Source organism: Frankia sp. R82 (assembly GCF_023716925.1).
In the GTDB taxonomy this organism is placed as follows: Bacteria; Actinomycetota; Actinomycetes; order Frankiales; family Frankiaceae; genus Frankia.
Map to the genome: position 1 here is coordinate 1 of NZ_JAMQQG010000023.1, position 49,608 is coordinate 49,608.

Genomic DNA, 49,608 nt, shown 5'->3' on the forward strand with positions numbered 1-49,608 from the left:
CCGCCGGCCTGGCCGGCGCGGGCGTGCTCGCGCTGGGCTCCCGCGCCGCCGCGGCGACGAACGACGTGGCGATCCTGCAGACCGCCGCGTCGATCGAGAACCTCGCGGTCAGCACCTACAAGACCGCCCTGACGCTGCCGTTCGTCGGCGGCGCCGAGGCGAACGGTGTCCTCCGGGCCTTCTCGATGAAGACGATGACGCAGCACACCGAGCATGCCGCCGCGTTCAACGCCGCGGTGGTCCGCCTCGGCGGCAGGGCCCAGACCGCCCCGGACCCGAAGTACGCGAAGGTCGTCCAGGCGGCCGTGCCAACGATCAAGGGACCGGGCGACGTCGTGTCGCTCGCGATCACCCTGGAGGACGTCGCGGCGCAGACGTACACGAGGAACGTCAGCCAGGTTGCCAGCTCGATGCTGCGGCAGCTGTTCGGCAGCGTCGCCGCGGTGGAGGCGCAGCACCGGGCCATCCTGCTCGCTGTTTCCGCGCTGCTCAGTGGCGGCGCCGCCGACCTGATCGCGTTGCCGCCCGACGCGGCGAAGCTCCCGAGGGCCGCCGGCAGCGTCGGCTTCCCCGTCGCCTTCTACCCGACCTCGATGGCCTCCCCGGCCACTGAAGGAGCCCTGTGATGTCCAGACGTGACGAGGTTCGCCGGCGCGTCGTACGGCGCGCCGAGCCGGGCATCGGCGACGCGGAGCTGCGCCTGCTGACAGGTGACCTCGACGCGCTGCACCGGGACACGTTCCCGGCGGCGCTGGAGGAGCTCCGCGACACCACCGGCGGGAGGCGGGCCGACCAGGGGGCGGCCCGCCTCCCCACCAGCCGCCGTGGCGTTCTCCTCGGCGGCCTGGCGGCTGCCGGCGCGGGCCTGCTCGCGGCGTGTGGCAGCGGCTCGGACAGCAGCGGCAGCCAGCACGCCGCCGGCGCGACGCCGCCGGGCAAGGCCAGCCCGTACACCGGTGACCTGCGGGTCGTCGCGCTGGCCGTGGCGTTGGAGAACCTCGCCGTCGCCGCCTACACGACGGCGCTGGCGAAGGCCAGGGCCGGCGACTACGGCACTGTCCCCGCCGCCGTCGGCGAGTTCGCGACCGTCGCCCGCACCCAGCACTCCGACCATGCGAAGGCGTGGAACGGGGTGCTGTCCAGCGCGAACCTCCCGACGATCAGCGGCACGCCGCTGACGATCGCCGCGAGCGAGGTCGCGAAGCTGAAGGCGACGAAGTCCGTCCCCGAACTCGCCGCGTTCGCCCTGAACCTGGAGAACACCGCCGCCCACACCTATCTGTACGCCATGACCAACGTGACGGGCAGCGGCGGCATCACGACCGCGGCGACGATCGCCCCGGTCGAGGCGATGCACGCGGCCATCCTGAGCTTCATCGCCGGCGACTACCCGGTGCCCGACTCCTTCATCGACACCAGCTCCGCCGTCGGCCCAGCCGCCCTGACGGCCTGACCGGCGGGCCCCACCACCACAGCAGGGTGATGTCGCCGATGACCGGCCGGCCGCGGTCATCGGCGACGAGCGAGCGGAGAAGGAAGACGGACATGCGCCCGGCAGTGTTCGGCCGCTGGCCGCTGGCCGCTGGCCGCTGGCCGCCGGCCGGCGGTTGCGGCTGCTGTTCGCCGATGGCTCCTTCGCCGGCCAGTTCGTCCGGCGGGGCCGTCCGCATCCTGCGCCTTCCGGTCGGAGGTCGTGCACGGACCCACAGGCCAGAAGGGCTTTTCGGTGTCCCGGAATCACCTGACCCACGATCTCGAACACGTTCTGACAGGAGCTCTCCGCAGAGCGGGTGATCCCCAGGTGACTGATCGGATCGGGGTGGGAAAGCTGGCCGCCGTGGCGGAGAAGGCGGCAGTGGCGGGTGCCGGCGACGTGCCGGCGGACGCCGCCGGGGCAGGCAACCTGGACGGATGTGCGGACATGGGAGTGGTCGGCTTTTCCGGCTCGGTCGTACCTGGTGACCGGCAGCACGACGCCCCACCGGCGGGGTGCGGGTCGTGTCAGGACCCGCCGCGGCGGAGAAGAAGCAGTCACATGCCCAGCATCGCGGGCGTGTCATACTCCAGGTCTCAGCTTCTCTGAGAACCTGTGGGGTCTGATGGCGCTCGGCGCACTGCATCCGACGTCTCTGGTCGACCAGGCGATCCAGCGTCTGCGTGCGCAGATCACCGGCGGCGAGTGGCCGGTGGGTACTCGTCTGCCCGGGGAAACCTCGCTCGCCGCGACGCTCGGAGTGGGGCGTTCCACCGTGCGGGAGGCGTTGCGCGCGCTGGTCGGCGCGGGGCTGGTGCAGTCCAGGCAGGGCTCCGGCGTGTTTGTCATTGCCTTGGAACCGGCGCCGGACTGGCGGGAGGAGCTGCGCCGAGCCGCGGTCGTGGACGTCTACGAGGTGCGGATGCTGATGGAGGTGCAGGCGGTGCGGCTTGCCGCGCAGCGCCGCACCGATGTGGAGATGAGTGCGCTGCGGGCAGCCCTCGAACAGCGGCGGGAGGCGGCTGCCGGTGGCGATGACAAGGTGTTCGTCGACGCTGACATCCGTCTGCACGCCGCCGTGGTCGCGGCCGCGCGTAACCCCGTGCTCGACGCGCTGTTCACCGAGTTTCTGCCCACCCTGCGCCGCGGGCTCATCGAACTGGTCGAGCTGCTGGGTCTCCGCGCCGCCGACGTCAACCACGGCGACGCGGCGCATGCCGCCCTCGTCGACGCCGTGGCCGCCGGCGACGGCGAGCGAGCCAGCGAGATCCTGGGAGCCGAACTCGAGCAGACCCTGGCTCTGCTCCGGGCACCGAGGGCCTGAGCAGGGCCGGGTCACCGCGTGGTATCAGGATCCGTGGTGAACCATCCGCCGGCGATGGGCCTGGCGCGGCTCGCCGGAGACCGTTCACAGCGGGCCATGAGCGACTGCGGTAGCACTCCTCGGATTGATGGTGCAGTAGCCGGCAGGGCGGCAGGGGAGGTCGGCGGCACAGGTGCAGGGAGTCCCGCCAACGGACCAGGCGGCGCGGTTGCCGCTGAGACGCAGCTTCGTCGTTGCGGCGAGCGAGGCGGCAGCCCTACGGCGTACACCGGCCGAGCTACGCAGGTTACGCCGGGCGCTCGATTCTCGCGCGGGGCTGTACGGGGAGCGTCGAGGTGCATCTCGACGCGGACGTGGCCTTCCTGCGGCGGAGTGGTCGCCGCCGCACACAACCCGATCCTGGCCGAGGTAGGTGACAGCTTCGTTCCTCGAACGCGACGGACCCTGATTTACCTGCTGTGCCTGTGTCTCATACCCGACAGACAGGTCGATCGCGATCTGCATCGCGAGCTCGTCGAGGCGATCGCCGGCCACGCTCCCAACGCCGCGGCGCGGCGCGGCAGAACCCACCTGGAACTGTTGACGGAAGGCATGGCATGAGTGAGCCGGTTCTGGCCCTGCGGGCGGTGACCTTCCAGCGCGAGGGTGAACGAATCCTGCATGGCATCGACCTGACCGTCCGTGCGGGGGAGCACTGGGCGCTGTTGGGGCCCAACGGCGCGGGCAAGAGCACGATCCTGGGCTTCTGTGCCGCCCGGACGCACCCGACCTCGGGCGTTGTCGAGGTTCTGGGCCGACGCCTCGGCCGGGTCGACGTTCAGGAACTCCGCCGCGATATCGGGCACGTCAATCCGCGTCATCCGCTTCGCTCCCCGCTGACAGTCCTGGAGGTCGTACTGACCGGTGTCACCGGCACCATCGAGACGCCCATGCAGTGGCAACCGACCGCGCTGCAGCGTCGTCACGCGGCCGAGCTCGTCGAGGCGGTCGGACTCGGCGGAAAGGAACAGGGGCGATGGCCGACGCTCTCGCAAGGTGAACGCGGACGCGCCCTGATCGCCCGGGCACTGATCGCAGCCCCACGGCTTCTCCTGCTGGACGAGCCGACCAGCGGCCTCGACGTGGCCGCCCGTGAACAGCTGCTCGAGACGCTCGACGCGCTCGCCCGCGACGAGCCGAGCCTGGCCTCGGTGCTGGTGACGCATCACCTCGAGGAACTGCCGGAGTCGACCACGCACGCCCTGCTGATCGCGCATGGTCGCCCTGTCGCCGCGGGTCCCGTCGCCACGACGGTTACGACACAGACCGTCACCGAGGCGTTCGAGCATCCGATCCAGGTTGAATGGGCGGCCGGACGCTGGAGCGCTCGCGCTGTGCGACCCTCTCCGGGAGTGGCCAGCCTGACCGCCGTCGATGACGAACACGCCGGATCCCTGTCTGGACTGCACCAGTCCCGCTCCGGAGAGTGCGCGCAGCGCCTCGCGTACGGCGGAGCGCCCCACGCCAAGAGTCGCCGCAAGGGCGGTCTCCCCGCGCAGTCGAGTACCGACGGGCCACTCGCCGCTGGTGATCTGCTCACGTAGGCGTCGCGCCACCTGGTCAACCAACGACGTTGGACGCAACGCGCCAAGAGCCATCGAACCCCACAGGTTGTCAGAGGAGCTGACATGTGGAGTACGCTACTACCGTGACGCTGGGCGTGTGGCTGCTTCTTCTCCGCCGCGGCGGGGCCTGACGCGACCGGCACCCCGCCGCGGCGGAGTGTCGTGCCGCCGGTCGACCACGTACGACCGAGCCCGAAAGGCCGACCACCCCATGTCCGACCACCCCAGGTCCGACCACCCCAGGTCCGATCACGCGACCACGGCGCATTCCGCGGCGGCACACGCCGACGCTTCACCGGCACCCGCCTCCCTCGCCACTGTGATCAGCTTTCCCACGCTGATCCACCCCCGGGGCGCGGTGCCGGCACACGCGCCGACGTGGAACCCGCAGCGCCCCAACTCCATGCCCAACCAGCGCTACAAGCCCATCCACGAACGAGTGGAGCTGCCAGGAATCGACCCATCCAGCCGGACCTGGCCGATGCGCCGTGTCGACACCGCACCGCTGTGGGTTCCGGTGGATCTGCGGGACGGTAACCAGGCCCTGCGCGAGCCGATGGACACACCACGCAAGCGGATGATGTTCGACCTGTTCGTCGCCATGGGCTTCAAGGAGATCGAGGTTGGCTATCCTTCGGCCAGCCAGACCGATTTCGACTTTGTCCGCCATCTGGTCGAGGACGGCGCCGTGCCACCGGATGTCACGGTGGTGGTGTTCACTCCGGCACGACGTGACCTCATCGAACGGACCTTCGAGTCGATCGGCGGGATACCGAAGGCCGGTGGGATGCCCCGTGTCGTGGTCCACCTCTACGTCGCGACGGCACCGGTATGGCGGCAGGTCGTCCTCGGCCGTGACCGTGCCGACCTGCTGGCGCTCGCACGTGACGCTGCGGGGCACATGGCCCGGCTCGCCGAGGTTCCAGGCTGCCCGGACGTCCGCTTCCAGTTCTCTCCCGAGGTCTTTAACGCGACCGAGCCCGACTTCGCACTGGAGATCTGCAACACTCTGACCGCGCTGTGGGATGCCTGTCCGCAACGACCGGTCATCCACAATCTGCCGGCGACGGTCGAGATCTCCACCCCGAACATCTACGCGGACCAGATCGAGTACATGCACCGCGGTCTGGACCGCCGGGAGTCGGTGATCCTGTCCGTCCACCCGCACAACGACCGCGGCACCGGTGTCGCGTGCGCGGAGCTGGCGCTGCTCGCCGGTGCGCAGCGGGTCGAAGGCTGCCTGTTCGGAAACGGCGAGCGCACCGGCAATGTCGACCTGGTCACCCTTGCCCTCAACCTGTACTCCCAGGGCATCAACCCGATGATCGACTTCTCGGACATCGATGTTGTCCGGGAGACCGTCGAGCATTGCAACCGGATGCCGGTCCACCCACGCCATCCCTACGGCGGCGAGCTGGCCTACACCGCTTTCTCCGGAACCCACCAGGACGCGATCAGCAAGGGGCTGGCACATCACGCGGCCCGCGCCGCAGAGCTCTCGGTGCCGACGGGCCGGGCGCCGTGGGCCGTTCCGTACCTGCCGATCGACCCGGCGGACGTCGGGCGTACCTACGAGGCACTGATCCGCGTGAACAGCCAGTCCGGCAAAGGTGGCATCGCCCACCTGCTGAACCTGCACTACGGCCTGGACCTTCCCAGGAGCCTGCAGGTCGACTTCGCCCAGGCCGCGCAGCAGACCGCCGATCGCGATGGCAGGGAGCTCGCGCCCAAGGAGTTGTGGGAGATGTTCCAGGCTCGCTACCTGGCTCCCGTATACGACGGGCCGGTCGTTCTGTCCGCCTGGCGGACCATCGAGGCGGCTGCGGGTGAACACGAGTTCGTTGCCGAGCTGTCAGTCTCCGGCAATGAGACGCAGGCCAGAGGGACCGGCAACGGTCCGCTTGCGGCGCTGACAGCGATGCTCGCCGGGATCGGTATCGAGGCGGAGATCGTCGCCTACAGCGAACATGCCATGGATCGCGGCGGGGCCAGTCTCGCGACGGCCTATGTCCAGATCGGCCAGGGCGGAACGGATCGCTGGGGCGTTGGGCAGGACACCTCCGTGCTCACCGCCTCGGTCCACGCCGTCATCGCTGCGGTCAACCGCCTGCCGCGATAGCCGGACCGCGATGGGCCGGCCCTGTCTGTGGGGGCCGGCCCATCGCCATGTGCAGGACCCGCTGACAGCCCGCGGAAGCCCTTCACGTCGAGGCTCGGGCGGAACTGGCTGGTCTCCAGGCCCTCGCGGAACAGTACGAGCGCGCGACGGACCACCCGTCGCTGTTCGGGCGTCAGTCGCGCGTACTCCACCACAAAGCGGGCCACCTGCTCGTACGTCGGTACGCCGTCACGATGACGGCTCAAGCATGCCGAGCTCGCGAGAGGTTCGCGGCCCGCGCTCAGCCATCCTTCGGATGCTCCTCGACGGCCGGTTGATCCAGATCGTCCAGGAGGGCTTCGACTACCCTGTCCGGATGCGGGAATCCCCGGCAAGTCCCGAACATCCGGCACACGGCTTCGAGCTGATCTGTGAGATCGAACCGCCGACCCGGCCGGACCTGACCCACGCCCGCCATCAGATCGGCGTCCTGACCCCCGTCACCGACGCGTTCCTGATCCCCGACAACCACCTCGGCCGCGCGACCGTGTCGAGCATCGCCGTCGCCCATGAGGTGCAGGCGATGGGGGGACGCAGCATCGCCTGCGTGAACTCCCGCGACCGTAACCTGCTGGGCTTCCGCCGCGACCTGCTCACCGCGGCGGCCTACGGCGTCGAGGAGTTCCTGTTCGTCCAGGGCGACAAACCCACCGTCGGGAACCGGACCAGCGACCTGACCGTGCGCACGATGATCGACGAGGTCCGCGCGGCCGGAGAGGATCCGGCCTTCTCGGACATGCCGGCGTTCCGGGTCGGAGCCGCGGCCGGCCTACGTCCACTGCCCGCCTGGAAACGAGCCGCCGACTTCCTGTTCGTGCAGGTCAGCTACTCGGTGGACGCTCTGCTGCGCTGGCGCGACGCCCATCCGGTCGACCTACCGGTCTACGCCGGCGTGATGGTCCTCGCGAGCGCCGGGATGGCCCGCCGCCTCGCCGCGACGATCCCCGACATCGACATCCCCGACGACCTCGTCCAAGCGGTCGAACGCGACCGGGCGGCCGGGGTCGACGCAGCCTGCGACCAGGTGCTCAAGCTCCGTGACAGCGGCGCCTTCGCCGGCGCGCACCTCGTCCCGGTCAGCCGCTACCGCCAGATCGCCACCCGACTCGAAAATCTTCTCTGACCCCCGGACCTAACGCCGCCGGCGACAGCGTCACCTTCATCCGCGGCTGGGAAGGATGGCCTGGGTCGCCCCGTCGCGGTCAGTCCTGGATGGACTGGAGGAACTCCAGCCGGTTTCCCAGGACGTCGAATGCGTAGAAGCGACGGTGCCCCGGGAAATTGTCGTCCCAGATGACCGTGATGCCCCTGTCGGTCAGCCGGTTCGCCAGCCCGTCCAGATCCTCGACAAGGATGCCGGGATGGGCCTTGCGCGCCGGCCGGAAGTCCTCCTCGACGCCGAGATGGATCTCCAGCCGGTCCGCGCGCAGCCACAGCCCGCCGCGCGTTGCCAGCACCGGCGGCCTGAGGACCAGGCTCCACTCGGGTCCCTCGGTCATCACGGTACGTGACGCTCCGTCGGTGTCAGTGTCGGCGTCGAGGGAGATACGGATCGGACGGGCACTCGACCGGTAGGGAGCGCCTCACCCGAGCGCCTTCGTATGATCGATCGGGCACCCTTTGCCACACGGAGACGGGGGACCTGTGGCCAGTCGTCAAGAGTTGGCCGAAGCAGCCACGTTCCGTAGGAGATTTGTCACTGCTTCTTTTCTGCAGGGCGCGAACGCGGATTTCACTCCGCTACCCCGCCGCACCGCCATGGCTGTGGTCACCGGCATCGTGGTCGGCCTGCTGGCGCTCGTCGGCGCGGCGGCGCACGGCACCTTCGTCGACCCGCACCCCTTGGACCAGCCCGCGAACGGCGCGGTGCTCGTTGACCGTGACCAGGGCGGGCGATACCTCGTCGAGAACGGGATTCTGCACGTCATACCGAACTACACGAGCCTGTTACTGATGGGAATGGGCGGGCACCCGACGGAACTTGTCTCGCACCACCAGATCGAGGCGGCTCGGCTGGGCGCGCCGATGGGAATCGTGGACGCGCCCGAGTCCCCGCCGCGCGTGGCGGCGGCAGCCGCGGAGCCGCTCGCCTGCGCCGGTCCCAGGCCGGCACCGACTGTGTTGATGGCGGCCCGTGGAGCTGGGCAGGCGGGTTCCGCCCAGGCAGGAATCCTGGTTCGCACTTCCACCGACGGCGGGACCTACCTCGTTACTGCCGGGAAGCGGTTTTCCATCACGGCACAGGCCATTCAGGCACTGAACTACGCTGATAAACCAGTACGGACCGTGTCGTCGGCCTGGCTCTCGCTGGCGGAGTCCGGGCCACCGATCAGGGCACTTCCCGTGCCCGGTCTGGTACCCGGAACGCTGGCCTACACGCTCTACGCGCGGCTGGTCATCGACCGGCAGGACTCGGTGGGCCAGCCGGACGACCGTTATTACGTGGTCGACGGGAACGTGTTGCGGCCAGTGCCGAACGCGACCGCACTGCGTCTGGTGACGGGGCTGTTGTACTCGGGCGGGGCGAAGGAAGTCGACCACGGCTGGGTGTCCCACCAGACGATCGGCAGCCCGTTCGGCGAGGTGCAGTGGCCCGCGGTACCGCCGACGCTGTCGTCCGCCGGCTCGGCCGGCTATGTCTGCCTGAGCGGCACCGGCGCTCTGACCGTCACCAAATCACTGCCGAGAACGCTCGGAGCGGGTCTGCTCGCGCCGGCGGGCGCGACCGGGATCGGTGATACCGGGCCCGTGTACCTGGTGGCCGGCGAGCGGACCTATCTGGTTACCTCGCTGGCGGCGTTGCGCCGGATGGGCTATGTCGACACGCAGGTCCGAACAGTTCCGGACGGGTGGTCGGAACTGCTCGCCGCTGGCAGTGGCGAGGCGCTACGCGAGCTGAGTGCGCCGGCCCGGTCGTAGCCCCCGGCGGCCGGTCACCAGAACACACCTATTTCTCCCGAATTGCGAGGCGTGCTGTTAGAGTGTCCATGCCGCCCGACTTTCATCGGAAAACGTGTGCGGTAGTGGTCGCGGTGCCTCGCGGCCGATAGTGGGGAGGTACGGAGTGCCGGACGCGGTTGGCGCAGACCTGCCGGTGATGCAGCAGGCGGCGCAGCATGTCTACGACGTCAACACGAACATCCAGGCCCAGCTGACCACGCTTATCACCCGCCTTGGTGCGCTGGAGGGCAGCTGGCGGGGCGATGCGGCGACCAGCTTCACCGTCCTGAAACTGCGGTGGGACGAGGACGCGCGCAAACTCAACGAGGCGCTTCGGACGATTGGTGACGCACTTCGACAAAGTCACATCAACTATTCCACAACGGAGACGACGTCCGCCACGGGCTTCACGCGGATCGCCGCCCGTCTCAACGGCTGACGCCAGCCACATCCGCACTCGCCCTCTGGAGGACCGCCATGGCCGACGGCGAAATTCTGGTTACTTTCTCGTCTCTTGCGCAGGCGCAGACGGACACCGGCTCGGCGTTCACCGCGATCCAGCAGGAACTCACCGACCTGCGCACCTACCTCAATCCGCTGGTATCCAGCTGGACCGGTCAGGCCGCGACGAACTACCAGGCCGCCCAGACGAAGTGGGACAACGCGGTCACCGACCTGAACCAGGTGCTGGGCATCATCTCCCAGGCGCTTGGTACGGCGCACTCAACCTACCGTGACACGGAGACCATCAACGCCGGTATGTGGGAGTAGTGCCGATGGCCGACTTCTCGGTCCGCCCCGCTGACATCAGGACGGCGGCGGGCACGTTCGATGCGGCCGGTGATGAGCTGAACAGGGCGCTGGGCGCATTGTTCAGCGCGCTCGCCGGTTCCGGCGGAATGGCTGGGGCAGACAAGCCGGGAGTCCAGTTCTCGACGTCCTATGACGCTGTGGTGCCGCAGGTCGAGCATCTGATCAGGACCTGCGTGACCGGGCTCGGCTCGATCGGCGACGGTCTGCGGGCGATGGCCGACAACTACGGTGGCTCGGACACCGCGTCCACGCTCCGACCGGGCGACTCGCGATGAGCCAGGCGCCCGGGGCCACCCCGGCGGCGCCCGGGGCCCCGGCGGTGGGTGAACCGACGACACCGGAGTCGTCCGCGGCGGTTTATCACAAGCACGGGCACTGCTGGTGGCCGCAGGGCGACGTCGGCAAGCTACGCGCGGTCGCGACGGCATGGTCGACGCTGGCGACGGCCATCGACCGCGTGGCCACCGACGGCGACGGCGCCATTGTGACGCTGCGGTCCTCCTCGGGCCCGGCGATCGAAAAGGTCGCGACGTACTGGTCTAGCACCTACAGCAACGGAACCTGTGCGACGGAGGCCGTCGAGGGCGGCCCGGCGTTGACCAATCTTGCCGCGACCTGCCGGAGCCTGTCCGAGTCCTGCGACACCTATGCCAATGCGATCGAGCGGGCCCGCAAGGAGGTCATCGCGCTCACTGCCGCCGCGACCGGAGCACTGGTGATCGGTGCGGCGCTGACGTTCGTCACGTTCGGCGCCTCCGATGCGGCTGCCGCCGGGGCCGAAGCGGCGATCGTGGCGGAGGCCGCCGCCGCCGAGACGACCCTGGCTTCCACCCTCGCCGGCGCGCTGACCCGGATCGGGATCACCGCGGCGAAGGCCGCCCTGGCCGGAGCCGCCTACGACGCCCTCATCGTGCAGCCGATCCAGATGCACTTCGAGCCGGGCCGCGAGTTCTCCTGGCGTGACGTCGCCGGGGCGGCCGAGTTCGGCGCGATCGCCGGGGGTGCGCTGGGCGGCTTCGGGGAGGCCGGTGGGCCGCTCGCGGGCCGGATCGCGCAGGGGCTCGGCGCGGGCAGCGGCCGGATCGGCCCCGCACTCGGCCAGACGATCAGGCAGTCCGCCGCCGCACTCGACACGCCGATCGGCCGGGCGCTGTCCGGCGGGGCTGTCGCGGCGGGCATGGACAAGGCGACCACGGGTGAGGTCAACCCCATCGACGTGGCTCTTGGCCTCGTCGGCGGCCTGGCCACCAGTCGCGGTACCTCGTCGGTCGGTGGCGGGCGCGGGCACGCTCCGGTCGAGACGGAGATGCCGGGAACGCTGCGGGAACCGGCGGCCGACGGGAGCACGGCTCCGGCCGTCGCGGGCGGGCGCCCCACGCTCGGGGAGATCCCTGAGGACCGTGCCCCTGCGGCAGGTTCCACACCGGCGGAAAACTCCACCGAGCATTCCTCCGAAGTGGATCCCACCGCGGAGCGCGGAGACGAGACTCCCGGTGCCACGGCCGCGGAACAACAGGCGGATGCCGGCACCCAGAATTCCGCGCAGCCCCTTGAGTCGGAATATGCCACCTATGAAAAGCTTGGCGATGTTCCCTGGAAGGTCGACTTCGATCAAAACGACCAGCTGTATGGCACCGGCGGCGCGCACACCCTCGAGCGTCACGGATCCGATGTTCCTCTCTATCAGCACGAAAATCCAGGCGGCCGGACGCTTGAAGGCCGTATCTACGGTGACCCGCCGTGGCAGCAGTCGGCGAACTTCTCCTACCGGTGGGTCAGTAATCGAACAATGCGGGACACGGTCAACCAGTACGTGCAGGCGAACTGGGAGAAGATCCGTTCGGACCTGGCACTCGACGGCTACCACGCGCACGCCTTCGATGCCGGGCATCTGACCGGCGAGGGTTTCTTCAACAGGACCTACGGAGCTCCCGGGGCTCCGGACGCCGCCTACGGGCAGACCAGCTATGTGGAAATACGCATCAAGCTGGTGCCCGGTGCCGACCCGCCGCAGCCCTATATTGTGACCGCCTACCCGCGCGCTCTGCCCCCTGGCTTTCGGCTACAGTGAGAGCATGAGTATTCCGGACCATTTCAGAGCGCGGGCCAGTGAGTCCCGTCCGCCGTTGGAGGAGGCCCGCTCGTTTCTGGTCGCGGTGACGGAAGACGCTGTCGGGCCGGATGAGATCCGGGCCCAGGTGCGTGCGCTGGTCGCCTCCCATCCGGCGTCCGTGCGCCGCAAACTGATGGCGATCGAGACGGTGCTCGGGCAGGAGCATCCAGAGGGCGAGCTCACGAGGTTCGTCGGTTGGGATCTCAACCGGGCGCTGGACGACCCCACGGACGCCGCCTCGGCACAGTGGATCGCCGACGTGGCCGATATCGTCCGCGAGGAACTCGAGTCTGCCGACTGACGGCCCGTCCGTCAGCGGCCGGTGTCGGGTGGGTCCCACGCGGTCTGGACCAGGACGGGGCGGGTCCCGCGGCGGACCATCAGGCCGCGGCCCGGTGGCTGGTGTGTGGCCCGCACCGGGCCCAGCACGGGGCCTTCGCCCGGGTCTCCGGACAGGATCAGCCCGGGGGTCGCCAGATCCCGCAGCATCGCGATCACCGGCTCGAAGCCGGTTCGGGCCATGCCACCCACCCGGCGGGAGAGCACCATATGCAGGCCCACATCCGACGCCAGCGGTAGATACGGCAGCAGCGGCGCCAACGGGCTGCCCGCGCTGGATGCCACCACGTCGTAGTCGTCGACCACGACATAGACGTCGGATCCCGTCCACCAGCTGCGGTCGGCCATCTGCTCGGGCGTGACATCCGGGCCGGGTATCCGACTCTCCAGCACCGCCGCGACCTGCCCGACGTACTCGACCGTGGCCGGCGCGGACCCGGCGTACTCCAGCAGGTGCTCGCCGTGGACGGCGCCGAGCAGACTCCGCCGGTAGTCCACCACCAGGATCTTGGCGCTCGTTGCCGGGCAGGTCTGCTGGAATCCGGTCAGCCAGCTGCGCAGGAAGGTCGTCTTCCCGGACCCGCCGTCCCCGAGGATGAGGAAGTGCGGGTCTCGGCCGGTCAGGTCGAGTCGGACCGTGCCGAGATCCGTCTCGGCGACGGCGATTGGTACCCCGCCAGCGCCGGACGTGGCGTCAGCGCCCTCGGGGGTGCGTGGGACGGGCAGGTCCGAGCGGCGCAGGCTGGTCGGCAGCACCCGGACCGGGCGAGCTCCGCCAACCGGCCAGCGGACCCGCTCCGCCTTGACCAGGGCATCCAGAGCCTCGGCGAGACCATCGGTGGTGGGCCGCCCGTCCACCCGCGGCAATGCCACCTGGAAGTGGTACTTGTCCGTGGTCAGCCCGCGACCGGGAACGTCGGTGGGAATCCGGGCCGCCTGCCGCCGGTCGATCTCGCTGTCGCTCGGCGTACCGAGGCGCAGTTCGAACCGAGTGCCCATGGCGTCCCGCAGTGACGGGCGCATGTCGAGCCATCGGTTCGCGGAGATCACCAGATGGACGCCGACGTTGAGGCCGCCTGTCGCGATGCGCTGGACGGATGGCACGAGATCTTCGTGGTCGAGGGCGAAGGCCGCCCAGTTGTCGATGACGAGGAACGCATCGCCGAACTCGTCATCGGGGTGCTCGGCCGGGGCCTTGGCGCGGCGGCGGGCACGGAAGACCGCGATCGAATCGACGCCGGTGGCGGGAAACGACTCCTGTCGGAAGGCCATCAACGCGTGCATCTCGGCGACGACCCGGCGGACCCGTTCCGGGTCGCCGCGGCCCGCAACCGTGCCCACCTGCGGCAATCCGGCAAGCGGAGCGAGTAGACCGCCTCCGGAGTCCACACAGTAGAACTGGACGTCGCGGGGCCCGTAGGCCCGGGCCAGCGCGCACACCAGGGTGCGCAGCAGAGTGCTCTTGCCGCTCTGCGGGCCGCCGACGACGGCGACGTTGCCGGCGCCCCCCGCCAGGTCCACGACGAGTGGCTCCTGATGCTGCTCGGCGGGCCGGTCGACCAGGCCGATCGCGGTGGCGAGTCCGACCGGCTGCCGGCCGGCAGCGTCGAGTGGAACAACGGTGCTGGGTGGAACAATGGTGCTGGGTGGAACAACGGTGCTGAGCGGGACGGCCGTGCCGAGCGGCGGCAGCCAGACCTGACGCACCGGTGGCGCGGCGGCGCGCAGGCGATCGACGACGACGTCCGCGACGGACTGACGGGACGGGTCGTCGTCGAAACCGAAGGATCCCATCACCGTGACCGCTTCGCGGCCCAGCTGGCCGTCCTGACCGCTCGGGTGGGCCCGGTCGGCGTCGCCTGATGTGGCTGCCGCGCCCGGGTCGGTTGCCGGGCCCGCCGCGATGGCGACGAACCGGGTCACGACCGGGTGCGGCGTGGCGGCCACCGGTTCGGGCCCACGGTAGGTCGACGAGACCCGAGCCGTCCGGAACGGCTCGGACAGGACCGGGCCGACCTTCAGGTACGCCGATCCGGGAAGGGTGCCGGGCAGCCGGTAGGCGTCGGGCACACCGATCGCGGAACGGCTGTCCTGCTCACTGAACGTGCGAAGCGCGATGCGGTAGTTGAGATGGTTCTCCAGGCCCCGCAGCCGCCCCTCCTCCAACCGCTGGGAGGCGAGCAGCAGATGCACGCCCAGGCTGCGGCCGAGCCGACCGATGCGCCCGAACAGGTCGACGAACTCGGGTTTCGCGACGAGGAGCTCACCGAACTCGTCGACGACGACGAACAGTGACGGCAGGGGTTCCCCGTCGTTTCTGGTGGCACGTAGTCGGCGGTACTCGTCGGCCGAGTCGAGCTCCCCGGCCGCCTTCAGCACCCGCTGTCGACGGTCCAGCTCGCCGTCCAGGGCGGTGAGCATGCGGTCGGCCAGCGTGGGATCCTGCTCGAGGTTGGTGATCGCTCCGGCGACGTGCGGAAGCCGGCCCAGTCGGGAGAACGTTGCTCCGCCCTTGAAGTCCACCAGAACGAAGGCGAGCTCGTCGGGTGCGTGCCGCGCCGCGAGTCCCACGACCAGGGTGCGCAACAGCTCGCTCTTTCCCGAGCCGGTCGCACCGACGAGCAGGCCGTGGGAGCCCATGCCGCCCACCGACCAGTCCTTCAGATCGAGGCTCACCGTCTCGCCGCCGGCGGCCAGGCCGATCGGCGCCCGCAGCCGGTCGGCCTCGGGGCGGGGCCGCCAGCCCTGGCGGACGTCCAGCTGGGCCGGGTCGGGGACGTCCAACAACTCGGTGAGGGTGAACCGGCCGGCGAGCGTGCGTCCCGATGGCTGCGCGGAGAGCCGGTACGGGGCGAGCGTGCGAGCCAGTGCCTCGGCGTCCGTCACGGTCACCAGGTCGGCGACACCCTCGTCGAGCAACTCGCCGCCGCCGGTCTCGATCCGCAGCCCGTCGTCGGCCAGCCGCAGCCGGCAGTCCACCCGGGTGGGCTCGGCCGCGGACTCCGGGACGCAGACGACGACGGTGACCCCGCACCCGGGCGGCAGGGCGAGCAGGTCGCCCATGGCCTCGGGCGCTGGCGTCCGGCCGAGGTCGACCACCATGACCAGATGTGGGCCGCCGCCGTCCGGGTGGCGTCGGGCGCCGCCGCCGGACGCGTGCGGTGTCGCCGGCGCTCGGGCCGCTGTGCGTCGTACCGTGAGCTCGCTACCCACCAGGGCGGCGAGCCCGGGCAGATCGGAGCACACCAGCCGCACCGGTCCGTCCGCCGCGAGCGCCTCGGGATGCTCGATGTGGGGCAGCCACTTCACCCACTCCCACCACTTGGCCGACTCCGGGGTACGACAGACGGCCAGCCGCAGGTCGTCGGGGGCGTGGAAGGTGACGAGCTGCGCGAGCAGGGCGCGCACCACGCCACGGCAACGTTGGGCGGGGCCGACCACCGCGAGCGTCGCGATCTCGTCCAACCGGACGGTCAGCGGTAGCGCGGGCAGAACCGCGAAGGCACTGGTCAGTCCGGCGAGCGCCGCCTCGCAGACAGGATCGCGGCGATCCATGGAATGGCCGGCGCTGGCTGACGCGGGCAGGCAGTCGAACGGGCGGGCCCCGACGCCCACCCGGGCCTGCAGGAAATCCGGCGAATCCGAACGGCGTTCCCAGCATCGGGCCGGGTTGCCGGCGGCGGACCACAGCGCCAGGGGATCCGGATGAGCCCACTGCTCGGCGTCACGCCGCCACGCGGCGGCGATGGACAGTCGTTCGCGGGCGACCGCGAGGGCGGCGAGATAGTGCCGACGCTGCTCGCCGAAGGTGTTGCGCCCGGCAGAGCGCTGCTGAAAGTACATCCCCACGCCCATGCCGACGGAGGCGAACATGAACACGACGCTGACCAGGATGTAGCGTGGCCGCGGATTGGCCAGGCTGAAAGCAAGCATCCCGATGCCGCCGAGGAGAGGGAACAGACAGGCAAGCATCCCGGCGGTGCGCGTTGCCGTCGGGGGTGGCGGCTGCGGGAGCTGGATGGGCTCCTCGTCCGGAGGAGCCGGAAAATCGACCCGCTGCGGACGCGTGAGGACAAGCGTGCCCATCAATGTTACCTCTTCCCCGATTCCCCCGCGTGCGGCCTCCAGCACCCGGGCCGGCCACATCCGGGGCTCACTTACCCGGGACCGACCCAACCGTATCCTTGGACCAAGGCTCCGTTCGGCCCGCACCGCGTTCTTTGCTGCCGACGTGGAACGAGCTGGGATCGGCTCCGCGTCCGGGGAGCGTGTCGATTCGTCGCTGGAGGCTGGCGTTCTTGACCACCGATAAACCGTCCGCCGCGCCTTATGTTTTTTCCGGCGCAGCCGCCATGTGCCGGATCAGCGTGGTCGCCACCGGCCGCCGCATGGACGTGTCGTTGCCCGTGAACGTGCCGGTCGCGGTTCTGCTGCCGGCACTCGCCCGGCTCGCCCGGCTTCCCGTCGGCCCCGCCGGCGATTCGAGACTGACCGGCTGGGGGCTGGCGCCGCTCGGCGGCGCCCCACTGGCCAGTACGACGACCCTCGGCCAGGCCGGCGTGCTCACCGGCGACGTTTTGGTCATGGCGCGAAACGACGTGGCGACCGCGCCACCTGTGATCACCGACCTGGTCGAGGTGGCCCAGGCGGACGTGGACGAGAGTACGGACCGGTTGGATGCCAGGACCGCAGGTCGCCTGCTGCGATGGGGAGCCAGCGGCTTCGCCCTGCTCGCGGCCCCCCTGCTCGCCGCCGGCCGGCCGGTCTCCGGCCTGGCGGTAGCCCTGTGCTGCACCACGGCTCTGGTACTGCTCGGGTCGGTCAGGTTGGTCCCGCGCGCCTCGCCGGCCCGGCTGATCTGCGCCCACCTGGGTATCGAGTACGTGGGCGTGGGGGCGGTGGGATGCGCGTCGATGGGCGCGATCGAGGTGCCGGGGCAGATCCTGGCGGGTGCGTTGGCCGTGGTGGCCGCCGCGGTGCTCAGCGTGCCGCTCGTCGGCCTCGAGCGCCCGCACCCGGCGACGGTGGCACTGGGCACCGCCGCGTTGGCGACGGCGGTGCCCGCGGCCGTCGTCATCGCGGCTCACGTACGCACCGCGTCGGGCACGGCGGCCACGCTGGCCGCCGCGGTGTTCGTCCTGATAATGCTGACGGCCGTGCTTCCCGACCTGGTGCTGCGCGGGACGGGGTTCACATCCGCGCTGGTCGGCCCAGGTGCTGGCCCCGGGCATCGTGGCGGTGCCGCCCATCCCGGACCCGGGGAGGTCGCCGCGGCCCGGGAGATGCTGAGTCTCGCCCACCGGACGCTTGCGTCGCTGCTTGCCGGGATCGCGGCGGCGGTCGCCATCGGTCTCATCGCCGTCGTGGTGTGCAACCCGGGCCTGCTCGGCGAGCTGTTCGTGGCGGCGGCGTCGGTGGCTCTGCTGCTGCGCTCCCGGACCGCGCGGCTGCGCTCGGAGGTACTCCCGCTCGTGCTCGCGGCCACCGTTGGGCTGGTCGCCTTCGAGGTCACCGTGGTGTCCGGTATCGGCAACGAGGTGCTGCGCTTCGCGGTGTTCGCCGTGACCGGACTGTTCCTGCTCGGTCTGGCCCAGACCGCGACCGGCTCCGGGTATCGCTGGGACCAGGCGCTCGGGGTCACCGAGATCGTCGTGTTGGCCGCGATGGTGCCGCTGGTGCTCGGGCTGCTGGGGCTGTTCGGCACGGTCGAGGATTTCACGGCGCGGGTGGGTTCGGGCTGACGATGTTTCGGACGTCAGGTGTCCGGGCGCCTTTCCGTGGCCCGCGGGTCACACCCGGGTCCCGCGGCGGCAACCAGGGAAACTCGGCCATTGTTCGGGGCCGGTGATGGTGACCGTTGCGCCGGGCCGGGCCGGGCCGGGCCGCTGGCTGGCCACGGAGTGTGGCTGTCGGCGGTCCGGCCCGATCGGGATTCGGCCAGGGGCCTGACGGGTTCTGGTGCGGTCGGCTCAGAAACCCTGCTGGCGCATGGCGGCGTCGACCCCGGCGGCGTCGGCGGCCACGTCTTCGGGGGCGTTTGCCACGACGGCCTCGGTGGTCAGCAGCAGAGCGGCGATGGACGCGGCGTTCTGCAGCGCCGAACGGGTGACCTTGACCGGGTCGATGATGCCGGCGGCGATCAGGTCGACGTACTGCCCGGTGGCGGCGTTGAGGCCGTGGCCGGTGGGCAGGTTGCGGACCTTCTCGACCACGACGCCACCCTCGAGACCGCTGTTGAAGGCGATCTGCTTGATGGGGGCTTCCAGGGCGAGGCGGACGATGTTGGCGCCGGTGGCCTCGTCGCCGGAGAGGTCGAGCTTCTCGAAGGCGGTGATCGAGGCCTGCAGGAGCGCCACGCCACCGCCGGCGACGATGCCCTCCTCGACGGCGGCCTTGGCGTTGGAGACCGCGTCCTCGATGCGGTGCTTCTTCTCCTTGAGCTCGACCTCGGTGGCCGCGCCGACCTTGATGACGGCGACACCACCGGCGAGCTTCGCGAGGCGCTCCTGGTTCTTCTCCCGGTCGTAGTCGGTGTCGGCCGACTCGATCTCGTTGCGGAGCTGGCTGATGCGGGCCTCGATCTGGTCCGCGGCGCCGAGACCGTCCACGATGGTGGTCTCGTCGGCGGTGATGACGACCCGGCGGGCCCGGCCGAGCAGGTCCAGGGTGGCGGCCTCCAGAGTGAGGCCGATGTCCGCGGAGATGACCTGGCCGCCGGTGAGAATCGCGATGTCCTCCAGCTGGGCCTTGCGGCGGTCGCCGAAGCCGGGGGCCTTGACCGCGACGCTCTTGAAGGTGCCGCGGATCTTGTTGACGACGAGCGTGGCCAGGGCCTCGCCCTCGACGTCCTCGGAGATGATGACCAGCGGCTTCGAGGTCTGCATGACCTTCTCCAGCAGCGGGAGAACGTCCTTGACCGCGGAGATCTTGCTGTTGACGATCAGGATGTACGGGTCGTCGAGGACGGCTTCCTGACGGTCGGCGTCGGTGACGAAGTACGGCGAGATGTAGCCCTTGTCGAAGCGCATGCCCTCGGTGAGCTCAAGCTCGAGACCGAAGGTGTTGCTCTCCTCGACGGTGATGACGCCTTCCTTGCCGACCTTGTCCAGCGCCTCGGCGATGAGCGCGCCGATCGCCGGGTCGCCGGCCGAGATGGAGGCGGTGGAGGCGATCTGCTCCTTGGTCTCCACCTCCCTGGCGCTGCGCAGGAGCTCCGCCACGACACTGGCGACCGCGACCTCGATGCCCTTCTTCAGGCCGAGGGGACCCGCGCCGGCGGCCACGTTGCGCAGACCCTCGCGGACCAGTGCCTGGGCCAGGATGGTCGCGGTGGTGGTGCCGTCACCCGCGACGTCGTTGGTCTTCTTCGCGACCTCCTTGACGAGCTCCGCGCCGATCCGCTCGTAGGAGTCCTCCAGCTCGACCTCGCGGGCGATGCTCACACCGTCGTTGGTCACGGTGGGAACGCCGAACTTGTTCGCGAGGACCACGTTGCGACCCTTGGGACCGAGCGTGACCTTCACCGCGTCGGCCAGCCGGTTCACACCGCGCTCCAGGCCGCGCCGGGCTTCCTCGTCGAACGCGATCATTTTTGCCATACGTGCTGGGTCCTCTCGGGGGCAGGCCTGCGCGCAGAGGTACCAGTCGCTGGTGGGGCACCCGGCGCCGCGGACGGCATTCCCGGTGGCGCGGGTACCCGTCGCACCGCGAATTGGCACTCGACCTCGCTGAGTGCCAGCCACTGTACCGCCGGAGATCCCCTCGACAGCGCGGTCAGCACCACTTCCGAGGGACGGTGGTGCACCGCGTCGTGGGACCAGGCGGGGAGCGGAGGGTCAGCCGATCTGGCGGTCGGAGCCGGACCAGTACCGGGCCCGCAGGGCCACCTTGTCGGGCTTGCCGACGGCGGTCAGCGGCACGGCGTCGGCGAACTCGATGTTCTTGGGTGAGTGGTGCGGGCCCTTGCGCTCCTTGACCAGCGCCCGCAGCTCCTCGACGGTGACGTCGACGCCGGGGCGGCGCACGACGACGGCGGTGACCGCCTCGCCCCATTTCGGGTCCGGGACACCGATCACCGCGGACGCGGCGACCCCGGGATGCTCGGACAGGACGTCCTCGATCTCGCGGGGGAACACGTTGAATCCACCGCTGACAATCATGTCCTTGCGGCGGTCGACGATCGTGTAGAAACCATCCGGGTCCTGCCGGGCGATGTCACCGGTGTGCAACCAGCCGCCCGCGAACGCCTCGGCGGTCGCCTCCGGCTTGTTCCAGTAGCCCTTCATCAGCAGCGGGCCACGGGCGCAGATCTCGCCCGGCTCACCCGGTGGGACGGGATTGCCGGCCTCGTCGAGCAGGGCGACGTGCACCCACGGCACCGGCCGCCCGCAGCTGGCCAGGCGGGCCGGACTGTCCGGGTCGTGCTCCTCCTTGCGCAGCACGAACAGGGTCTGTGGCGCCTCGGTCTGGCCGTAGAACTGGAAGAAGATCGGGCCCAGCTTTCCGATGGCCTCACGCAGCCGGGTCGGCGACATCGCCGATGCGCCGTAGAACACCGTTTCCAGGCTGGACAGGTCCGTCTCGGCGAATGCCGGGTGGTCAAGAATCGCGTAGATCATCGACGGGACGAGGAACAGCGACGTGATGCGGTACTGCTCGATCGCGGCCAGCACCGCGCCGGCATCGAACTTCGGCAGCACCACGATCGAACCGCCGCGGTGGAGCACCGGAATGATGAAGCTGGAGCCGGCGTGGCTGAGCGGGGTGCAGACCAGATGGCGAAGCTCCGCCGGCCACTGCCACTCGGAGATGAGAATATGCGCCATCGCCGCGCTGCCCCGGTAGGTGGCCATCACGCCCTTGGGCTTGCCGGTGGTTCCACCGGTGTAGGCCAGCGCCGAGATCGACTCGGGGTCCACGGCCGGGGCGACCAGTTCGGCGGGCTCGAACGTCGCGGCCAGGGCCAGCAGGTCCTCGCCGACCTCGGACGGGCCGAACGACAGCAGCCGCTTCAGGCCGGGCACCCGGTCGCGCAGCGCGGCGGCCCGCGACGCGAAACCCGGGTCGAACACCAGGGTCTCGATCTCGGCATCCTGCAGGACGTACGCGTGGTCGTCGAGCGAGCCCAGCGGGTGCAGCGGGGTGTTGCGGGCACCGTTCATCAGATAGGCGCCGATGGCGTAGAGCACCTCGGGCCGGTTGGTGGACAGCACCGCCACGCCGCTGCCCGGGCCCACCCCGCGCGCCGCGTACGCCTGGGTGTACTGGCTGATCCGCTCGGCGAGCTGGCCGAGGGTGAGGATTTCCTCGCCCAGGTAGATCGCGGGCAGGGCGGGGTCGCGACGCAAGGCGGCGAGCAGGAGGTCGGGGAAGTAAGAACCGCGGTAGAGGTCGGCAAGCTCTGTGTGCGGATTGTCGGTCACCGGGAAACCTCCTGCTTAGTGTCGCATGGCATGCGCGGCTGGGGTTGCGAGAGCCGGTCTACTTGGCCGGGAGGCGCTGGGCGGCGTCGAGGCGGATGTTCTCGCCGTTGAGGTAGGGATTGCGCACGATCGCCTCGACCAGCAGCGCGAACTCCTCCGGCCGGCCCATGCGGTGCGGAAAGATGATGCTGCTGGTGAGTTTGTCCTGTAGCTCCTGGCGGGCGTTCAGCATCAGCTCGGTCCCGATCGTGCCGGGTGCGATGGCGCACACCCGGATGCCCACCGGGGCGAGGTCGCGGGCGAGCGGCAGCGTCATGCCGAGGATGCCCGCCTTCGCCGCGGCATAGGCGATCTGCCCGGCCTGTCCCTCGAGCCCCGCGAGCGAGCCGGTGTTGATCACGACACCGCGCTGGCCGTCCTCGTCGGGTTCGTTGGTGGCCATCGCGGCGGCGGCCAGGCGGGTGACGTTGAAGGTGCCGACGGTGTTGATGGCGATGATGCGCTGGAAGGTCTCCAGATCGTGCGGCGTTCCGTCCCGGCCGACCGTGCGGGTCGGCCGGTTGCCACCCCCGGCCACGTTGGCCACGATCGACAGGGTGCCGGCGGCGCGGGCCGCGTCGACGGCCGCCTGGACATCGTTCGCGTCGGTGACATCACCGGCGACGGCGGTAGCGGCCGGCCCGAGGTCGGACGCCGTGGCCTTCGCCCGTTCGGCGTCGCGATCGAAGATGACGACCGCGACGCCGAGCCCGATGAGATGGCGGGCGGTGGCGCCGCCCAGTCCGCCGGCCGCGCCGGTCACGACTGCCGATGCTCCAGTGAGATCCACGTCTTGTCGTCCCTGGTCTGTGAGGGTGAGCGGGGCGGGTGGGTGGCCAGATCAGCCGTTGGGCTGGGGCGGGCCGCCGACGAGGTCGAGGCAGCGCTGCCGGTCCAGCAGGGTGGCGTCGGCCATAACGGACGTCTCGTCCGCCTGCGGGTCCAGGTAGATCGATTCCGAGGTGATCAGGGGCCCGTCGCCGGTGACGAAGAAGGCGAGCGGCCCCACGGTGCGGCGCAGGCCACCGGAGGGCACCGCGGTCAGCGTGACCAGCGAGCCGTGGCCGGCGATGGTGGTGCGATCGGCCACCAGACCGTCGAGCCGCAGCCACATGAGTGCGCCGCCGGGAGCGGCCCCGAGCCGTTGGATGCTGGCGACCAACTGGTCGCGCCCGCTGGTCAGGGTCTTCCCGCCGACCTGGGTGACGAGGGAGAAGCCGGGCGCCAACGTCGCGGCGACCCGGTCGGCGTCCCCGACGAGCTCGGCGAGCATACGTTCACGGAAAGCAACAAGATTCTCCGCCCCTGGAGCCGTGGCCAGCTGCTCGTCGATCAGGCGGAACGCCGACAGAAGATCGCTTTCCTCGGGCTCCACAGTGGTCATCGTGCCTCTTTCGGCTCGCGCGCGCGTCTCAAATGGATACCGTGAGTCACCGATTCGCCGATTCGCCGATTCGTCGAGTCGCCGATTCGCTGAGTCACCGGGCTGTCGGAGACGTCCGTTCCGCAGGTGTCGAGACGAACATGCCACAGTGTGTCGCGGTAGGACAGACTTGCATTTTTGTCCGCTCCACAGGAGCGTCCGCGGGTTCGGCGTCGGTGCTGTGAACCACGAGGGACTGGCTAGCCCAGGTCGGTCGAGGTCCGCTGCAGGGTGACCGTGGCCAGGGTGAGGACCAGGTCGTCGGCACCGGCGTCGACCACCGTCACCGTCACCACGCAGTGTTCGCCGGTGTCACGCAGGACCCGTCCAACCGTGCGGGCCGGCCCGGACCGCAGCTGCGCCAGGAAGTGCATCTGCAGGTCGATCGTCACGGCTGTGGGGCACATCGCCTCGGCGGCGGCTTCGACCAGTGCGGCCTGTGCCCCGCCGAGGATCGTCCCGATGCTGTTGGTGACGTACGGGGTGCGGTGCAGCTCGAACTGCCCGGTGGCGGCGTCCAGCAGCTGTGCGCCCAGGGTGTCCTGGAGGTGGCTCGCCGACCGCTCGACGACGCCGGCGGAGCTGCGGATCTGGCCGATCCATCGGCTGGGGTCGTAGTCGTCCATCCCGGGAGCGGCGACCCGCGGGAGGCGGGCGAACGTCACCAGCGCCCGCCCAGCCCTGGTCAGGCCTTCGACGTCGGCGCCAGGCCGGCCCGCCGGGGTGGCATCGCCGAGCATCCGGTGCAGTTCGCGCAGGTCGTCCACCCCGTGTGCGTCATAGATGTCGGACTCCACGATGGCGACCTTCTTGCCCGCCCGGACGAGTCGATTGTCCACGACGACCGGGCCGTCCATGATCCGACTCGCGCCGTGCACCGAGATGTCCTGCGTGGCGGTCCAGTCCGGCCGGACGGCGATCATCGCGGGGTGCGAGGTGCTGAAGTCGACCAGGTGCAGGATGGCCGCGGTCGAGGCGAAGCCGGCCCGGGAGCGGATCGCGCCGGTCAGCGGCGCGATCGCCAGGCAGCGGCGCGCGGAGACCAGCAGATCGCTGGACGCGAGACCAGTGGCGAAGCTGCCCGTCGGTATCCACGGCTCGTCCCCGCCTGCCCGGCCCGCTCCCGTCGCTTCGCCGACGACGGCATCGGGGGGCACCGTGGGCTCCGGGATCCGGCTGGTCACGGTGCGATCGGCGGGCAGGGAAGCCTCGGCGGGCATGGTCAGACCTCCACTGCGCCACCGACGGGCGCTGGGTTGCGGGTTCACCTGACGCTACCGAGGTTCGGTGCCAGATTCCCGCGACCTGTCGTCGATGTCCCGGTGGGGCATCTCACGCGCGGTGCTCCGGCCTGCGCGCGGGCCCACCGGCAATTCCTGCTGATGTATATAACAGACATTTAGCCCAGATGGCAACGCAAACGAGTCGAAGGTTGGGTCATCCACCGGAAGGCCGACATCGGTGGACGATGTTCGTCCTACTGTGGGCCACGCCACGTGGCTGTGCGGTCGCGGGCGGGGGGAGCCGGTTCTTGTTCGGGTTCGAGCTGCAGACCCAGAACGTCTTCGTGCCGAGGTCGGGCGTCGCCGACATCGGCGAGCGGGAGGTCGTCTACCGCCATCCGGTCGGCCTGACCCTGGAGGGCGACGAGACGCACCTGCTCGGTGCCACCTCGGAGCTGGAGTTCGTGACGAAACCGTTCGCGGACGAGGCGTCGGCGCGCGCCGCGCTCACCGTCGCGGCCCGGATCGCCGCGAAGCTCGCCGAGGGCGGTCCGCGGGACATCGCCTTCGACCAGAACACGGCGTTCGAGGGCGGCACGTGGCTGCGTAGCGGCACCCTGCGCATCACCGACCCGACCTTCGGCGCCCAGGCGCAGGCCACCGTCGGTATCCCGCTCGCGAAGCTGCCGACGTTCTTCCGGGCCGTGCTGACCCGCACCGGCCATGCCGGCCACCTCGACGACCTCGAGACCTGGTCGAAGCTGCTGGAGTGGCCGTCCGGGCCGTCCCCGAAGGCACTCGGCTTCCGGTGGGCCTGCCAGCTGTTCCTGTTCGCCGCGACCGCCGTACCGCTGTCGCGGCTGGTCGACCCGGCGAAGCCGACGATGCCCGATGTCACCAACAAGATCTTCGATTTCACCGACGCCGCGTTCACCCAGGACGTCCACGCCGTGACCCTGAAGCTGCCGGCCGACGAGGTACCGGCGCAGACCCTCGTCCTGGTCAACGCCGACTCGCCGAAGTCGGCGTTCCTGGCGCTGCACCGCACCGACTTCCACGCCATGTACCAGGCCCTGCCGCGGTTTGACCGCGATCTGCTGGCCGCCCTGGACATCACCGCGGCGATCTGGCCGCCGGAGTACGGCGGGCCCGACCACCGGTTCGTCTTCCCGCTGCCCTACCGGGCGGATCCGCTGGCCACCGACGTGGTGGCGCGGACCGGCTCGCCGCTGGTGGAGAAGACGGAATGGCTGCCGCGTGGGGTCACCGCCGACCATCCGGCGCGGTGGAGCCTGGTCACGCACGGTCCTTCCGTCCGGGCGTGGTGGACCTCGGTCCTGCACGGCGACGAGGCGCGGCACAACCTCGCCAAGGACGCCGCCTCCCCGCCGCCCGGCCACCGTGGTCGCGACCGGCGCCACCTCGCGGACTTTCCCGATCCGAAGGTCGAGAACAAGGCGGACTACTACGGCATGGGTGCGTTCCCGACGGACGCCGGGCCCACCGCTGACGACCGGCTCGCCGTCTACGAGATCCGGGCGTTCATGAACGACATCGCCATGCCAGCCAAGGCGGAACTCACCAGCGCCCGATGGGCTACGGTCGCCGACGTCTTCTTCACCCACTATTTTCCCGGTTGAGAGTTCCCGGGTGAGAGTTCCCCGGTGAGGACGGCCCCGGCGCAGGCCGCTGTCGACGCGGTCGGTTCGGCCGGGCCTCGGCCGGGCCACGTCGGTTCGGCCCGCCGGTCAGGCCGGCCGTACTGTCGGCGGCAGCCGATACGCTGAGGTGGTCACGGATGCGGCCATGAGGGTGAGTTGATGGTGAGCGAGCAGCCACAGGCGCGAGATCTGTCCGGGCCACGGGCCGGGTACCGCGTCGACACGGTGGCGGTCGACGCGGCGGCGGCGCCCGACGGAACGCCGGTGCGCCTGGCCGGCCGGGTCGTGCTGTGGCGGCGGATGGGTGGGCTCATCTTCGGGCACATCCAGGACCGCAGCGGCCGGGTCCAGGTCTCGTTGTCCAAGACCGATCTGGGCGCCGAACTCATCAAGGAGTGGTCCCGGTCCGTCAAGATCGGCGATTTCATCGGGGTCGCCGGCGCCATGTACACCACGCGCCGCGGCGAGCGGACCGTCGGCATCGCCGAGCTGGAGGTGCTCAACCGCACTGTCCGGGCATTGCCCGACAAGTGGCAGGGCCTGTCCAACGTCGAGGCCCGCTACCGCCGCCGCTACCTCGACCTGCTCGTCAACCCCGAGTCCCGGGCACGGTTCCAGACCCGGACCAGGATCATCAGTCGCATCCGCCGTTTCCTCGACGACTCGAGCTTCCTCGAGGTCGAGACGCCGATGCTGCAGGAAGCGGCGTCGGGCGCGGCCGCGCGGCCGTTCATCACCCGGCACAACGCCCTCGGTGAGGACTTCTACCTGCGGATCTCGCCGGAGACGTTCCTCAAGCGCGTGGTCGTCGGTGCCTATGACCGGGTCTACGAGCTCGGCCGCAACTTCCGCAACGAAGGCATGGACTCCTCGCACCTGCAGGAGTTCACGATGCTGGAGTGGTACGCCGCCTACTGGGACTATCGCGACAACATGGCCTTCGTCCGGGAGCTGATCCTCGCCGTTCTCGACGACGTGCTGGGTACCCGGTCGGTCACCTACGAGGGCACCAAGATCGACTTTGGCGCCGACTGGCCCGAGCTCGACTACCGCGCCGAGGTCGCCCGCCGCACCGGGATCGACCTCACCGTCGTGCGCGACCTGCCGACCCTGCGCGCCCGCGTGGCCGAGCTCGGTCTGGATGTCGGTGACTCCCCGTCGTACGCCGGCCTCGTCGACCTGCTTTACAAAAAGACCGTCCGGCCGCATCTCATCCAGCCGTGCTTCCTGCTGCACCATCCCGCGGAGCTCGTCCCGCTGGCCCGGCGCAGCGATGACGACCCCACCGTGCTCGACATGTTCCAGGTTGTCGTCAACGGTCTGGAGGTCGTCAAGGCCTACTCCGAGCTCATCGACCCCGCCGAACAGCGGCTGCGCCTCGAAGAACAGGCGGAGCTGCGCGAGGCCGGCGACGACGAGACGATGATGCTCGAGGAGGACTTCATCGAGGCGATGGAATACGGCATGCCGCCGATGTCCGGCCTCGGTCTCGGCATCGACCGGTTCGTCGCCCTGCTCACTGACGCTCCGACCCTGCGCGACGTGGTTCTGTTCCCCACCATGCGCGGCGCGCACAAGGACAACCAGAACGAGGACGTGCAGGGCGACGTCAGCCTGAGCGGTGCCGAGGATCAGCCCGCCGCTGACGTCGACTCCGCTGCTCCGACGGCCTAGCGCGCCCCCCCACAGCCGTAGGGCGGGGGTCAACCCTCCACGGCCGGCCGGTGGGGGGCTTACCCGTCGGCTCTGGTCAAACGGTGCTGGTCAGGCGGTGGTGTCGGCGTAGCGGCGGGCGGCGGCGAGCTTCGGGCGGATGTCGTCGGGGCCGACGCCGGTGCGCGGCGGGCCGGTGAAGCCGTCGGGGCCGATGTACAGGCCGGCGTAGGCGGCGGTGTCTCGCTGGAAGCGCCAGCCTTCGGCGAGCGGGCCGGCGTCGAAGGCGTCGTAGCCGATGTCGTCGAGGAACCCGGTGGCCGTCTTCTTGGCGTCCGTGTCGTCGCCGGCGATCAGCAGCGTGGTGCGGTCCGGCGTGCCGGTGGGGCGGGCCAGTTCCAGCAGGTGCTTGAAGTAGATGTTGTTGAACGCCTTGACCACCTTGGACGTGGGCAGATGCGCGGCGAGCAGTTCGCTGGTCGTCGTCGACTCGTCCTCGAGCTCGGCGATCTTTCCGTCCCGCTCCGGGTAGTAGTTGTTGGTGTCGATGACCACCTTGCCGGCCAGCGGCTCGACCGGAACAGCCTGGTAGGCGTGCAGGGGGACGGTCACGACCGCCAGGTCGCCCGCGGCGGCGGCCTCGGCGGACGTGGCGGCGCGGGCACGTGGCCCCAGCTCCGCGACCAGATCCGCAAGGGTGTCCGGCCCGCGGGAGTTGGACAGAACCACGTCATAACCGGCCTGGACGGCCAGTCGAGCCAGGGTTCCACCGATGTTGCCGCTGCCGATGAGGCCGAGTGTTGTCATGTCTTCGGTAACTTCCGGTAGCCCGGACGACATTCCGAGGTCGACGAAGATCCCGGCGAGACGGTGCCGACAGTGGCGTCGGCGGATGCCGCCGCCGGGGATGGCTGGGCGAGGCCCGCGGGTGCAGGGCGGGAACGCGTCACCGGGTGCGCCACCACGGGCCGGGGCGGCTGACGGTCGACCGGCGATCGGCCGGCGCAGGAACGATCAGCCTGCGGCCCGGGGGTGGGCGCCCGGGTGAGACGGTGGCCGGTGCCACGGACTCCTATGCAACGCCGAAGTAACGGGCGCCGGGGGTGTCCCAGTCGGCGGCGTAGAAGAACTCCCGCCACGAGCGAACAAACTCGTGTCGGCTGATCACGCCGTCACCATCGGAATCCAGCCGGTCGAAGATCTCGTAGCCGTTCTTCGGGTCGATCTCCCAGACCTTGAGATAGCGACCGAACTCGTCCTTGCTGATGGCGCCGTCGCCATCGCGGTCAAGCGCGTCGAAGATGGTGTGCGCGAGGCCCTCGACCAGGTTGAAACGGCTCGTGTCCAGGGTCAGCAGGCGGACGGCCTGAATGAAGTCGTCCTTGTTCAGCCGGTCACCCCCGTCCGAGTGGCGCAGGAGCTCGAGCCAGTAGTGCTGGTGGGTGACCCGCAGGCCCTGGGCTTCACGCGAGTTCCTGTCGAGTCCGAAGCCGGACTCGTACTTGTCGAGAAGGCGTTCGTAGTCGCTCCAGTCGATGACACCGTCGTTATTGGTGTCGACTGCCTCGAAAAGCTTCTGGTATCGCACGTCCTGCGGCTTGGTTCCGGTGGTCGCCATGACAAACCCCTTTCGCGTGGAAAACGGGTGGCGCGAAGCCGCGGATCACATCTTGTGAATGCTCTTCCGGCGGCTCCGTAATGGCAGTCTAGCCACACCGATGGGCGCTGCAAGTCGACCCGGACGCTTATCTCGCCACCCGTCGAATATTCGACGTTAAACGTCGGCCGCAGGTGGGAACCCGGTGCTGGGAGGATGTCGTCCGGATAGCGGCCGATATGGTCGAGATGCCATGGCGGCCGGGTGCGGACGACGCGGTGTGCGGAGTGCGGTCGTGCGGGCCGTCACCGCTGGTCGCGCAGGCGGACCTGGCGGTGCAGCTGGTAGAGCCACGGCGGGATGGTCGCCCAGTACACGATGATGTTGCCGATCACCACGCCCCGGGCCCCGCCGACGAGCAGGCCGGTCACCGGGCAGGCGAGCAGGAACGGCACGAACACCAGATTGATCCAGAAGGTCAGCCTGGTCCGGCCGAACGCGTACAGCACCGCCGCCGGACCCACCGCGAGCCCCGGACCGGCCTGGGCGATGATGGCGAGCAACAGCAGCTGGTGGGTCTCCGCCCAGGTGTCACCGAGCAGCGCGGCACCGAAGTCGGGCGGCAGCACGACGAACGCGAGCCCCCACAGCGTGCTGGAAACGACCACCAGCCCGCTGACCAGGTACGCGCCCCGCAACACGGCCTGAGCGGGCATGTGTTTGCGCCGGGCGAACTCCGGGATCGCGAAACTCATCAGGGCAACGGCGAGGTTCGTGGTGGGCGCGAGCAGCGTCTGCAGCCCCCGTAGGGCGCCGACCAGAGAGGTGGAGCCGACCGCGGCGATGACCAGGGTGGAGGTCTGCTGCGCGCCCTGCAGGGAGATGAACTCGGCGGTCATGAACCCGGTGGTCTCGCGGTGACCGGTGAACCAGGCCCAAGCCCGGCTCGGCTGCGGCCAGGAGTGGTGCTGCCCGCCGCCGAACAGCGCAGCGACCGCCGCGGCCAGCCCCCAGATCAGCACCATCGCGGCGGCCCCGCCGGAGCCGCCCGGGGTGACCGTCACCCACAGCCACAACCCACCGCCCAGCACCGCCGCCCACACCAGGTCGTTCGTCACGGCGAGCAGAGGTCGTCCCTGGGCGAACGACGCATAGCGCCACGCATCCTGCACCAGTAGTGCCGGCATGATCACGCCCATCGCGGCGAGGTTCACCCCGACCGTCCCGCCCAGCCCGGCGCCGACCAGCAGCAGCACCACCCCGACGGCGGCCCCCAGCCCGAGCGCCGTGCCGGCCGCCTGCCGCACCGCCGAGCGGAACGCGCACAGCGGAACGTCCGCGTAGCTGATCCCCAACGGGGCGGTCGCCGCGGCCCGGGACAGGCCGACCAGCATGGCGAAAATCGTGTAGGCGATGGCGAACGCGCCGAACTCGGTCGAGTCCACCCGGCGGGCGATGACGAAGTTGATCGCCGCGTTGGTCCCACTGGACACCACCTGGTCGAACACCGTCCACAGCGCATTGGCCCGGCTGCCTCCACGCCCGCGTCGCCGCTGTGGCTGGTCCGAGCCCCCGGGTTCGTCCGCGGGGCCGGGTCCGCCCGCGGGGCCGGGCTCGGGTGGTGGTGGTCCGGTCGCGAGGTCGGACGGATCCGGCGGGCTCGCCGGATGGCCGATGGGCGGCGAACCGACCGGATCGACGATCTCCAGGATGTCCGTGGGGAGGGGCCGAGGGCGACCGGGCCGGGAGTGCGGGGCGTGGCCGGCACCGGGGCGCTCCCGGGGAATGATCGACAGCGGCATGGTGACCGGTTCGACCAGCAGGGGATCCGGGTCGAGCCGCACGTCGTCAGTCACGTCAATACCTCGAGCCGGGTCGGATCGTCCGGCGGTGACGCGGCCCTGCGCGGCTGTGCGCGGCGCTGCGCGCCTCCGCCCATGCCGCCACTGACTCTACTGTGACGTAAGTGTTAAGTTTGGGAGAGTGACTCGCGTGTCGTCACTCAACGAAGTGCGGCGACTATCGTATGTGTGTTGTGCTCCTCCATCCGCAGGTAGGTGTCACCGTCCGATCCGGTGGGTCCGAGAGAGTCGCCGAACAGGGAGCTTTCGCCGGCCTCCACGTGTACCCCCGCCTCGTCCGCGATGGTCCGCGCGGTGCGCGGCGGCAGGGACGACTCGGAGAAGACCGCCTTCGTTCCCGTCTGGCGGATCCGGGCGACGAGCTTCCTGATGTTGCTGCCGGACAGCTCCGCGGACGTGTCGAAGCTCGGAATGATCGATCCGACGAAGGTCAGCCCGTAGCGGTCGACGTAGTAGCCGAACGCGTCGTGGTTGGTGACCAGCTCGCGGTTGGCCGGCGGGATCGTGGCGATCTGGCGACGGATGTCCGCGTCCAGGGCGTCGAGCCTGGCGTCGTAGGCGACCCGGTTCGCATGGAACCGCGCCGCCGCGGCCGGCTCCGCCGCGGTGAGCCCGCGTTCGATGTCCGCCACCATGATCTTGGCGTTGAGCGGGTTGTGCCAGATGTGCGGGTCGCCGGCCTTCTCCTCGTCGCCCTGGCCGACCCGGATCGTCACGCCCTTGCTTGCGTCGACCCGCACCCCGTCGAACCCGGCGGCGTCGATCGTGTCGTCGAGCCAGCTCTCCAGGCCCACGCCGTTCTGGACGAGCACCTTCGCGTCCCCGATCGCGGCCAGATCCGCCGGGGCCGGCTCGTAGTCGTGCGGGTCGACCCCCGGCCGCACGATCTGCGTGACCCGAACGAGGTCGCCGCCGACCGCCCGGGTGAAGTCGGCCACCTGGCTCGTCGTCGCGACCACCGGCATCCGTCCATCGGACACCCCGCCGCCGGCGCCGTCGGAGCCGCAGCCGACGAGGGCGGCGACCAGCGGGGTCAGCGCGAGCAGGACCGTGCCCGTCCGGCCCGTCCGGCCCGTCCGGCCTGTTCGCCGGTGGGGGCGGCGGCGGACGCGATGGGCGATCGCGGGGTCTGGGGAGTCGGGCACGGCATCCTCGTCAGCGCGGGTCGGATCGACACAGGTCGGATCGGGCACCGCTAATGAAAAAGATTTCCGATACGAGTGTCAACAGGACGGTTGCTGCTGGGTGATGCAGTGCACCCCGCCGCCGTGCGCGAAGATCACCCGGGCGTCCACCGGTTCGATCCGGCGGGACGGGTAGAGGCGGCCGAGCAGGTCGAGCGCATCGCTGTCGTGCGGGTCGGCGAAGACGCCGGCCACCACGACTCCGTTCGCGACGTAGTAGTTCAGATACGAGTAGCCGGCCGGCCCGCCGTCGACCTCCGTGACGCTCGGCGCCATGATCTCGACCACCTCGAACGGACGGCCGGCCGCATCCCGGCTGGCGCGCAGCAGCGCGGCGAGTTCCCGGCTCGTCGCATGGTCGGGATGCGCCGGATCGGGCTGGCGGTGCACGGCGACGAGCCCGGGGCGCACGAACGCGGCCACCACGTCCACATGCCCGCGGGTACCGAACCGGTCATAGTCGCGGGCCAGCCCCCGCGGCAGCCACACCGCACGGGAGGTGCCGAGCTGGGCGTGCAGCTCCGTCTCGATGCGGGCCCGGTCCCAGCCGGGATTGCGCTGCGGGTCGCGCTGCACCGTCTCGGTGAGCAGCACCGTACCCGCCCCGTCCACGGCGATGCCGCCGCCCTCGTTCGTCAGCGCCGACGACCGCACCGCCGCACCGGCGAGCTCGGCGATCGCCGTCGCCAGCCGGCTGTCCGCCGTCCACGACGCCCATTCCTGCGCCCCCCAGCCGTTGAACGTCCAGTCGACCGCCCCGAGGGTGCCGCTGCTGGTGCGGCGGTCGCCTTCGGACGGCCGGATGTCCTCGGACGGCCGGATGTCCTCGGATGGAGCGGCGCCGCGGGACGGCCGGGCATCCGCTGGCGCAGGGCTGAGGTCGACGGTGAAGGTGGGTCCCGTGTCCCGGACCCAGGCGTCGTCCAGTGGATGTTCGACCACCGTCACAGCGCCGGGGCCTGCGTGCCCGCGGGCGTCCCCGTCCCTGCTCCTGCTTCCGTTCGCGCTCCGGCTCGTGGGCGCGACGAGGCGCCGCGCGGCGTCCGCGTCCGCACCGGGCCTGGCGATCAGGATGACCGGCTCGTAACGGCTGATCGTCGTCGCCACCGTCGCCCAGACCGCTCGGGCCTCGGCGAGACCGGGGGAGTCCGCCGGGCCGAACGTGGCGTTCGGCGGTGGGAAGGCCATCCAGGTCCGCCGATGCGGCTCCCACTCCGCCGGCATCCGACGCCGGACCGGCCCACCGCCCGTCGTGCCACCGCCCGTCGTGTCACCGTCCACGTTGCCGGGGGTCTCGATCACGCTCCGCATTCTGGCAGTCCACGCCACCCGTGCCACGCCCGGCACGCGTGGCACCGAATCGGCCGGCCGGCCGGCATGGGACGATGCGCCGATGCTGACGATCACCAGCATCGGCGTGCCCGATTCACCCGCCCGGGTCAGCGCTCCCGAGCGGGCACCGCTGCGGATCGCGGCCGTGCAGCACCGCTGGCATCCGGACCCGGCCGAGCATGCCGCGGCGCTGCGAGCCGGCGCCGTCACCGCCGCGAACCTCGGCGCCCGGCTGGTCTGCTTCCAGGAACTGACGCTGTCCCGCTACTTCGCCGACACACCACCGTCCGAGGGCGGCGGCACCGGCGGCAGCAGCGATGTTGGTGCTGGCCGGCCGGCGGCCCTGGCGGAGCGGCTGGCGGACGGTCCCACCCGGGCCTTCGCCACCCAGCTCGCCACCGAGCTGGGTATCACGGTGCACATGTCGCTGTACGAGCAGGCCACCGGCGAGACAGACGATGACGGCGATGACGGGCTCGGGTTCAACACGGCGATCGTCGTCGGCCCGGACGGCGCGCTGCTCGCCCGCACCCGCAAGATGCACATTCCCGTGACCGCCGGTTATCACGAGGACCGCTACTTCCGTCCCGGCCCGGTGGCCGGTGCGGACAGCTTTCCCGTGCTCACCCTGGACGCGGCCCGTCTCGGCTTTCCCACCTGTTGGGACCAGTGGTTTCCCGAACTCGCCCGGGCCTACGGACTGGCCGGCGCGGACATTCTCGTCTACCCGACGGCAATCGGTTCCGAGCCGGACCATCCTGGATTCGACACCGAACCGCTGTGGCGCACCGTCATCCTCGGCAACGGCATCGCCAACGGGACGTTCATGGTGGCCATCAATCGGATCGGCGGTGAGGGCAGCCTGACGTTCTACGGCAGCTCGTTCATCAGCGATCCGTACGGCCGGATTCTGGTGCGTGCCCCGCGGGACACCCCGGCCGTTCTGGTCGCCGACCTGGACCTCGACCAGCGCCGCGACTGGCTCACCCTGTTCCCCTTCCTCACCACCCGCCGTCCCGACGCCTACACCCCCCTGACCGCCGCCCTCCGCTCCCCGTCGGTGAGCTGGATGGCAGGACCGTGACCGGCGGGTTCCCTGCGCGCCGAGCTTCAGCCCGGGCCCGGTGAACGTCGTCTTCGAGGTCGACGACCGATGTGGTTGGGCGCGATGATCGTCGGCCGAGGTCAGGTCCTGTCGGGATGATGGGCGAGGTCGGCCAGGGCCCGGGCGTAGCGGGCGGCGCAGTACGGCGTCGGATGGACGAAGTCGATGATGCAGGGGTGGCCGTCCAGGGTCGTGTTGAACGTCATCGACGGATGGATCGCCCGCGCCGCCCGCTCGGAATAGCGCACCGCGCTGTCCCCGAAAGTACCGGCGAGCTGGCGGTACATCGCGTTCAGGCGACTGCTGCCGAGCATCTCGCCGGGTCGGGCCGAGTCGGGGGAGGTCCAGTCCACCTGCCGGTCGGAGTCGTTCAGCAGGGACGGCACCGCCGCCGCGAGCACCACCCTGGTCACCCCATGGCCCAGGTACCAGCGGATCTGGCCGGTGAGCTCGGCGCGGTAGTCGGCGACGAGAGCGGTCCCGAGCAGCTGCCGCGGATTGTTGCCGTTCCAGTTCAGCACCACCGTGCGTGGCCGGCCCGCAGCGGCGAGGTCCTGGGCGAGCAACGACGAGGACGTCCCACCGAACACGTCCGGAGTGAGGCCCGGATAGCCGATCAGCCGCACCGGCCCGGCCACCCCCGCCGTCCTGGCCGCGAGGGCGACGACCGAATCACCGACGACGAGCGCCCGGCCGGACGAGCTGGCGCCGTCCGGCCCGTCTGCGCCGTCTCCGCGGTGCGGACGGCTGACGAGCACCGCGACGATCAGCAGGACGACGACCACCAGCAGCGTCACCCACGAGCCGCGATCACGTCCGGCGGCGCGACCGTTCCTGGGTGCGCTGCGCGACACGGGCGGATGCACAGGATTCGGAATACCCGCGACCGTACGTGATCAATCGGATCGCCCGGGTTCCTGCCGGGCGATCCGGGACGTCGCAGGTCAGTCGGGGTCGTAGGCGAGGTTGGGGCGCAGCCAGCGTTCGGTTTCGGCCAGCTCCAGGCCGCGGCGGCGGGCGTAGTCCTCGATCTGGTCGCGGCCGAGACGTCCGACGGTGAAGTACGTCGACGCCGGGTTCGCGAAGATCAGGCCACTGACCGCGGAGGCCGGCGTCATCGCGAACGACTCGGTGAGGGCGAGGCCGGTCGAGCCGGCATCGAGCAGGTCGAACAGCTCCTGCTTCTCGCTGTGGTCGGGGCTCGCGGGGTAGCCGAAGGCCGGGCGGATGCCACGGAACCGCTCGGCGTGCAGATCCTCGAGGTTGGGCTCGGCGTCGGGCTCGAACCACTCGCGCCGGGCAACCAGGTGGACATGTTCGGCGAAGGCCTCGGCGAGGCGGTCCGCGAGCGCCTTCACCATGATCGAACGGTAGTCGTCCTGGGCGGCCTCGAAGCCGGCGGCGAGGACGTCCGCGCCGTGGATGCCGACCGCGAACGCGCCGAGATGATCACCGCCGCCAGTCGGTGCCACGTAGTCGGCGAGGCTACGGTTGGGCCGTCCGGTGGGCTTCTGCGTCTGCTGGCGCAGCATCGGGAACCGCACCTGGCCGCTCGCGCCGACGCCACCGCCGGCGTTGGCCAGCGTCCCGACCTCGACGACGATGTCGTCTCCGTCAGCGTGGGCGGGCCAGAAACCGTAGACGCCCCGGGCGGTCAGGCTGCCGTCCTTGACGATCTGGTCGAGCAGCACGTTCGCCTCGTCGAACAGCTCGCGGGCGACCGGCTGGTCAAGGATCGCCGGATACTTGCCCTTGAGCTCCCAGGCGAGGAAGAAGAACTGCCAGTCGATCATGTCGCGCAGGGTGGCCAGTTCCGGGGTCACCGTCCGCAGACCGGTGAACGGCGGGACGGGCGGGTTGGTGTGGTCGACCTGCTCCCGGTTGGCGCGGGCCTGCTCGAGGGTGAGCAGCGGCTGCGACCGGCGGTTCTCGTGCTGCTCCCGCAGCCGGGCCTGCTCGTCCCGGTTGGCCGCATCCAGACTCGCGGCCCGCTTCGGGTCGAGCAGGTCCGACACGACGCCGACGACCCGGGAGGCGTCCAGGACGTGCACCGTGGTGGCCTCGTAGGCGGGGGCGATCCGGACGGCGGTGTGCTGGCGGGACGTGGTGGCGCCGCCGATGAGCAGCGGCAGGTGCAGGCCACGGCGCTGCATCTCGGCGGCGACGGCGACCATCTCGTCGAGTGACGGGGTGATCAGGCCGGACAGGCCGATCGCGTCGGCGTTCTCGGCGACGGCGGTGTCCAGGATGACCTTGGCGGGGACCATCACGCCGAGGTCGATCACCTCGTAGTTGTTGCAGCCCAGCACCACGCCGACGATGTTCTTGCCGATGTCGTGCACGTCGCCCTTGACGGTCGCCATCACGACCTTGCCGTTGCCCTGCCGGGTACGGGTCGGCGCCTCGGTGGCCGTGACGGCCGTGCCGTTCGCGACCGCCTCGGCCGCGGCGGCCTCGGCCTCGGCGGCGAGCTGCGCCTTCTCCGCCTCCATGAACGGTTCCAGGTAGGCGACGGAGCGCTTCATCACCCGGGCGCTCTTGACCACCTGCGGCAGGAACATCTTCCCCGAGCCGAACAGGTCGCCGACGATCTTCATGCCGTCCATCAGCGGGCCCTCGATGACGTCGAGGGGGCGGGCGGCGCTGGCCCGGGCCTCCTCGGTGTCGGCCTCGATGAAGTCGACGATGCCGTGCACCAGCGCGTGGGACAGGCGGGCCGCGACCGGCGCCTCGCGCCAGGACAGGTCGATGACCCGCTGGGTGCCCTTCCCGCTGACCGTCTCGGCGAACGAGACCAGCCGGTCAGTGGCGTCCTCGCGTCGGTCGAACAGCACGTCCTCGACGAGTTCGAGCAGCTCGGCGGGGATGTCCTCGTAGACGGCGAGCTGCCCGGCGTTGACGATGCCCATGTCGAGCCCGGCCCGCACCGCGTGGAACAGGAACGCCGAGTGCATCGCCTCGCGCACGACGTCGTTGCCGCGGAACGAGAACGACAGGTTCGAGATGCCACCGGAGATCCGCACTCCCGGGCAGCGCTTCTTGATCAGCGGCAGGGCGTCGAGGAACGCCTTGGCATAGCCGTTGTGCTCGGCGATGCCGGTGGCCACGGCCAGCACGTTCGGGTCGAAGATGATGTCCTGTGCGGGGAAGCCGGCGCGCTGGGTGAGCAGGTCGTACGCTCGACCGCAGATCGAGACCTTGCGCTCGGTGGTGTCGGCCTGGCCCTGCTCGTCGAAGGCCATGACGACGGCGCCGGCGCCGAAGTCGCGGATGCGCCGGGCATGCTCGAGGAAGACCTCCTCGCCTTCCTTCAGACTGATCGAGTTGACCACGCCCTTGCCCTGCACGCAGCGCAGCCCCGCCGCCAGCACGCTCCAGCGCGAGCTGTCGATCATGATGGGCAGTCGGGCGGCCTCGGGCTCGGTGGCCAGCAGGTTCAGGAACGTCGTCATGGCCTGCTCGCTGTCGAGCAGGTCGGCGTCCATGTTGACGTCGAGCAGGTTCGCCCCGCCGCGCACCTGCTCGAGGGCGACGTCGATGGCCGCCTGGTAGTCGTCGGCCTCGATGAGCCGGCGGAAGCGGGCCGAGCCGGTGACGTTCGTCCGCTCGCCGATCATGACGAACCCGGTGTCCGCGCCGATCTCGAACGTCTCCAGACCGCTGAACCGGGTGAGCGGTTCGGGCGCGGGGACGGGGCGGGGTGCCGCCGTCCGCACGGCGCCCGCGATCCTGGCGATGTGCGCCGGGGTCGTCCCACAGCAGCCGCCGACGATGTTGACCATGCCCTCGGCGGCGAACTCGCCGATGAGTCGGCCCGCTTCCTCGGGGGTCTGGTCGTAGCCGCCGAAGGCGTTGGGCAGGCCCGCGTTCGGGTGGCAGGCGGTGTAGGTGCCGGCGATGCGTGACAGTGCCTCGACGTGCGGGCGCATCTCGTCCGCGCCCAGCGAGCAGTTCACGCCCACGACCAGCGGGTTCGCATGGGCGATGGAGTTCCAGAAGGCCTCGACGGTCTGCCCTGACAGCGTCCGCCCGGACAGGTCCACGATCGTCACCGAGATCCACAGTGGCAGCTGCGGCGCCGCCTCGCGGGCCGCGGCGATCGCGGCCTTGGCGTTCAGCGTGTCGAAGATCGTCTCGATCAGCAGCAGATCCACGCCGCCCTCGGCCAGCGCGCTGATCTGTTCCGCGTACGACGCCTTGACCTGCTCGAACGTCACCGCTCGGTACGCCGGGTCCTCCACCTTCGGCGACAACGACAGCGTGACGTTCAGCGGCCCGATCGACCCGGCGACGAACCGCCCGCCGGCCTCGTCCGCCGCCTGCCGGGCCAGGCGTGCCCCGCGGATGTTCATCTCCCGCACCAGTGACTCGAGGCCGTAGTCGGCCTGGCCAATGCTGGTCGCGGTGAACGTGTTCGTCGTCGTGATGTCGGCGCCGGCGGCGAGATACTGCCGGTGGACGTCGAGGATCACGTCCGGCCGGGTGAGGTTCAGCAGGTCCGGGTCGCCGGCCACATCCCTGGGATGATCCTTCAGCGACTCGAGCTGGTAGTCCGCTGGCGTCAGGCCGGCGTTCTGCAGCATCGTGCCCCACGCACCGTCAAGCACGACCACCCGCTGCCCCAGCAGCTCCCGCAGCCGAACCTCGCTGTCCGTGATGGTCGCGGGGTTGCCCGCGCCGGTCGTGGCGCCACCCGGGACGGCTGCCGCGTGGCCCCGCTGCGCTGGCGCGCCGCCACTGTGCGCGGCCACCTGCTCGGTGGCCCCACCCTCCTCGTGGACGGACGTGGAACCGGCCATGCGACACCTCCCTGTGGTGGGAGGCGCCCTTACGACTGGTTCGGGCCGAGCGTGGCGGACCTGGGCCCGTTGCAGCGCCTCTCGACCTGAGCGTAACGATACCGTGCTGGGATGATCATCCCGGGCCCGCTCGCGTCGACGGTCTCGCAACCTCGCCGTGGTCTGGGTCGCATCCCCGTCGCCGCCGGAGCCGCCGACCGAGACGTGCCTGCCGTTCCCGCCGCCCGACGCTGTCCATCGTGGTGTTCCGCGGAGCCGTCGCGGGCGCCTCAGCGTGGATGGCCGGCGCGGACACCGGACAGGTGGGTGACGGTGTTGAACTCGGCGAGGGCAAGCCGTCCGTCCCGGTGGGTGAAGCGGGTGATGCCGGCGTTGCGGATGCCGCCGGTGGCGCTGATCTGTTCCAGGTCGTCGTAGGACAGATCCTCGATGATCTGGCGCAGCACGACGACCACCGCGTCATGGGCGACGACCAGGACGCGCTGGCGGGGATGGCGGGCGTGTAGATCCGCGAGCAGAGAGCTCAGCCGGGCCGCGATGTCAGGAAAGTTCTCCCCGCCGCCGGGCGCGCGAAACAGCCAGGTGCCCTCGGCCCGCCACTGGGCGGACTGCACCGGAAACCTTGCCTCGATCGCGAGCCGGGTCGTCATCTCCCAGTCGCCCATCAGCCGGTCGACCAGGCGGTCGTCGATCTTCGGCGTGGGCAGCAGCAGCCCGTTCCGTTCCGCGGCCTCGGCGGCGATCTCGTAGGTGCGCCGGGCTCGCAGGTAGGGGGAGCAGACGACCACGTCGGGCGGACGGATGACGGGAGGCTCCGCGGCGAGCGCACGACCGAGGGCCGTGGCCTGCGCCCGGCCGAGCGCGGTGAGCGGGACGTCGGCATCCCGGCTGGTGATGCCCGTCTCCAGCCGGCCCGCCGCACGCGCCGCCGGGAAGGCGACGTTGGCCAGGCTCTGCCCGTGCCGTACCGCTGTCAGCTCCGCGATCAGGACCATCACCCCACTGCGTCCCGTGCCACGTCCTCGTTGCCGTGCCTGCCGGTGGGCCCTGATGTCGACCCGATGACTCCAGTGCCGACCCGATGACTCCAGTGCCGACCCGACGACTCCAGCACCTGCCCGGGATCGCCTGGTGGCCACCCGCGGGATGTCCCGTTGGCTCCGACGGAAGGATGCCATGGATGGCGACGTAGTGCGGCCAGATCGCGACAGAAAGGCACCAGTTGGCCTTGCGTGATCGCATCCGGCGCGTCGTGGCCTGGTAGCGGGTTGTGGGTGTTTGGCCACGGCAAGCGTTGGGCAAGATTCCGTCGCCGCCATCGGCTCCGCCTGTGCCAGCGTCGTGTAGCATGACCTCCAGATCCTGGCGGGGTGCACCACGCGGCCCGGCTCAGGGTTCACATGCAAATGATATGATCAAGTAAATAATGCGATCAAGCTTGGTCCCGTGGTGAAGTCTGGAGTTCACGCCGCCCTGTCAAGGCGGAGGTCGCGGGTTCGAATCCCGTCGGGACCGCGTTCGTATGGTCGGAGCAGGATGTCCGGTCTTATGACGCACGGCAAGTTGGGGCAGGTAGCTCAGTCGGTACGAGCGTCCGCCTGAAAAGTGGAAGGTCGGCGGTTCGACCCCGCCCCTGCCCACCCACACAAGCAGGCAAGAAAGAAGCCACCGGCAGAGCCGGTGGCTTCTTTGGTCTCAATCCTGGCCTCAGCTTGATTTTTAACTTCGCTGGTGGTGGGCGGTGACGGTCAGGTCCCGCTTGATGGTCTTCCCGACGTCGTGGTGGGGTGCGGGTCTGCGGTTGCGTGAGCCGGGTGGGCGGCCGGGTCCGGGTTTGGTGGGTTTCGGTGCGCTGACGGGCAGGGGCATGGTCGCGCGGATGTTCCGGAACCCGCGTCGGACCCGGGCGGGTGTGAGTCGCTCTGGTGGTGCTGGTTTCTCCCAGGGTCGGCGAAGGTCGTGGGCCAGGGTTCGGGCGAGGCGGAGCTGGGTGTGGGCGGCGACGAGCAGCCAGGTCCAGCGGTCGGCGGCCTGCGGAGAGCGGATCTTCGGGCGGGTCCAGCCGAGGGTCTGTTTGAACAGGCGGAAGGTGTGTTCGAGGTCGAAGCGGCGCAGGAATGCCTGCCATGCCTGGTCGATGGCGGTAGCGCTGACGCCGACAGCGGAGAACCAGAGCCACACGGGCTTGGGGTCGCGGTCGCCGGGCAGGTGGTCGACCTGCAGGCGGATGAGGGTGCCTTCGATGAGGGGCAGGTCGCCGGTGTGGTCGATCCAGCTGGTGCGGTGGGTGAGCCGGGGGTGCAGCCGGTTCCAGCTGCGGGCGGTGGCGGTTCCGTAGCGGGTGGTCTGGGTGATCGTGGTGTGCTGGGGTTCGGGCCAGGTCTGTGGTGTGTTGAGGGCGAACTCGGGGCCGTGTTTCGGTGGGCGGCCGCTGGTGCCGGGGCGTCGGGGTGGTGTCGGGAACCTGAGCACCCTGTCGGAGCGGATCCGGCCGAGCAGCTCGACGGGCAGGTCGGCCAGGACGAACGCCAGCCGGGTGACGTCGTAGCCGGCATCCATGACGACCAGGATGTTCGGGTCACCGTCGCGCCAGTGCCCGGCGGCGGCCAGCCTGCTGACGACCGCGCGGAGCTGGTCGGCGGTCACCGCGGTGGCGTCATCGGCGGGGCCGAGGCGGACCGCGTCCAGGACTGCGGTCCACGACGTGCGACCGGGTTCGAGGGCGGCGACGAACGAGTAGGGCCAGCCCGGGATCAACTGGGCCTGGTCCTTCGCCCTGCCGTACACGTGGCAGAACAGCCGGTCCGCGCTGGTGGGCGCGTCCGGGCGCAGCCACGGGCTGACGTCGACGGCCAGCACGAGCCGGCCGTCGGCGGCTCGTGGCAACGGCAGGCCGGACAGCGCCCGGCGCAGCCGGCCGATGTCGAGCCGGCCGTGGCTGACCGCGTCGTAGAGGGCGCCGTGGCCGCGGCGGTGTTCCGGCGCCAGTGACAGCCCTACCAGTGACCGCACCGGACCGTCGGCGCACAGCACCGCGTCGGTCAGCTCGAACAGCACGTCGCTGCGTGCGGTCAGGCAGGTGTGGAACTCCCGGCGGAACGCCGACAGCGTCGCGGCGTCCGCGACTTCGGACGCGTGGTCCGGCAAGCTCTCCTCCACGGCCATCTGGGGATCATGGCGTCTTTGGCGAGAAACCACGATCAGCAGGAGGCCGTGCCACGTCACGGCGACACACCGAACTACCCCATGCCACCAGCACCTATCGCAGGCAGTGAGCAGCAGAGGTTAAACGACAAGCTAAGCTTGAGATTTAACCTTTCTTCTTGCGTCTCGACTTCGCGGGTATGTCTGTTTTGCGGATTTCTGAGCTGAGTCGGTGGCGTGGGGCGGGGGTGTTGTGGCCTCCGGGTGGGCGTCCGGGGCCGGGGTGGCTGGTTTTCGGTAGATGGGCCGGGGTGCCGACGCGATCACGCAGGTGTCGAAATGCGCGGCGGACCCGGTAGGGCGTGAGGGGCTTGCCGGGGCGGGGTCGTCGTTCCCAGGGCCGGCGCAGGTCGGTGGCCAGGTCGCGGGCGAGGTGGAGCTGGGTGTAGGCGGCGATGAGGAGCCAGGTCCAGCGGATGGCCTGCTCGGGGTGGCGTAGCCGTGCCGCGGTCCAGCCGAACTGGGACTTCATCAGTTTGAAGGTGTGTTCCATGTCGAAGCGGCGCGGGTAGGCCCGCCAGCACACGTCCAGGTCAGGGGTATCAGGGCCGGAGTGCCACAGCCACATGGTCCGGTGCGGACTGCGACCGTCGGGGAGCCGTTCCACCCGTACCTCGATCACGGTGCCCTCGATGATCGGGAGGCGGGTGAACAGCTCGTCTCCGAGGCGGGCGAAGTAGCCCGAGCGTGCGACTCTCTGGTGCATACGGTGCCAGGCCCGGACCTCGACCCGTCCGTAGTTGGCGGTGTCGGGCACGATCAGTAGCTGGTCGGGGCGGCCGCGGTGGCGAGGGCGAACCGCTGGCCGTGGATGCCGTTGCGGCCGGGGCCGGGTTTGCGGGGGCCGGGGCGGCCGTCGTAGAAGACACGGTCGCCGGCGATGCGCACGAGGATCTGGACGGGCAGGTCGCCCAGAGCGTGGGTCAGTGCGGCGGCGGCGTATCCCTGGTCCAGCACGAACAGCGGAGCAGGTCGCTCTACCGACGAGCGTGCGCCGAGCCGTGAGGCCAGGTCGCGGATCTGCTCGGCGGTCACCGTCACCGGGCAGGGGCCCTGCGCGATGCGGCGGGCGTCGACCGGCAGCGTCCAGGAAGAACGTCCCCATTCCAGAGCGGTGATCTACTGGAACTCCCAGCCCGGCACGACCTTACGGTCGCCGTCGCATCGGCACGGCGCATAGTGCAGGCCACGGTCGGGTGAGCATTCGGCGTTCGGCCGGGGGAAGGTAGTCGCGTCCACCCCGAAGATCATGGGGCTGTCGGGTGGAAGCTGTTCGGCCAGCAGGTCCCGCAGCCGTTCTTCATCGATCCCACCCTGGGCCAGCGCGTCGTAAAGGGCTCCATGGCCACGGCGGAACACCGGCGACAGCGACAGCTCGACCAGCGACGTCACCGGAGCTTCCGTGCACAGCACCGCATCCGCCAGCTCGAACAGCGTGTCCGCCCGACTGTCCAGGCAGGAATAAACCCATCCCGGAACCGAGTCAATCCACCCAACGATTCAATACCGCCACTCTCGCCCAGTACACTCACCCTTTACAGACATCGATACCGCACTCGCTGAGCAGAGTACGAACACCCTCTTCATGTAGAGGATTCGACGTATTTGAGCAGTCGTCAACGATCATGAGATGGTTAAATTTCAAGCTTAGATGTCTCGCGATAGAGATGAGGTTCGTGGTGGCGACTCCACAGGACGGAAAAGACGACCCGGTAGACCCCGAGTCGTCGGACAACGGCAGTGACGAGACCGCCGACGTTTCACCAGTCGGCCCGGCCGATGAGGATGAACTTTGGCAACCGACAAGGAGAAGAAAGCGCAGCATCCGCCGGCCAAAGCGCGATCGGCATGCGGGCAACTAGACCACTGGCGAGGATGACAGTCTGATGGAACCGGATAGCGGATCTGGTCACATTTTCACCCAATATGCGATTGAGCAGCTAGCATCAGAAGAGAACAGAAGAAACTCGCTCACGAGTCGAGCAAGCGCCACCATTACCGCCTCGGCCGCACTAGTTACGCTTCTCTTTGGCTTCGTCGCGTTGTCGAGTAAGACGACTAATTACCATCTTCCGGTGTCCGCTCGACCCTGGCTCGTGGCCTCTTTGACGTCGTTCACCGTGTCGGCGGTTGCCGCTGCTCTTAGCCTGCTGCCTTTCAGCGTCTGGACTCCTGAAGTGGACGATCTGCAGGCCGTCTTTCGGACGCGGTGGGATTCGACACCAGACAACGGGCGGAAGACCCTCCTCGCCAATCGACTTTCCGAACTCGCAAGTCTCCAGCACTCAAACAATCTGAGGGCCTGGCTTGTCCTTACCGCCATCGCCCTTCAAGTCATTGCAGCAGCACTGCTGTCTGTCGCAATGATCAACGTGATCGCACACTAGTTTACCCGGCGCGTTTGGCAACCTCTCGATCAAAAGGCGGAGCGATGGCCGATTCCTTCAAAGCTCGTACCTCCATCATTTGCGAGAACTGCGGCACTCACACCTCAGTGTGGGCATGGTCGGTTCTTGATCGGAACGAACATCCCGCAGCTTTCGAGCAGGGGAATCCGTTCCAATTCTCGTGTCAAAAATGCGGACATGCCATAGCTGGCGGCCATGTAACCGTTCTGCTGAATGCGTGGGAGTCGGCGCCGGCAATCACAGTACTGCCGATCCTCGGCTACGCGAACCCGCCATTTGAAGTCTTTGAAGGCCGGCTCGAAGATGCGCATCGTAGGGTCTTTTCCTCAGGAATCAAGGTTCGACCTCCCTTCGTATCAGTCTCATCTGGGCTCGTCTCGGTCGCGATCTCTCGTCGTCTTGATCTGAGACTTGAGAGCGATCTCGCAGATCTAGCCGACCTACCAGAAGAGGCGATACACGCCTATAGGCATTTCATAGAGGGTGTGTCTCGAACTAGTTTCATCCGCTCGATCGTCGATGCCCTTACGGAACTGATTTCTATCACTTCCCTAGCCGAATTTGAGCGTTTTCTCAAAACTCATCCGTATATTACTTCTCCTGAGGCTCTAGCCCTGGAGGAAGACATTTTCCAGGGCCAACCACACCCTCCTGAGGATGACGCGATATTCATAGCTAGGCGGCGACTACTACAGCGGTGCGGTTCAGGCGCCGTTGCGGACGCCTGGAACGAATATGCTACTGCGGCAGCAGACTTCGGCCAAGGTCTAGGTGCGCGCCTCGAGTCGCACCTCCGAGAAGTGGATTCGTTGCGCGAGTCCCACGGGGAATCCGACCTGGTCGCGAGCAACCTAAAAGCAGCGGCGGAGTTGGCGGCCGCACTTCGGCTCGATCAAGTCGAAGCCCATGTGAGAGCAGAACTTGGAAATTTCCTCAGTCAGAGCGATGACCCAGATTGTATTTTGGAGGCCTTTGTAAACCTCGAACGGTCGGCCACTCTACTAGATAAGCGTGGCGAGCCCGCCAAATTTGCAAGGATCCAGGTCAGCATGGGCCTAGCGAAATTTCGATACCCCCGTGGCGATCGTCAAGATAACCTTCGTAGGGCTCGAAACGCGTTCGAGAAGGCACTGGAGTACTTCAGTCTTGATAGAGAGCCGGAGATCTGGTGCCTATGCCTGATGAATCTGGCGCTCGTCTATCTTGGCTACCAAGAGGGGGATCCAGACGAGAATGCCATGAAGGCGCAGTCTCTTTGTGAAGAGACACTTCAGTTTAGGCGCCCCGAGCGTAACGAGCTAGATTGGGCGCTTAGTCAATTCAACCTTGGCGTAGCCCTAGCCCGAATCAAAAATACTCGGGCGAGCAGTCGACGAGCGACATTGGCACGCGCGATCGAGTCATACGAGCTCAGCATGCAGGTATTCACTCGAGAGGAGTATCCGAATCATTGGAGTTCGGCTCACCACAATATCGCCGATGCGCTCCACGTGCTCGAAAGAATGAGCCATAGAAAACATAAATTGCAAATCCTCCAGCGATATGGAATCGTGGAAGCGGGCAACGTCGACGAGTTTCCTTCGGAGTACCTAGATGAACATCTCCAATGGGCCGAGCTCGCCATCAAAAACCCAGCCGCCTTCGGCGAAAGTGCCCCACCATGGACGGAAGACTTTGCTACAGCTGTGCCCAGTTCCGCCGATATGGATCTCATCCAGCGGGCCTTTGACCACGTCGATCAAGCGCTCACGGTAAGATCGGCGGAGGATTTCCCACTCGACTGGGGGCGCACGCAGGTTTTGGCTGGCGATCTTTGCGCGGTATCGTCTATCGGCGGACACAAGACCCAAGTATCGGAGCACTATACGCTAGCGTTGACGACGCTGACCGTAGAACGCGCGCCAGTGGACTGCATGCAATGTGGCAGTAAACTTGGCGGGTTCGCCGCCGAGCGGGGCGAGTGGAAACTTGCTGCGGAGGCCTTCGACAAGGCAGTTGTCGCGCAGAGCGTGATGCTCCAAGAGGCCACGTTGCGGTCGACAAGAGAAGGCGTATTCGAAGAGAATCCAAACCTCTCCAGGTGGGCTGCGTATGCGATCGCCAAATCCGGGAATGCACAACGCGCGGTAGAAGTTCTCGAACAGAGCAGGGCGCGCTCACTTAAAAATCTCCTCACGCTCGAACATGGAAGACTTGGCGATCTCGGAAGATCCTCTCCGTATCTCGCCAGCGAGTTCCTCAGAGCGCGCGAAGCGCTTAATGAAGTAATAGCCTCAACGACCGGTAATGTGAGCTCAGACTCTCTAGTCGAGATAAGATCTCACTACGATGACGTGCTGGAAAAGATAAGGAGCCTGCCAGAGTTCGAACTTTTTCTAAAAGAACCAGAGTTCTCGGATATTGCTAGATCAGCCCTAGTTGATCAAGTATTGGCATATGTTGCTCCGACGCCCTCGGGAACGGTCACACTTCTCGTCGAGGCTGTGGATAAAACGACCGACGGCGACGCTGAAGTCTCGGCGCGCGCAATATTTAGCCCTGCTACTAGCGCCGAGATCGTTGCCATGCTACTTAGGGCAGATCCGGAAGCGCCGGGAATCCTATATGGTCAATTGAGAGAGCAGGACGTCTCCCCATCTATCGCTGAATCGCTAAGACTTCTAGGGGAGCGTCTAGTTCGCCCAGTCGCAGAGGATCTGATTCGAGTAGGTCACAACTCGGTAACGGTCGTCCCGTGCGGTCCGACGGGCTTTCTACCAATTGCGGCGGCCAAAATTGGTAGTTCGGCCAGCCTCCTGGACTCGGTTGCTGTCGCCTTCTCTCCCTCTGGCGCGACCACCGAAGTCTGCCGAGCCCGTGTCGCAGCGGCCGATAGTTCCAACCGGCGGATTTTCGCGGTCGGAAACCCGTCGCGCGACGGGATGATTGAGTTGCCTGGAGCCGGCGCCGAGGTGCTCGCGATAGAAGCGACCTATGGAGCGGCTCGGACGCTCGTACTATCCGATCACGCTGCGTTGAAAAATCGCGTTCTGCCCGAGCTGAGAACAGCTGCCTACATCCATTTTGCCTGCCACGCTACGACCGATATCGATGACATTCGTAACAGTCGGCTACATCTCGCCGATTCGGATCTGACGCTCGCCGAAATCAGTAGCATGGGCGCCCTGCCCGCCCGTCTGGTGACTCTCAGCGCGTGCCAGTCTGCCCACTTTGGACTGTCAGGTGACATCGAGGAGGCGGAGGGGTTGCCGACCGGATTCTTGGCGGTCGGCGCCGCCAGCGTCATAGCGACCCTCTGGCAGGTTGATGACCGTGCCTCTGCGCTGTTGATGAGCCGATTCTACGAGGAACTTCATCGTTCCGAGGCGGATGGCGCCGTGACAAACGCTCCAGCACGTGCGCTGAGGTCGGCCCAAATATGGTTGCGAGACCTTACTCTTGAGTCCGAAGAAGGATATCTCGCCGCTCGGCCCAGGCTCCGGGATAGCCTCCCGCCGATCAGCTACGAAGAAGACAGTTCGGAACCGTATCCTTCTAACCCGTCGGAACGGCCTTACTCCGACCCGATGGACTGGGCGGCCTTCGTAGCCTTCGGCCAATAGAAGGCCCGCTATTCGGCTCTGCCAAAAGACTTGCGTCCAGAATAGCCACGTCGGACGTCGGGTCACGGACTGCGGCTGCGGGCAGGTCGTCTCACCCACGCTACCTTGCGCCGGTCGTGCGGACGCCGAGCTCCTATCAAGGGGTTCCGCATGCAGCCGACCGCGAGTCCTCATGCGCCGAAGGCCACCCATCGGGAGTGGAGTCCACGCATGTGGTGTACGGATCGTGATCGTCTAGCGACTCGCCGGAGTGGCGGTCCGTGACGTAGAGCGACCACCGCGTGATCCTTTTCGAGGACCGCCAAGAACTCGATGAGGAGATACGCGAT

Annotated in this window: 35 protein-coding genes, 2 tRNA genes, 3 pseudogenes and 1 riboswitch; of the genes and pseudogenes, 21 read left to right on the forward strand and 19 right to left on the reverse strand. The window is 68.9% G+C overall.

The window, feature by feature from the left end; genetic code table 11:
• The 5 genes and pseudogenes from ND747_RS06970 to ND747_RS30035 all read left to right on the forward strand — a co-directional run.
• Positions 1–626, forward strand: a 626-nt coding sequence (locus ND747_RS06970; RefSeq protein ID WP_251732648.1) for a ferritin-like domain-containing protein, incomplete at its 5' end; no start/stop codon positions are given.
• Positions 626–1,453 carry a ferritin-like domain-containing protein gene (locus ND747_RS06975; RefSeq protein ID WP_251732649.1) on the forward strand — a complete coding sequence of 276 codons (828 nt, stop codon included), beginning with the start codon at positions 626–628 and terminating at the stop codon, positions 1,451–1,453. The genes ND747_RS06970 and ND747_RS06975, both read left to right, overlap by 1 nt.
• Positions 1,454–2,099: 646 nt before the next feature.
• The gene (locus ND747_RS06980; protein WP_251732650.1) at positions 2,100–2,798 is read left to right on the forward strand and encodes a FadR/GntR family transcriptional regulator; all 699 of its coding nucleotides are present in this window, start codon (positions 2,100–2,102) and stop codon (positions 2,796–2,798) included.
• A gap of 372 nt (positions 2,799–3,170) precedes the next feature.
• Complete coding sequence (locus ND747_RS29720; protein ID WP_251732651.1) at positions 3,171–3,398, forward strand: FCD domain-containing protein; 228 nt, start codon at positions 3,171–3,173, stop codon at positions 3,396–3,398.
• Positions 3,395–4,177: pseudogene (locus ND747_RS30035) on the forward strand (ABC transporter ATP-binding protein); the annotation flags it as partial. The gene ND747_RS29720 and the pseudogene ND747_RS30035, both read left to right, overlap by 4 nt.
• A gap of 33 nt (positions 4,178–4,210) precedes the next feature.
• Here the strand turns inward: ND747_RS30035 and ND747_RS06995 are convergent.
• Positions 4,211–4,435: pseudogene (locus ND747_RS06995) on the reverse strand (FadR/GntR family transcriptional regulator); the annotation flags it as partial.
• Between the two features lie 178 nt (positions 4,436–4,613).
• Between ND747_RS06995 and leuA the strand changes: the two are divergent.
• Both leuA and ND747_RS07005 read left to right on the forward strand, forming a co-directional pair.
• Positions 4,614–6,521: a 2-isopropylmalate synthase gene (leuA, locus tag ND747_RS07000; RefSeq protein WP_374216167.1), complete on the forward strand. Its 1,908-nt coding sequence runs from the start codon at positions 4,614–4,616 to the stop codon at positions 6,519–6,521.
• Positions 6,522–6,876: 355 nt separating this feature from the next.
• Positions 6,877–7,683, forward strand: coding sequence for a methylenetetrahydrofolate reductase (locus ND747_RS07005; RefSeq protein WP_251732681.1), 807 nt, complete (start codon positions 6,877–6,879; stop codon positions 7,681–7,683).
• 79 nt (positions 7,684–7,762) lie between these two features.
• On the opposite strand, the gene ND747_RS07010 is transcribed toward ND747_RS07005, so the two are convergent.
• Positions 7,763–8,113: a hypothetical protein gene (locus ND747_RS07010; protein WP_374216169.1), complete on the reverse strand. Its 351-nt coding sequence runs from the start codon at positions 8,111–8,113 to the stop codon at positions 7,763–7,765.
• 91 nt (positions 8,114–8,204) lie between these two features.
• On the opposite strand from ND747_RS07010, the gene ND747_RS07015 reads away from it, so the two are divergent.
• The 6 genes from ND747_RS07015 (at position 8,205) to ND747_RS07040 (ending at position 12,727) form a co-directional block, all read left to right on the forward strand.
• Complete coding sequence (locus ND747_RS07015) at positions 8,205–9,479, forward strand: type VII secretion protein EccB (RefSeq protein WP_251732653.1); 1,275 nt, start codon at positions 8,205–8,207, stop codon at positions 9,477–9,479.
• A gap of 145 nt (positions 9,480–9,624) precedes the next feature.
• On the forward strand, positions 9,625–9,939 hold the full coding sequence (locus tag ND747_RS07020; RefSeq protein WP_251732654.1) for a WXG100 family type VII secretion target: 315 nt from the start codon (positions 9,625–9,627) through the stop codon (positions 9,937–9,939).
• A 38-nt stretch (positions 9,940–9,977) separates the two neighbouring features.
• On the forward strand, positions 9,978–10,271 hold the full coding sequence (locus ND747_RS07025) for a WXG100 family type VII secretion target (RefSeq protein ID WP_251732655.1): 294 nt from the start codon (positions 9,978–9,980) through the stop codon (positions 10,269–10,271).
• Positions 10,272–10,276: 5 nt separating this feature from the next.
• Positions 10,277–10,588 carry a hypothetical protein gene (locus ND747_RS07030; protein WP_251732656.1) on the forward strand — a complete coding sequence of 104 codons (312 nt, stop codon included), beginning with the start codon at positions 10,277–10,279 and terminating at the stop codon, positions 10,586–10,588.
• On the forward strand, positions 10,585–12,384 hold the full coding sequence (locus ND747_RS07035; RefSeq protein ID WP_251732657.1) for a hypothetical protein: 1,800 nt from the start codon (positions 10,585–10,587) through the stop codon (positions 12,382–12,384). The genes ND747_RS07030 and ND747_RS07035 overlap by 4 nt, the downstream gene beginning before the upstream one ends.
• A 4-nt stretch (positions 12,385–12,388) precedes the next feature.
• Positions 12,389–12,727, forward strand: a complete 339-nt coding sequence (locus ND747_RS07040) for a hypothetical protein (RefSeq protein ID WP_251732658.1) — start codon at positions 12,389–12,391, stop codon at positions 12,725–12,727.
• A gap of 11 nt (positions 12,728–12,738) precedes the next feature.
• On the opposite strand, the gene eccCb is transcribed toward ND747_RS07040, so the two are convergent.
• The gene (gene eccCb, locus ND747_RS07045) at positions 12,739–16,851 is read right to left on the reverse strand and encodes a type VII secretion protein EccCb (protein WP_251732659.1); all 4,113 of its coding nucleotides are present in this window, start codon (positions 16,849–16,851) and stop codon (positions 12,739–12,741) included.
• Positions 16,852–17,117: 266 nt separating this feature from the next.
• Between eccCb and ND747_RS07050 the strand changes: the two genes are divergently transcribed.
• Positions 17,118–18,506 carry an EsaB/YukD family protein gene (locus ND747_RS07050; protein WP_251732660.1) on the forward strand — a complete coding sequence of 463 codons (1,389 nt, stop codon included), beginning with the start codon at positions 17,118–17,120 and terminating at the stop codon, positions 18,504–18,506.
• Between the two features lie 228 nt (positions 18,507–18,734).
• Here ND747_RS07050 and groL read toward each other — a convergent pair whose 3' ends face one another.
• From groL to ND747_RS07075, 5 genes are all read right to left on the reverse strand, one after another.
• Positions 18,735–20,363, reverse strand: coding sequence for a chaperonin GroEL (gene groL, locus ND747_RS07055; RefSeq protein WP_251732661.1), 1,629 nt, complete (start codon positions 20,361–20,363; stop codon positions 18,735–18,737).
• 237 nt (positions 20,364–20,600) lie between these two features.
• Complete coding sequence (locus tag ND747_RS07060; protein ID WP_251732662.1) at positions 20,601–22,187, reverse strand: AMP-binding protein; 1,587 nt, start codon at positions 22,185–22,187, stop codon at positions 20,601–20,603.
• 58 nt (positions 22,188–22,245) lie between these two features.
• The gene (locus ND747_RS07065) at positions 22,246–23,016 is read right to left on the reverse strand and encodes an SDR family NAD(P)-dependent oxidoreductase (protein ID WP_251732663.1); all 771 of its coding nucleotides are present in this window, start codon (positions 23,014–23,016) and stop codon (positions 22,246–22,248) included.
• A gap of 51 nt (positions 23,017–23,067) precedes the next feature.
• The gene (locus ND747_RS07070; protein ID WP_251732664.1) at positions 23,068–23,610 is read right to left on the reverse strand and encodes a hypothetical protein; all 543 of its coding nucleotides are present in this window, start codon (positions 23,608–23,610) and stop codon (positions 23,068–23,070) included.
• Positions 23,611–23,849: 239 nt separating this feature from the next.
• The gene (locus ND747_RS07075) at positions 23,850–24,869 is read right to left on the reverse strand and encodes an acyl-CoA thioesterase domain-containing protein (protein WP_251732665.1); all 1,020 of its coding nucleotides are present in this window, start codon (positions 24,867–24,869) and stop codon (positions 23,850–23,852) included.
• Positions 24,870–25,180: 311 nt separating this feature from the next.
• Between ND747_RS07075 and ND747_RS07080 the strand changes: the two genes are divergently transcribed.
• Positions 25,181–26,512 (forward strand): hypothetical protein, encoded by a 1,332-nt coding sequence (locus ND747_RS07080; RefSeq protein WP_251732666.1) that lies wholly within the window; start codon positions 25,181–25,183, stop codon positions 26,510–26,512.
• 180 nt (positions 26,513–26,692) lie between these two features.
• The gene (gene lysS, locus ND747_RS07085; protein WP_251732667.1) at positions 26,693–28,207 is read left to right on the forward strand and encodes a lysine--tRNA ligase; all 1,515 of its coding nucleotides are present in this window, start codon (positions 26,693–26,695) and stop codon (positions 28,205–28,207) included.
• A gap of 90 nt (positions 28,208–28,297) precedes the next feature.
• On the opposite strand, the gene ND747_RS07090 is transcribed toward lysS, so the two are convergent.
• From ND747_RS07090 to ND747_RS07110, 5 genes are all read right to left on the reverse strand, one after another.
• On the reverse strand, positions 28,298–28,993 hold the full coding sequence (locus ND747_RS07090; RefSeq protein WP_251732668.1) for an NADPH-dependent F420 reductase: 696 nt from the start codon (positions 28,991–28,993) through the stop codon (positions 28,298–28,300).
• Positions 28,994–29,258: 265 nt separating this feature from the next.
• On the reverse strand, positions 29,259–29,804 hold the full coding sequence (locus ND747_RS07095; protein ID WP_251732669.1) for an EF-hand domain-containing protein: 546 nt from the start codon (positions 29,802–29,804) through the stop codon (positions 29,259–29,261).
• 284 nt (positions 29,805–30,088) lie between these two features.
• Positions 30,089–31,639, reverse strand: a complete 1,551-nt coding sequence (locus ND747_RS07100; RefSeq protein ID WP_251732670.1) for a hypothetical protein — start codon at positions 31,637–31,639, stop codon at positions 30,089–30,091.
• A gap of 146 nt (positions 31,640–31,785) precedes the next feature.
• On the reverse strand, positions 31,786–32,691 hold the full coding sequence (locus ND747_RS07105; protein ID WP_251732682.1) for a metal ABC transporter solute-binding protein, Zn/Mn family: 906 nt from the start codon (positions 32,689–32,691) through the stop codon (positions 31,786–31,788).
• A 177-nt stretch (positions 32,692–32,868) separates the two neighbouring features.
• Complete coding sequence (locus tag ND747_RS07110; protein WP_285900133.1) at positions 32,869–34,053, reverse strand: agmatine deiminase family protein; 1,185 nt, start codon at positions 34,051–34,053, stop codon at positions 32,869–32,871.
• A 169-nt stretch (positions 34,054–34,222) separates the two neighbouring features.
• Between ND747_RS07110 and ND747_RS07115 the strand changes: the two genes are divergently transcribed.
• The gene (locus ND747_RS07115) at positions 34,223–35,245 is read left to right on the forward strand and encodes a nitrilase-related carbon-nitrogen hydrolase (protein WP_251732672.1); all 1,023 of its coding nucleotides are present in this window, start codon (positions 34,223–34,225) and stop codon (positions 35,243–35,245) included.
• A gap of 101 nt (positions 35,246–35,346) precedes the next feature.
• Here the strand turns inward: ND747_RS07115 and ND747_RS07120 are convergent, their stop codons facing one another.
• From ND747_RS07120 to ND747_RS07130, 3 genes are all read right to left on the reverse strand, one after another.
• Positions 35,347–36,120 (reverse strand): hypothetical protein, encoded by a 774-nt coding sequence (locus ND747_RS07120; RefSeq protein ID WP_251732673.1) that lies wholly within the window; start codon positions 36,118–36,120, stop codon positions 35,347–35,349.
• A 90-nt stretch (positions 36,121–36,210) separates the two neighbouring features.
• Positions 36,211–40,065 carry a methionine synthase gene (gene metH / locus ND747_RS07125; RefSeq protein WP_251732674.1) on the reverse strand — a complete coding sequence of 1,285 codons (3,855 nt, stop codon included), beginning with the start codon at positions 40,063–40,065 and terminating at the stop codon, positions 36,211–36,213.
• 14 nt (positions 40,066–40,079) lie between these two features.
• A riboswitch (S-adenosyl-L-homocysteine riboswitch) is annotated at positions 40,080–40,154 on the reverse strand.
• A gap of 180 nt (positions 40,155–40,334) precedes the next feature.
• On the reverse strand, positions 40,335–41,060 hold the full coding sequence (locus ND747_RS07130; protein ID WP_251732675.1) for a histidine phosphatase family protein: 726 nt from the start codon (positions 41,058–41,060) through the stop codon (positions 40,335–40,337).
• 445 nt (positions 41,061–41,505) lie between these two features.
• On the opposite strand from ND747_RS07130, the gene ND747_RS07135 reads away from it, so the two are divergent.
• Positions 41,506–41,580, forward strand: a tRNA-Asp gene (locus ND747_RS07135).
• Between the two features lie 51 nt (positions 41,581–41,631).
• Positions 41,632–41,705 (forward strand) — tRNA-Phe (locus ND747_RS07140).
• A gap of 79 nt (positions 41,706–41,784) precedes the next feature.
• Here ND747_RS07140 and ND747_RS07145 read toward each other — a convergent pair.
• From ND747_RS07145 to ND747_RS07155, 3 genes and pseudogenes are all read right to left on the reverse strand, one after another.
• The gene (locus ND747_RS07145) at positions 41,785–43,230 is read right to left on the reverse strand and encodes an NF041680 family putative transposase (RefSeq protein ID WP_374216168.1); all 1,446 of its coding nucleotides are present in this window, start codon (positions 43,228–43,230) and stop codon (positions 41,785–41,787) included.
• Between the two features lie 145 nt (positions 43,231–43,375).
• Positions 43,376–44,026 carry a transposase gene (locus ND747_RS29725; RefSeq protein WP_251732677.1) on the reverse strand — a complete coding sequence of 217 codons (651 nt, stop codon included), beginning with the start codon at positions 44,024–44,026 and terminating at the stop codon, positions 43,376–43,378.
• Between the two features lie 2 nt (positions 44,027–44,028).
• Positions 44,029–44,682, reverse strand: a pseudogene (locus ND747_RS07155) (transposase).
• Positions 44,683–45,155: 473 nt separating this feature from the next.
• Between ND747_RS07155 and ND747_RS07160 the strand changes: the two are divergent.
• Positions 45,156–45,656: a hypothetical protein gene (locus ND747_RS07160; protein WP_251732678.1), complete on the forward strand. Its 501-nt coding sequence runs from the start codon at positions 45,156–45,158 to the stop codon at positions 45,654–45,656.
• Positions 45,657–45,700: 44 nt separating this feature from the next.
• Complete coding sequence (locus ND747_RS07165) at positions 45,701–49,279, forward strand: CHAT domain-containing protein (RefSeq protein ID WP_251732679.1); 3,579 nt, start codon at positions 45,701–45,703, stop codon at positions 49,277–49,279.
• Positions 49,280–49,608 lie beyond the last annotated feature (329 nt).

Excerpts from the sequence above, each read along its gene's own strand:
- leuA (WP_374216167.1), top strand. The coding sequence starts at position 4,614 with ATGTCCGACCACCCCAGGTCCGACCACCCCAGGTCCGATCACGCGACC.
- metH (WP_251732674.1), bottom strand. The coding sequence starts at position 40,065 with ATGGCCGGTTCCACGTCCGTCCACGAGGAGGGTGGGGCCACCGAGCAG.
- ND747_RS07145 (WP_374216168.1), bottom strand. The coding sequence starts at position 43,230 with ATGGCCGTGGAGGAGAGCTTGCCGGACCACGCGTCCGAAGTCGCGGAC.
- ND747_RS07130 (WP_251732675.1), bottom strand. The coding sequence starts at position 41,060 with ATGGTCCTGATCGCGGAGCTGACAGCGGTACGGCACGGGCAGAGCCTG.
- ND747_RS07040 (WP_251732658.1), top strand. The coding sequence starts at position 12,389 with ATGAGTATTCCGGACCATTTCAGAGCGCGGGCCAGTGAGTCCCGTCCG.
- lysS (WP_251732667.1), top strand. The coding sequence starts at position 26,693 with ATGGTGAGCGAGCAGCCACAGGCGCGAGATCTGTCCGGGCCACGGGCC.
- ND747_RS06980 (WP_251732650.1), top strand. The coding sequence starts at position 2,100 with ATGGCGCTCGGCGCACTGCATCCGACGTCTCTGGTCGACCAGGCGATC.
- ND747_RS07075 (WP_251732665.1), bottom strand. The coding sequence starts at position 24,869 with ATGCCCGCCGAGGCTTCCCTGCCCGCCGATCGCACCGTGACCAGCCGG.
- ND747_RS07025 (WP_251732655.1), top strand. The coding sequence starts at position 9,978 with ATGGCCGACGGCGAAATTCTGGTTACTTTCTCGTCTCTTGCGCAGGCG.
- ND747_RS07035 (WP_251732657.1), top strand. The coding sequence starts at position 10,585 with ATGAGCCAGGCGCCCGGGGCCACCCCGGCGGCGCCCGGGGCCCCGGCG.
- ND747_RS07095 (WP_251732669.1), bottom strand. The coding sequence starts at position 29,804 with ATGGCGACCACCGGAACCAAGCCGCAGGACGTGCGATACCAGAAGCTT.
- ND747_RS07115 (WP_251732672.1), top strand. The coding sequence starts at position 34,223 with ATGCTGACGATCACCAGCATCGGCGTGCCCGATTCACCCGCCCGGGTC.
- groL (WP_251732661.1), bottom strand. The coding sequence starts at position 20,363 with ATGGCAAAAATGATCGCGTTCGACGAGGAAGCCCGGCGCGGCCTGGAG.
- ND747_RS07005 (WP_251732681.1), top strand. The coding sequence starts at position 6,877 with ATGCGGGAATCCCCGGCAAGTCCCGAACATCCGGCACACGGCTTCGAG.
- ND747_RS07165 (WP_251732679.1), top strand. The coding sequence starts at position 45,701 with ATGGCCGATTCCTTCAAAGCTCGTACCTCCATCATTTGCGAGAACTGC.
- ND747_RS07090 (WP_251732668.1), bottom strand. The coding sequence starts at position 28,993 with ATGACAACACTCGGCCTCATCGGCAGCGGCAACATCGGTGGAACCCTG.
- ND747_RS06975 (WP_251732649.1), top strand. The coding sequence starts at position 626 with ATGTCCAGACGTGACGAGGTTCGCCGGCGCGTCGTACGGCGCGCCGAG.
- ND747_RS07030 (WP_251732656.1), top strand. The coding sequence starts at position 10,277 with ATGGCCGACTTCTCGGTCCGCCCCGCTGACATCAGGACGGCGGCGGGC.
- ND747_RS07070 (WP_251732664.1), bottom strand. The coding sequence starts at position 23,610 with ATGACCACTGTGGAGCCCGAGGAAAGCGATCTTCTGTCGGCGTTCCGC.
- ND747_RS07160 (WP_251732678.1), top strand. The coding sequence starts at position 45,156 with ATGGAACCGGATAGCGGATCTGGTCACATTTTCACCCAATATGCGATT.
- eccCb (WP_251732659.1), bottom strand. The coding sequence starts at position 16,851 with ATGGGCACGCTTGTCCTCACGCGTCCGCAGCGGGTCGATTTTCCGGCT.
- ND747_RS07110 (WP_285900133.1), bottom strand. The coding sequence starts at position 34,053 with ATGCCGGCGGAGTGGGAGCCGCATCGGCGGACCTGGATGGCCTTCCCA.
- ND747_RS07050 (WP_251732660.1), top strand. The coding sequence starts at position 17,118 with ATGTGCCGGATCAGCGTGGTCGCCACCGGCCGCCGCATGGACGTGTCG.